The following is a 57,258-nucleotide window of genomic DNA, read 5'->3' on the forward strand; positions in this document are numbered from 1 at the left end:
AAAATCGTCGGGGTGCCAGGGCCGTTGAGCGGGATCATCACCAGCGACAGGGCGTTGTCCTGCATCTTGCTGGCCTTGAGGGCTTTTTCAACGTTGGGCGATAGCGCGGTGTTGATCGAGGCGGCGGAAACAGAGAAGGCCAGAGGGAGCAGAAAACCGGCCAGTAACAATGGACGCAAAGATTTGATCATGTGAAATAAAACCCTACAGCCGAGGGGGAAAAAGACGAGGGCATGAAGATAAATTCCCTCAGTGGTCATGAAAGTGTCGGCATTATGCCCCAAGGTGTAGCGGCTTGTGCCGTGCCCTGGCCTTCTAATCCGCTATTTTTTACCGACGGTAGGGCTTGCAACCCAGAGAGACGGGCAATCGGCGCCTTAAACTGCTAAAGTGCCGCCCGTTATTACTTATGAGGATTGTTCCAATGGCGACTAACCGTTCCCAGCGTCTGCGCAAAAAACTGTGCGTCGATGAATTTCAAGAGCTGGGTTTCGAACTGAACCTGGATTTTAAAGAAGATTTGGCTGATGAAGCCATTGATGCTTTCCTCGACGCGTTCCTGAAAGAAGCCATGGAAGCCAACGGTCTGGGCTATGTTGGCGGCGACGACTTCGGTCTGGTTTGCCTGCAGAAGCGTGGCTCGGTGTCCGAAGAGCAGCGTGCCGCTGTTGAAGCCTGGCTCAAAGGCCGCAGCGAACTGACTGAAGCGACTGTCAGCCCGCTGATCGACGTCTGGTACCCGGAAAAGCCGATCAATCCGGTAGCTTGATGTCATAAAAAACGGCGACCCAAGGGTCGCCGTTTTTTTTTGTGACGATCAAAGGATCGCAGCCTCGTTCTCGACAGCTGCTACAGGGCAATGCAATCCCTGTAGCAGCTGTCGAGTGAAACGAGGCTGCGAGCTTTTAGCTTTTACGCCAGTTCAGAATCACCAACGTCAACACCCCCGCCACAATCCCCCAGAACGCCGAACCGATGGAAAACAGCGTCAACCCCGACGCCGTCACCATAAAGGTAATCAGCGCCGCTTCACGTTCCTTCACTTCATTCATGGCGATGCTCAAGCCATTGATGATCGAGCCGAACAACGCCAGCGCCGCAATCGACAGCACCAACTCTTTCGGCAGCGCGGCAAACAGCGCCGCCAGCGTCGCGCCGAACACCCCGGCGATCCCGTAGAAAATCCCACACCAGACGGCCGCCGTGTAGCGCTTGTTGCGATCCTCATGGGCATGCGGCCCGGTGCAAATCGCCGCGCTGATAGCCGCTAGGTTGATCCCGTGGGAACCGAACGGCGCCAGCAGCAACGAAGCGATGCCCGTGGTGGTGATCAGTGGCGAGGCCGGCACGGTGTAGCCGTCGGCACGCAGCACGGCGATGCCGGGCATGTTCTGCGAGGTCATTGCCACGACAAACAGCGGAATGCCGATGCTGATGGTCGCGGCGAGAGAGAAGTGCGGCGTGGTCCAGACCGGCGTCGCTACTTCCAGGTGGAAACCACTGAAATCCAGCAGACCCATGAACCCCGACAGTGCCGTGCCGATCAACAGCGCGGCGAGTACCGCATAACGCGGCGACAGACGTTTGACCACCAGATAAGTGAAGAACATGCCCAATACCAGCGCGGTGCGATGCTGCGCGGCGACGAAGATTTCGCTGCCGATCTTGAACAGAATCCCCGCCAGCAGGGCGGCGGCCAATGATGCCGGAATCTTTTTCACCAGCCGTTCGAAGCTGCCGGTCAAGCCACAAATCGTCACCAGCACCGCACAGGTAATGTAGGCGCCAATGGCTTCGCCGTAGGTTACGCCGCCCAAACTGGTGATCAGCAACGCAGCGCCGGGGGTCGACCAGGCGATTGTGATCGGCGTGCGGTAACGCAGAGACAGGCCAATCGAGCACACCGCCATGCCAATCGAGATCGCCCAGATCCACGAAGAAATCTGCCCGCTGGTCAGGCCCGCCGCTTGCCCGGCCTGAAACATCAGCACCAGCGAGCTGGTGTAACCGGTCATCATCGCGATGAAGCCGGCGACGATCGCCGAGGGTGACGTGTCGGCCAAAGGGCGGAGCTGCGTATGTGTGGCGTCGTTCATGACAGCGGTATTCCTTATACTTTTGAAAGGTAAAACCCAGGTTCAAGCCTAAACTCAAAAGTAACCAGGCGTTGCAATACAGCCGAGGCGACAAACAGCCGTACAGTCGTGTTGCCACCCTCCATTGTGTACAATCGCGGTGTTTTTTACGCGATACTTGCCAGCGACCCACTGTGCCGTATTACAGTCACGGTCAATTCGCCGCAGTTCTTCCGACTCGAGTGCCCATGAACGAACAGTTGCAACCCCTAAAGAAACAACCGCGAGCAGGCAAAGCCGGCCGCAGCGGTACCCAGGACGATATTGTCTACGCGCATATCTTCGAGGCCATCCTCGAACAGCGTCTGGCGCCCGGTACCAAGTTGAGCGAAGAAGCGCTGGGGGAAATTTTCGGGGTCAGTCGCACCATCATTCGCCGCGCGCTCTCGCGCCTGGCCCATGAAGGCGTCGTGCTGCTGCGTCCGAACCGTGGCGCTGTCGTCGCCAGCCCGAGTGTCGAAGAGGCTCGCCAGGTGTTCATGGCCCGGCGTCTGGTGGAGCGAGCGATCACTGAATTGGCGGTGCAGCACGCCACTGCCGAGCAGATTGCCGAGTTGCGCCAGATGGTCAACGACGAGCGCGACAGCTTCTCCCGTGGCGATCGCGGCGCCGGTATTCGTCTGTCGGGCGAGTTCCACTTGAAACTGGCTGAAGCGGCGAAAAATGCTCCGCTGATCAGCTTCCAGCGCAGCCTGGTGTCCCAGACGTCGTTGATCATTGCCCAGTATGAAAGCGGCAATCGCTCCCACTGTTCCTACGACGAGCACACCCAGCTGATCGACGCCATCGAAGCGCGCAACGCTGAGCTGGCGGTGGACCTGATGATGCATCACATGGATCACATCGACAGCAAACTCAACCTCGACGAAGAAAGCGCGTCGGATGATTTGCATGCGGTGTTCTCGCATTTGTTGCAGACCAAGAAACCAGGGCGGCCAGCGGTCAAACTCTGACACCGCGTCGCGTCCATCGCGAGCAGGCTCGCTCCCACAAGGTTTTGTATTGAATGCAAATCTTGTAACCACTGAAGATCAACTGTGGGAGCGAGCCTGCTCGCGAAGGCGATCTGACAGGCAATAAAAATCCCCCGGGCTGTACGGCGACGGGGGATTTTTTATGCCCGGAAGATCTTAGCGCTGATGCACCTGATTCCCCGCCGCATATGTCTGCAACACCGTCCGGTCATCCCCCAGCGTCATCAATACAAACAACGTTTCGGCAATGTTATTGGCCTGCTTCAAGCGATAGCTCAGCAGCGGTGTGGCGTTGTAGTCCAGTACCAGGAAGTCGGCGTCGGTGCCCGGTTGCAGGGTGCCAATCTTGTCTTCCAGGCGCAACGCGCGGGCGCCGCCGAGGGTCGCCAGGTACAGCGACTTGAACGGGCTCAGTCGCGCACCTTGCATCTGCATGACTTTGTACGCTTCGTTCAAGGTTTGCAGCAGCGAGAAACTGGTGCCGCCACCGACGTCCGTACCGAGGCCGACATTCAATTTGTGCTTCTCGGCCATCGGCAGGTTGAACAGGCCGCTGCCGAGGAAGAAGTTCGAGGTCGGACAGAAGGCAATCGCCGAGCCGGTTTCCGCCAGCCGCGCGCATTCGTCGTCGCACAGGTGTACGCCGTGGGCGAATACCGAGCGCTCGCCGAGCAGCTTGTAATGGTCGTAGACGTCCAGGTAGCCCTTGCGCTCCGGGAACAGCTCCTTGACCCACTCGACTTCCTTGAGGTTTTCGCTGATGTGAGTCTGCATGTACAGGTCTGGGAATTCGCTGAGCAACTGGCCGGCGAGGGTCAGCTGTTCCGGGGTGCTGGTCGGGGCGAACCGCGGGGTGACCGCGTAGTGCAGGCGACCCTTGCCGTGCCAGCGCTCGATCAGCGCCTTGCTTTCGACGTAGCTGGATTCGGCGGTGTCGGTCAGGTAGTCCGGCGCGTTGCGGTCCATCATCACCTTGCCGGCAATCATCCGCAGGTCCAGCTGTTCGGCGGCCTCGAAGAACGAGTTCACTGATTGTGGATGCACGCTGCCGAACACCAGCGCCGTAGTGGTGCCGTTGCGCAGCAGTTCCTTGATGAAAATGCCCGCGACCTCGTCGGCGTGAGCCTTGTCGGCGAACTGGCTTTCGCACGGGAAGGTGTAAGTGTTGAGCCAGTCCAGCAGTTGCTCGCCGTAGGCACCGACCATGCCGGTTTGCGGCAAGTGAATGTGGGTGTCGATGAAGCCAGGGGTGATCAGCGCGTCCTGATAATGGGTGATCTCGATGTCGGCCGGCAGGGTCGGCAGCAAGTCGCTGGCGTGACCAAGGGCGCTGATCTGGCCGTTATCGACCACCAGCAGGCCATCTTCGAAATACTCGTAAGAGGCTTCGATACCGACTTCGGCAGGATCGGCGATGCTGTGCAGAATGGCGGCGCGGTAGGCTTTGCGAGTCAGAGGCATAAAATTTCTCAATTCGTGGCTTGGCTGCGGCGTGAAGCAGGCAGCAGTTTGGCGATCGATGATCCGGCGCTGGCGGTGTGCTGGCCGAAATTGGCGTTATAGGTGGCGATGATTTCGCCGGCGATGGAGATGGCGATTTCCACAGGCAACTTGCCTTTGACTTCGCCGATGCCCATCGGGCAGCGCATGCGTTGCAGCACGGCGCTGTCGAAACCACGGTCACGCAAGCGGTGTTCGAATTTCACCCGTTTGGTCTTCGAACCGATCAGGCCGAAGTAGGCGAAGTCGTTGCGCTTGAGGATCGCGGCGGTGAGTTCGAGGTCGAGCTGGTGGTTGTGGGTCATGACGATGCAGTAGCTGCCAGCGGGCAGGTCATCGATTTCGTCCACCGGTTCTTCGGCGACGATTTTGCGTACGCCATGGGGGATCTGTTCCGGGAATTCGGCGTCCCGCGAATCGATCCAGCGCACCCGGCAGGGCAGGCTGGCGAGCAGCGGCACCAGCGCCCGGCCGACGTGGCCGGCACCGAATACGGCGATCTGCGCCTGGACCTGGCCCATTGGTTCGAACAGCAACACCGTCACTCCACCACAGCACTGACCCAGGCTGGCGCCGAGGCTGAAGCGCTCAAGGTGCGTGTCCTGCTTACCGCTGGCCAGCATTTCGCGGCCGATTTGCATGGCCTTGTATTCCAGATGCCCGCCACCGATGGTGTCGAAGGTCTGGCTGGCGCTGATGACCATCTTCGAGCCGGCGTTACGCGGCGTCGAGCCGAGTTCTTCGATTATCGTGACCAACACGCAGGGTTCACCCTGGGATTGCAGGTCGGCGAGGGCGTCGATCCAGTTGTACATGTTTCACCTCAACATCTCTGTTGTCTGTTCGGGCCTCTTCGCGGGCAAGCCTCGCTCCTACGGGAATGGTGATGTTCAAATGATCACCGCAAACCTGTAGGAGCGAGGCTTGCCCGCGAAGGCCGCGCCTCGGTCTAGAGCGAAGCCAGCTCGGTTTCAGCTTCCACGGCTTTCGCCGCCTTCAACTGGCGCATCTGCTCACAGCCCCACAACACCCGCTCCGGCGTCGCCGGTGCGTCGATTTTCGGTTGATGCTTGTAGTCGCCAAGACTCGCAACGGCGTCCTTGATCGCACACCACGACGCAATACCCAGCATGAACGGCGGCTCGCCCACGGCCTTGGAATGGAACACCGTGTCTTCCGGGTTCTTGCGGTTTTCCACCAGCTTCACCCGCAGGTCCAACGGCATGTCGGCCACGGCCGGGATCTTGTAGCTGGCCGGGCCGTTGGTCATCAGTTTGCCTTTGTTGTTCCACACCAGTTCTTCCATGGTCAGCCAGCCCATGCCCTGGATGAAACCGCCCTCGACCTGGCCGATGTCGATGGCCGGGTTCAGCGAGTCGCCGACGTCATGCAAAATGTCGGTGCGCAGCATTTTGTACTCGCCGGTCAAGGTGTCGATGATCACCTCGCAGCACGCTGCGCCGAAGGCGTAGTAATAGAACGGCCGGCCCCGCGCCTGGCTACGGTCGTAGAAGATTTTCGGGGTCTTGTAGAACCCGGTGCTCGACAGCGACACCTGAGCGAAATACGCCTGCTGGATCAGCGATTCAAACGTCAGAATATGATCGCGAACCCGCACGTGACCGTTGTGGAACTCCACGTCTTCTTCGCTGACCTTGTATTGGCGCGCGGCGAATTCAACCAGGCGCTTTTTGATGATCTCAGCTGCATTCTGTGCGGCTTTACCGTTCAGGTCGGCGCCACTGGAAGCGGCGGTCGGCGAGGTGTTCGGCACCTTGTCAGTGTTGGTTGCGGTGATCTGCACGCGGTCCATTTCCACCTGGAACACTTCAGCCACGACCTGCGCGACTTTGGTGTTCAGGCCCTGGCCCATTTCGGTGCCGCCATGGTTGAGGTGGATGCTGCCATCGGTGTAGATATGGATCAGCGCACCGGCCTGGTTGAGGAAGCTGGCAGTGAAGGAAATACCGAATTTTACCGGGGTCAGCGCCAGGCCTTTTTTCAGGATCGGGCTGTTGGCGTTGTAGCGACGAATCGCTTCGCGGCGCTCGGCGTACTGGCTGCTTTCTTCGAGTTCGGCGGTCATTTCCTCGAGCATGTTGTGCTCGACGGTCTGGTAGTAATGGGTGACGTTGCGCTCGGTCTTGCCGTAGTAGTTGGCCTTGCGCACCGCCAGCGGATCGAGGGCCAGGTGGCGGGCAATCGCGTCCATCACTTCTTCGATGGCGACCATGCCTTGCGGGCCGCCGAAGCCACGGTAAGCGGTGTTCGACGCGGTGTTGGTCTTGCAGCGGTGACCGTTGATGGTCGCGTCGCCCAGGTAGTACGAGTTGTCGGCGTGGAACATTGCACGGTCGACAATCGACGCCGAGAGGTCCGGCGAGCAACCGCAGTTACCGGCCAGTTCCAGGGCAATGCCGTGCAGCCGGCCAGTGCTGTCGAAGCCCACGTCGTACTCGACGTAGAACGGGTGACGCTTGCCGGTCATCAGCATGTCTTCGACCCGCGGCAGGCGCATTTTGGTCGGCTGGCCGGTGAGGTGTGCAACAACTGCACAGAGGCACGCAGGGCTCGCGGCCTGGGTTTCCTTGCCGCCGAAACCACCGCCCATGCGGCGCATGTCGACGACGATCTTGTTCATCGATACGTCCAGCACTTCGGCTACAAGCTTCTGTACTTCGGTGGGGTTCTGCGTCGAGCAGTAGACAATCATGCCGCCGTCTTCGGTCGGCATCACCGAAGAGATCTGGGTTTCGAGATAGAAGTGTTCCTGGCCGCCGATGTGCAGTGTGCCTTGAATGCGGTGTTCGGCAGTGGCTAAAGCGCCGGCCGAATCACCGCGTTGATGCGTGTGGCTGTCGAGCACAAAGTGGCGTTTGCGCAGCGCTTCAACCACGTCCAGCACCGGCTCCAGATCTTCGTATTCGATGATCGCGGCCATGGCGGCTTTGCGTGCGGTTTCCAGGTCCTTCGCCGCAACGGCGAGCACCACTTGACCGACGAATTGCACGTCGTCGATAGCCAGCAATGGGTCACCTGGCAGCAATGGGCCGATGTCTTTCAGGCCTGGTACGTCTTTGTGGGTGATAGCGATGCGCACGCCTTCGAAGGCGTAGCAAGGCTGGGTGTCGATGCTGATAATTTTCGCGTGGGCGCGGTCCGACAGGCGTGCGTAAACATGTAACTGGTTCGGAAATTCCAGCCGGTCGTCGATGTACTGCGCTTCACCGGACACGTGTTTGGTGGCGCTGTCGTGCTTGACGCTGCGGCCGACACCGGTGGTCAGGTCCTTGGCGAACAGTTCAGCCAATTCGGCCTGGGTCTTCTCTACGGCGTGATGATTAGACATAAGCGGTCACCCGAGTCTCGATGTGCGGTGTTTGCAGTTCGATGAAGTACTTACGCAACAGGTTCTGGGCGCTGAGCAGGCGGTATTCCTTGCTGGCACGGAAGTCCGAGAGCGGCGTGAAATCTTCGGCCAGCGCAGCGCAGGCGCGTTCGACGGTGTCGTTGTTCCAGGTGGCGCCGAGCAATACGGCTTCGCAAGCCTTGGCGCGTTTTGGTGTAGCAGCCATGCCGCCGAAGGCAACGCGGGCGTCGGCGATCACGCCGTTGTCGATGCGCAGGTTGAACGCGGCGCAGACGGCGGAAATGTCATCGTCCAGACGCTTGGAGACTTTGTAGGCGCGGAACAGTTGTTCGGCGCTGGCACGCGGCACGATGATCTTTTCGATGAACTCGCTTTCCTGGCGCGCGGTAACCCGGTAATCGATGAAGTAATCTTCCAGCGCCATCGTGCGGCGGACTTCGCCTTTGCACAAAACCATCTGCGCGCCGAGTGCAATCAGCAGGGGCGGGGAGTCACCGATCGGCGAGGCGTTGCCGATGTTGCCGCCGAGAGTGCCCTGGTTGCGGATTTGCAGGGAAGCAAAGCGTTGCAGCAATTCGCCGAAGTCCGGGTACTCGGCTTTCAAGGCTTCATAGCAATCGGAGAGGGCAGTGGCGGCGCCGATTTCCAGGCGATCGTCGAAGCACTCGATACGCTTCATCTCGGCGACATTGCCGACGTAAATCATCACCGGCAGGGTGCGGTGGAACTGCGTGACTTCCAGCGCCAGATCCGTGCCGCCGGCCAGCAGGCGGGCTTGAGGATAAGCGTCGTAGAGGTCGGCCAGATCGGCGACGGTCAGCGGTACCAGGCAGCGTTTGTCGCCACTGTTGAGTTCGCCGATGTCAGTGGGGGCGATGGCCTTCAGGCGAGCGATGGTGTCGGCTTCGCGAGCATCGAACTGATCCGTTTGCTTGCCGCAGCAGGATTGTTCGGCGGCCGCCAGAATCGGCCGATAGCCAGTGCAGCGGCAGAGGTTGCCGGCCAGCGCTTCATGGGCTTGATGAGCATCCGGTTGATCGCTGTTCTTTTGCAGTGCAAACAGCGACATGACGAAGCCCGGCGTGCAGAAACCGCATTGCGAGCCGTGGCACTCGACCATGGCTTTCTGCACGCTGTGCAGCTCGCCTTGGTGCTTGAGGTCTTCGACACTGATCAATTGTTTGCCGTGCAGTGACGAAACGAACGTCAGACACGAGTTGAGGCTGCGATAGCGAATGTGTTCGCGGCCATCGTCATCCGTTTGCAGCTCGCCGACCACCACGGTGCACGCGCCGCAGTCACCGCTGGCGCAGCCTTCTTTGGTGCCGGGTTTGCCCACATGGTCGCGCAGATAATTGAGCACGGTCAGGTTTGGGTCCAGGGCGTGCTCGCTACGGAGTTCCTGGTTAAGTAAAAACTGGATCACGGAAGGCCTCGCAGACTCATTATTGTTGTTAACCGACTTGAACCGAATTTATCAGGTCTGACTTTCCGGTCAATGATTTTCTGACTTAAAGGTCAGGAAATAGCATTTTGTCGATAAACGACTCGTTCCTTTATTATTGACCCTCACGGGATAGCCTGCTTTTTGCTTGAATCGTGCCAAAAACCGCCCAGTGGGCACTCCGCCATGACCCTTTATGTGCGCTACACTGCGCCGCTTGTGCAGATAGAAGAGTTTGAAGGACAACCATGACGTTCAAGGCGCCGGACAGCCTCGCCGAGCAAATTGCTCACCACCTCGCCGAACGCATCATTCGTGGCGAAATGAAGCCCGGGGAGCGCATCCAGGAACAGAAGGTCACGCTGGCCCTCAATGTCAGCCGCGGTTCGGTCCGTGAAGCCTTGCTGATCCTCGAGCGCCGCCACCTGATCGCGATCCTGCCGCGACGCGGCGCCCACGTGACCGAGCTGACGGTTCACAAGGTCCGAAGCCTGTGCACGCTGATGAGCGAGCTTTACATCTTGCTCGGCAATGCAGTGGCCAGCGGCTGGCAAGTCCAGACCGACATGGCGCCGTTCGTGCAAATCCAGCAGCGTCTGACCGCCAGCTACGAGCGCCAGGACATTCGCACCTTTGTCGACGACAGCTTCAGTGTGATGCGCGCCGCGTATCCGTTCGCCAACAACCCGTACTTGCAGGAAACCGTCGAGAATCTGCAGCCGGCCATGAGCCGCGCGTATTTCCTCGCCCTGGAACAGCGCAAGGCCTCGATGAGCGAGTTCCTCGAACTGTTCGAACGCTTGCTCGCCGCCGTGCTGGCCCGTGATTTTCCGCAGATCCGCATTGTGCTGACGGCGTATGCCCAGCGCAGCAGTGATCTGGTGGTCTCCGCCCTGACGGACGCTTAAGCGTGCGGCTAAAGTGCATCAAACTGGCGGGGTTCAAATCCTTCGTCGACCCGACCACGGTGAACTTCCCCAGTAACATGGCGGCGGTGGTCGGGCCCAATGGTTGCGGCAAGTCGAACATCATCGACGCCGTGCGTTGGGTGATGGGCGAGAGTTCGGCCAAGAACCTGCGCGGCGAGTCGATGACTGACGTCATCTTCAACGGCTCGACCAGCCGTAAACCGGTTAGCCAGGCGAGCATCGAGCTGGTGTTCGATAACTCCGACGGCACCCTGCTCGGCGAATACGCGGCCTATGCGGAAATTTCCATTCGCCGCAAAGTGACTCGCGACAGCCAGACCACTTACTACCTCAACGGCACCAAGTGCCGCCGTCGCGATATCACCGACATCTTCCTCGGCACCGGCCTGGGCCCGCGCAGCTACTCGATTATCGAGCAGGGGATGATCTCCAAGCTGATCGAGTCAAAGCCCGAAGACCTGCGCAACTTTATTGAAGAAGCGGCGGGCATCTCCAAGTACAAGGAGCGCCGGCGTGAGACTGAAAACCGCATCCGCCGCACCCACGAGAACCTGGCTCGCCTGACCGACCTGCGCGAAGAACTCGAGCGTCAGCTTGAACGCTTGTACCGCCAGGCCGAGGCCGCCAAGAAGTATCAGGAATACAAGGGCGAGGAGCGTCAGCTCAAGGCCCAACTGTCGGCCCTGCGCTGGCAGGCGTTGAACGAGCAGGTTGGTCAGCGCGAAGCGATCATCGGCAATCAGGAAGTCACCTTCGAAGCCCTGGTTGCGGAGCAGCGCAATGCCGACGCGGCCATTGAACGCTTCCGGGACGGGCACCACGACTTGTCCGAGCGCTTCAATCTGGTGCAGGGGCGCTTCTATTCGGTCGGCGGCGACATCGCCCGGGTCGAGCAGAGCATCCAGCACGGTCAGCAGCGTTTGCGCCAATTGCAGGACGACCTGAAAGAAGCCGAGCGCGCGCGTCTGGAAACCGAGTCTCACTTGGGCCACGACCGCACCTTGCTGCTAACGCTGGGCGAAGAGCTGGACGTGCTCACCCCCGAACAGGAAGTCACCAGCGCCGCCGCCGAAGAAGCCGCCGCCGCGCTGGAAGAATCCGAAACCACCATGCACGCCTGGCAGGAACAGTGGGACACCTTCAACCTGACGGCCGCCGAACCGCGTCGCCAATCCGAAGTTCAGCAGTCGCGGATCCAGCAGCTGGAAACCAGCATGGAGCGCCTGGCCGATCGTCAGAAGCGTCTCGGCGAAGAGCGCGCCTTGCTCTCGGCAGACCCGGAAGACGCGGCGATCATGGAACTCAGCGAGCAACTCGCCGCCAGCGAAGCAACGCTTGAAGATTTACAGGCCAGCGAAGAAGCCCAGGTCGAACGCCTTGAGCAACTGCGTCAGGAATTGCAATTAGCGCTGCAAAATCAGCAACAGGCTCAGGGCGACTTGCAGCGTCTGAACGGTCGCCTTGCCTCCCTTGAGGCCTTGCAGCAAGCCGCGCTCGATCCCGGCACCGGTACCGCAGAATGGCTGCGCGAACAACATTTGGCGGACCGTCCGCGTCTGGCCGAAGGCCTGAAAGTCGAAGCCGGTTGGGAGCTGGCGGTGGAAACCGTGCTCGGCGCCGACCTGCAAGCGGTGCTGGTAGATGACTTCGGTGACTTCGATCTGGCCGGTTTTGCCCAGGGCGATTTGCGTTTGCTCAGCCCCGCCAGTGATGGCGTGCGCGTGCCCGGCAGCTTGCTCGATAAAGTGGAAGCGCAGATTGATCTGGCGCCATGGTTGGGGCAGGTTAAACCGGTCGACAGCCTCGAACAGGCGTTGGCCCTGCGCAATCAATTGACCGCCGGCCAGAGTCTGATCAGCCGCGACGGATACTGGGTCGGTCGACACTTTTTGCGCGTACGTCGGGCCAGCGAAGCGGAAAGCGGTGTACTGGCTCGAGGTCAGGAAATCCAGCGTCTGGGCCTCGAGCGCGAAGAGCGCGAAGCCACGGTTGAAACCCTGGAAACCCAACTTCAGAATCTCAGGGCGCAACAGCGTCAGCAGGAAAACGGTCGCGAACATCTGCGCCGTCTGCTGCAAGACGAAGCCCGTCAGCAAGGTGAATTTAAAGCCCAGTTGTCCGCCGGCAAAGCCAAGGCCGAACAACTGACCCTGCGTCGTACACGCCTGGACGAAGAACTCACCGAATTGGCTGAGCAACGCGCTCTGGAGCACGAAAATATCGGCGAAGCGCGTCTGCAATTGCAGGAAGCCCTCGACAGCATGGCGCTGGACACCGAGCAGCGCGAGTTGCTGCTGGCTCAGCGCGACAGCTTGCGCGAGCGACTCGATCGGGTGCGGCAGGAAGCCCGGCAGCACAAGGATCACGCCCATCAACTGGCGGTGCGTCTGGGTTCGCTTAAGGCCCAGCACGATTCCACGCGCCAGGCGCTGGAACGTCTGGAGATGCAATCCGAGCGCCTGACCGAGAAGCGCGAACAGCTGAGTCTCAACCTGGAGGAGGGCGAAGCGCCGCTGGAGGAATTGCGCCTGAAGCTTGAAGAGCTGCTCGACAAACGCATGACCGTCGACGAAGAACTAAAGACTGCGCAGATCGCTCTGGAAGACGCTGACCGTGAATTGCGTGATGCGGAAAAACGTCGCAACCAGGCCGAGCAGCAATCGCAGTTGATTCGGGGGCAGATGGAAACACAGCGCATGGAATGGCAGGCCCTGACCGTGCGCCGCAAGACCTTGGAAGATCAGTTGCTGGAAGACGGTTACGACCTCCACGGCGTGCTCGCCACCCTGGTGGCCGACGCCAACGAGAAAGACGCGGAAGAAGAACTCGAACGCATTGCCGCGCGCATTCAGCGTCTCGGTGCGATCAACCTGGCGGCCATCGACGAATATCAGCAACAATCCGAGCGTAAACGTTATCTGGATGCGCAGAACGACGATCTGGTCGAGGCGCTGGATACGCTCGAAAACGTGATTCGCAAGATCGACAAGGAAACCCGAAACCGCTTCAAAGATACCTTTGATCAGATCAATGGCGGTTTACAGGCCCTTTTCCCAAAAGTTTTCGGGGGAGGCCGCGCGTATTTGGAACTGACGGGCGAAGATCTACTCGATACAGGGGTAACGATCATGGCGCAGCCGCCAGGAAAGAAGAACAGCACCATCCATTTGCTCTCCGGTGGCGAAAAAGCCCTGACTGCCTTGGCTCTGGTTTTTGCCATCTTCAAGTTGAATCCGGCGCCGTTCTGCATGCTCGATGAAGTTGACGCGCCATTGGATGACGCTAACGTTGGACGCTACGCACGGCTGGTCAAAGAGATGTCGCAGACGGTGCAGTTCATCTATATCACCCACAACAAGATCGCCATGGAAATGGCCGAGCAACTGATGGGGGTGACGATGCACGAGCCGGGTTGTTCGCGTCTGGTGGCAGTGGATGTCGAGGAGGCGATGGCGATGGTGGATGCCTGAGTCGGCGCTTGTAGGAGAGGTATTTTTGAGTTGTAGGACTTATTTACCTGCCCTGACTTGCTGGCCAATCGACATAATCGCGCAAGCCGTTGTGACAGACGGTGTAAAGTTGCCTTTGGTCGTGCTAGTTTAATGTCAATTTTTCGTATACGTGGGCAAAACGCCTGTCAGAACATAGAGTTGGCGCCACGTTTTAAAGCGGTTTACGAGTTGTAAACCTCTTATTTTTCAGCATTTTTTATAGAGGCACGGGATTACATGGAAATCGGTCTGCGCGAGTGGCTGATCGTCATCGGCATTATTGTCATTGCCGGTATTCTTTTCGATGGCTGGCGTCGCATGCGCGGCGGCAAGGGGAAACTGAAATTCCGTCTCGACCGAAGTTTGTCCAACTTGCAGGACGAGGACACCAGCGCCGAGCTGTTGGGCCCGCCCCGTGTGCTGGATACGCATAAAGAGCCGCAACTGGACGAGCACGATCTGCCGTCGGTGAGCATGCCTGCCCGTGAACCGCGTGAGTCGGGTTCCAAGCGCGGCAAGCGTGGCCATGGCGAGCCTTCCCAGGGCGACATGAACCTCAGTCTGGATCTGGACGGCGGCCCGAGCTTCAGCAGCCGTGACGACGATTTCCCGGATGACACCAAGGCTTCGAGTTCGGCCAGCGACAAGGAACAACCGCAAGCCGAAGAAGTGCTGGTGATCAGCGTGATTTGCCGTGACGCCGCCGGCTTCAAAGGCCCGGCGCTGTTGCAGAACATTCTGGAAAGCGGTCTGCGTTTCGGCGAGATGGACATCTTCCACCGCCACGAAAGCATGGCCGGCAATGGCGAGGTCCTGTTCTCGATGGCCAATGCGGTCAAGCCGGGTGTTTTCGATCTGGACGACATCGACCACTTCAGCACACCGGCAGTGAGCTTCTTCCTCGGTCTGCCAGGCCCGCGTCATCCGAAGCAAGCCTTCGACGTGATGGTGGCCGCGGCGCGCAAACTGTCTCAGGAGCTGAACGGCGAACTGAAAGACGATCAGCGCAGCGTGCTGACTGCCCAGACGATCGAGCATTACCGTCAGCGCATTGTCGAGTTCGAACGTCGCGCCCTGACCCAGAAGCGTTGATCTGTAGGAGCACGGCTTGCCGGCGATGGCGTTCTCAGGATCGCCATCGCGAGCAAGCTCAGCTCCTACAATGAGCTTTAGCCGCATCAACAGATAGAGCAGCCTCGGCTGCTCTTTTGCTTTATGAGAGAACACCCATGACCGCCGCCAAAAACCGCATTCTAGAGCTGCGTGCTGAGCTGGATCAGCATAACTATCGCTACCACGTGCTGGACGAGCCGAGCATTCCGGACGCCGAATACGACCGGTTGTTCCACGAGCTCAAGGCCCTCGAAGCGGCGCATCCCGAACTGATCACCAGCGACTCGCCGACCCAACGTGTCGGCAGTGCGGCGCTGTCGGCGTTCACTCAGGTTCGCCACGAAGTACCGATGCTCAGCCTCGGTAACGCCTTCGAAGAAACCGACATGCGCGAGTTCGATCGTCGGGTGACTGAAGGTCTCGACCTGCCGGTTGGCGACTTGTTCGGCGGCGGCGCGGCGGTGGAATACAGCTGTGAACCCAAACTCGATGGCCTGGCGGTCAGCTTGCTGTATCAGGACGGCGTGCTGGTGCGCGGTGCAACTCGCGGCGATGGCACCACCGGCGAAGACATCAGCATCAACGTGCGTACCGTGCGCAACATTCCGCTCAAACTGCACGGTACCGGCTGGCCAGCGACCCTGGAAGTACGCGGCGAAGTGTTCATGTCCAAGGCCGGTTTCGAACGCCTCAACGCCACGCAGCTGGAAGTCGGCGGCAAGACCTTCGCCAATCCGCGCAACGCGGCGGCTGGCAGCTTGCGTCAGCTCGATTCGAAGATCACGGCCAACCGTCCGCTGGAGTTCTGTTGCTATGGCATCGGCCAGATTTCGGCTGATATTGCTGATACGCACATTGGCAATCTGCAGCAGCTCAAGGCTTGGGGCATGCCGATCAGTCATGAGTTGAAACTGGCTCAGGGTATTGATGAATGCCTGGATTACTACCGTGACATCGGCGAGCGCCGAAATTCGCTGCCCTACGAAATCGACGGCGTGGTGTTCAAGGTCAACAGCATTGCCTCTCAGCGTGAGCTGGGCTTCCGTGCTCGTGAACCGCGCTGGGCGATCGCGCACAAATTCCCGGCCATGGAAGAGCTCACTGAATTGCTCGACGTGGAATTCCAGGTCGGTCGCACCGGCGCGGTGACGCCGGTGGCGCGCTTGAAGCCGGTCAAGGTCGCCGGTGTGACCGTGGCCAACGCAACGCTGCACAACATGGACGAAGTGGCGCGTCTGGGTCTGATGATTGGCGACACAGTGATCATCCGCCGCGCAGGCGATGTGATTCCGCAGGTGGTGCAAGTGGTCATTGAGCGCCGTCCGGACAGCGCCCGGCCAGTACAGATTCCCGAGCAATGCCCGGTCTGCGGCTCGCATGTCGAGCGCACGCAACTGGTCAAACGCAGCAAAGGTCGCGAGACCGTCAGCGAAGGCGCGGTGTACCGCTGCGTCGGTCGACTGGCCTGCGGTGCGCAACTCAAGCAGGCGATCATTCACTTCGTCTCCCGTCGCGCCATGGACATCGAAGGGCTGGGCGAGAAGAGCGTCGAGCAATTGGTGGATGAAGGCCTGGTGAATTCGCCGGCCGATCTATACGCCCTGACGTTCGAGCAAATCGTCGATCTGGAAGGTTTTGCCGAACTGTCGAGCAAGAACTTGCTCAGCGCCATCGAAGACAGCAAGAAGCCGAGTCTGGCACGCTTCATCTACGCCCTCGGGATTCCCGATGTCGGCGAAGAGACGGCCAAGGTGCTGGCGCGTTCTCTCGGCTCGCTGGAGCGGGTTCAGCAAGCCTTGCCGCAAGTGCTCACGTATTTGCCGGACGTTGGTCTGGAAGTGGCTCACGAGATTCACAGCTTCTTCGAAGATGCGCATAACCAGCAGGTGATCAAGGATCTGCTCAAGCACGGTATGCAGATTCAGGATCAAGGTGACCTGGGTGCCGAGTTTTCCGCCAGCACTACGTTGGGTGGTTTCCTCGACAAGCTGCATATTCCTTCGGTCGGGCCGGGTGGGGCGCAGAAACTGGCGGACAAGTTTGGTTCGCTTGAAGGGGTTTTCAGCGCCGACTGGCTGGATATGCGTCAGGCGCTGCCGGAGAAACAGGCCACTTCGGTTCGGGAGTTCTTTGCAGTTACGCAAAATCGTCAAATTGCTGAAGCCGCCGAAAAACAGCTGCGTGATTTCGGCATGCACTGGCAGAGCGATAAGAAAGTCGTTGAAGGCTTGCCGCTGGCTGGGCAGACCTGGGTGCTGACCGGTTCGCTGGAGTTGATGAGCCGCGACATCGCCAAGGACAAACTTGAAAGCCTCGGTGCCAAGGTGGCGGGCTCGGTGTCGGCCAAGACTCATTGTGTGGTCGCTGGACCGGGTGCAGGCTCCAAGTTGGCGAAGGCCAATGAGCTGGGATTGAAGGTTCTGGATGAAGAGGCGTTTGTCGAGTTTCTCGGCAAGCACGGTATTGCGGTTTAGTTGATCGTTACCACGCAGAGCGTGGGAACGATCTTCGCGCGGCAATGATCTAGTCTTGGCAAGCCCCAGGGAGAGATCGCCATGTACCGCTTCTTCGAACAGCTCAGTACACGCATCGCCGCGCCCTTCATCGGCGAAAGCTCGCGCAACAGCAAGGTCTGGCAGTGTCGCTGCGGGCAGCCGCTGTTTTTTCGCAACAGCCAGTGTCTGGCGTGTTCGGCGGCGTTGGGTTATCAACCGGAGCAGAGTCGCCTATCGTCGCTGCAGCCCGGCTTGCAGGCAGATACCTGGTTGCTCGACGCCGATCCCGAAGCCGGTGTCTTGCGCCGCTGCGCCAACCTCGATTCCCCGGCCGCGTGCAATTGGTTGTTGCCCGCCAATGACCACGATGCGTTATGCATCGCCTGTAGCCTGAACCACACCATCCCCGACCTGTCGATTGCCGAAAACCACGAACGCTGGCGCAAGGTCGAAACGGCCAAGCGGCGTCTGGTCGCACAGTTGGTCAGCTTGGGTTTGCAGGTAATTCCCAAAACCGTGGACGAAGAGACGGGGCTGGCTTTCGATTTTATTGGTGTCGACCTCGAAGGCAAGCCGCCAACCACCGGTCACGCCAACGGTCTGATCACCCTCGATATCAAAGAAGCCGACGACGCCCATCGCGAGCAGCTTCGGGTGCAGATGCACGAACCTTACCGCACGCTGCTCGGGCATTTTCGGCATGAAGTCGGGCATTACTACTGGGATCGGTTGATCGCCAACAGTCATTGGCTGGAACCGTTTCGCGGCCTGTTCGGCGACGAACGCGCCAGCTATGCCGACGCCCTCGAACGGCATTACCAGCAAGGTGCGCCGCTCGACTGGCAGCAACATTACGTCAGCGCCTACGCGACCATGCATCCGTGGGAGGACTGGGCCGAAACCTGGGCTCACTACCTGCACATGATGGACGCGGTGGATACGGCGCTGGGTTTCGGAATGAGTGCCAGGGAGATGGACTTCGACTATCAGCCATTTCCCCCCAGCACCCTCTACGATCCACAGCATCCCGGTGGCGCGGCGTTCCTGTCATTCGTCAATGCATGGATCGAACTGGCGGGCATGCTCAATGAACTGTCACGCAGCATGGGCCAGCCGGATTTCTATCCATTCGTCCTGCCGCCGGCAGTAATCGCCAAGCTGCACTTCATCCACCTGGTGATCCAGCAGGAGGGCGGCCGGGCGGATGAGGTGTTGCAGGGGTAGGAGCTGCCGCAGGCTGCGATCTTTTCAGGGGTTGCGCATGTCCTTGAAGCAGCACATATTTTTTAATCCCCCCGAACGGTTGTAACTTCGTCTCAGATAGGTACAATGGCGCGGCTCGCCGTCAGGTGAGCGTCGTTATGGTGACCCCATCGGTCCCCCCGCAACGATTACCCGTGAACCTGGTCAGATCCGGAAGGAAGCAGCCACAGCGGGAACATTGTGTGCCGGGGTGTGGCTGGTGGGGTTGCCTCCATAACGCGCCGCGAGTCCTCTCTCGCGTTATCTGTCTAAAAATACATTCTTGTTGCTCTGCCACGGATCTTGTCCTGGGCGGTGTTTTTTCGTTTCCGGTTTTCAGAGCGAACACATAAAAGGAGGCCGGGCTGTCGAATGCGACAGCTCGGCCTCCTTTTTTATTTCTGGCTCTAAGGCTTGGACAAGGCCTGGTCAACCGCTGCAATCAGCTTTCCCAGATCCTTCGGGGTGGCTTTATGTATGACACCGAACAGATACGCCCGCTGTTCATCTTCATCGCCTAAATCTGCGAAAAAGGCTTTCAGCTTCACGCCCAACACATCGGCAAGCAGGAACAAAGCTTCCACGCTGGGGGTGTAGGTGCCGGTTTCGAAGCGGCTGATGGTTTTGGGGTCAAAACCGGTTTTTTCGCCGAGTTCAGCCTGAGTAAGCCCAGCGACCTTACGGTAGCGCCGAATGGCCGCACCCAAACTTGAAATTTGCATCGCTTAATTCCCATTTAGAATCAAGAACTTAACGATAGATTTTTGCATTAGACAACTGCATGATCCATCACCTTGCTTTGCAAAATGTGATGCGTTTCGTAGAATCGCCGCTCAAAATAGGTATTTTGGGCCTTTAAGGTTAGTTGATCTCTGCTGTCAGGAGGCCATCAAACACTGTTCATGGAGTGATATCGTGTTGCTGCGCATTACCTATAAAAACACCTCTTCCGGGCATCCTGCACGGGTCGAGCGGTATCACCGCTAGCCACAGCGAGCCTGACTCATGGATGAGAAATACCGCAGGGCCGTGGATGCCGCCGCGATTTTTTCCGAGACCGATTTGTGCGGCCGGATCACCCACGTCAACGATCGGTTCTGTGCCGTGTCCGGCTACAGTCGCGAAGAACTGCTCGGACAGAACCATCGTCTCCTCAACTCGGGTCTGCACTCCGCCGAATTCTTCGCGGCGATGTGGCGCACCATCGCCTTGGGCAAGGTCTGGAAAGGCGAGATTTGTAATCGCGCCAAGGACGGCAGCCTGTATTGGGTCGACAGCACCATGGTGCCGGTGCTCGATGACGCTACCGGGCGGGTTGACCGTTATCTTTCGATTCGTTTCGACATCAGCGAAAAACACCAGTTGCTGCATTCACTGCAATGGCGGGTGGGGCATGACGTGCTGACCGGGCTGCCGAATCGCGCGTTCCTCTCGGATTTGCTGGATCAGGCGCTGGAGTTCTCTCGTCACGAAAACATCCCGCTGGCGGTATGCATGCTCGATCTCGACGGCTTCAAAGCGGTCAATGATGGCTACGGGCATGCCAGTGGCGATCTGCTGTTGGTCGAGGTGGCCAAGCGTTTGCGCGCCATTGTTCGCGGCGAAGATGTGGTGGCACGGTTGGCCGGTGACGAGTTTGTGCTGGTGTTGCGATACGTGCGAGATCTGGCGGAACTGCGTGCGGCGTTGAACCGGGTGCTCGGCGCTATTTCGGCGCCGTACTCGCTGCATGGCAAGAGCGTCAATGTGTTTGCCAGTATCGGCGTTACCTTGTTCCCCGACGACAATGAAGACGCCGAAACCCTGTTGCGTCATGCCGATCAGGCCATGTACGTGGCGAAACAACGCGGTCGCAATCGCTTTCATTTGTTCGACGTGTCCCGGGATCAGGAGGTCAAGGCCACTCACCAGACGGTCGCGCGAGTGCGCCAGGCGCTGGCTGCCGGTGAGTTGCGTGTGCATTTCCAGCCCAAGGTGAACATGCGTCGTGGCGAGGTTGTCGGCTTCGAGGCGTTGTTACGTTGGGAGCATCCGCAACACGGCTTGATGCCGACCCGGGAGTTTTTGCCGCTGGTGGAAGAAACGGACCTGATCATCGATATTGGTGAGTGGGTAATGGATCAGGTCCTGTCGCAGTTGCACCATTGGCAGCAAGCGGGGCAGGGCTGGCCAGTCAGCATTAATATTGCGGCACGACATTTCCAGCGCGCGGATTTCGTCGACCGGCTCAAGCACGTGCTCGCCCGGCATAGCCAGGTGGCTCCGCACATGCTCGATCTGGAAATCGTCGAGTCGGTGGCGATCGAGAACATCCAGCATGTCAGTGCCTGTTTACAGGCCTGTCAGGCGCTGGGGGTGCAGTTTTCATTGGGGGACTTCGGCACCGGTTATTCGTCCCTGAGCTACCTCAAGCGTTTGCAAACCCAAACCATCAAGATCGACAAGTCGTTCGTGCGCGACATCGTTAATGATCGTGATGATCTGGCCCTGACCATGGCGGTCATTGGCCTGGCTCGGGCCTTTGGCCGGCAGGTGATCGCCGAAGGGCTGGAAAGTATCGAGCACGGTGAATTGCTGCTGCGCCTGGGCTGCGAAGTTGCTCAAGGCTACTTCATTGCCCGGCCGATGCCGCCCGCAGAGGTGGCGGGCTGGGTCGAGGGTTTTGTCGCACCCAAGCAATGGCAGGTGCTGGAGCAGGCAGGCTAAGGCTTGCCATTGGGCGCCTTGAGTGGCTCGCCACCAATGTAGAGCCGGATAATGTCGTCGATTTCCCCGGACATTTTCATTCGCACCAAGGTGCGCAAAATGCGCTGCACGGGCACCTTGGGATCGTTGCGAACATAACAACCGACACTCTGTTCCTGCAAAACCGCCACGCCTTGCAGTTGCCGGCCAGGCAGCAGGCGCTGATTGAACCAGTCCAGCGTCCATTGATTGCTCACGGCGTAGTGATAGCGTCCGGCCAGGAGTTTTTCCAGCACCTGTTCCTGGTTGCGCGCGTCTTCGCGATGCAGTCGGTCGGCGTCGAACAGCGGTTGCAGGGTCGGGTAGCTGTAGCCGAGTACCGTGCCGATGGATTGTCGCGACAAGTCCGCAGGCGTCACTGAGGTCAGCGGATCTGGCCGGCTGATCAGCATGTCGCGCTGAAACCAAAGTGGAATGCTCCAGATGTAATCCCCGGACTGATTCGGCTGCCAGGACTGCGCCGCATAGCAGCGGATATCGACTTCGCCGTGCTCCATGGCGTTTTGCACTCGCGTGCGAGGCAGCACGTGAAATTGGGCCGGCACGCCGACCTGGGTCGCTAGGCTGACCATCACGTCGTGCAGGATGCCTTGGGTGGGGTGGCCGCGTTCCAGTTGCACCATCGGCATCGTCCAACTGTCGGGCACCACAAAGCGCAATGGCGGCTCGGCGCCAGCGACATTCAGGCTGATCATCAGCAGTGCCCCCAAGACCCGCCGCATAAACGCTCCGGTGCTGATAAAACCCGAGCCGATAAAAGCCCCCCAAAGACCATCTTAGCCAGATTAGACGAGCGCACCGGATGCAATTTTGGCCTTGCTCCGATAGCATTAGCCGCTTCTGTTCCTTCGTTGCGACGGTTTTCGATGAGTTATCAGGTTCTTGCACGTAAATGGCGTCCGCGCTCGTTTCGCGAAATGGTCGGCCAGACCCATGTGCTCAAGGCTCTGATCAATGCCTTGGACAGCCAGCGGCTGCACCACGCCTATCTGTTTACCGGTACCCGCGGGGTCGGCAAGACCACCATCGCGCGGATCATCGCCAAATGCCTGAACTGTGAAACAGGTATCACTTCTACGCCTTGCGGCGAGTGCTCGGTGTGCCGCGAGATTGATGAAGGTCGCTTTGTCGACCTGATCGAGATCGACGCCGCGAGCCGGACCAAGGTCGAGGATACCCGCGAACTGCTCGACAACGTGCAGTACGCGCCGAGCCGCGGGCGCTTCAAGGTCTACCTGATCGACGAAGTGCACATGCTTTCCAGCCATTCCTTCAATGCGCTGTTGAAAACCCTTGAAGAGCCGCCGCCCTACGTCAAGTTCATCCTGGCGACCACCGATCCGCAGAAACTTCCTGCAACCATTCTTTCGCGGTGCCTGCAGTTCTCTCTGAAGAACATGACGCCGGAGCGGGTGGTCGAGCATTTGACCCACGTGCTGGGCGTTGAGAACGTGCCGTTCGAAGACGACGCGCTGTGGCTGCTGGGCCGTGCTGCCGACGGTTCGATGCGCGACGCCATGAGCCTGACCGACCAGGCCATCGCCTTCGGTGAAGGCAAAGTCATGGCCGCCGACGTACGGGCGATGCTCGGCACGCTCGATCACGGTCAGGTCTACGACGTTTTGCACGCGCTGATCGAAGGCGACGCCAAGGCCTTGCTCGAAGCCGTTCGTCACCTGGCCGAACAAGGCCCGGACTGGAACGGCGTGCTCTCGGAAATTCTCAACGTGCTGCACCGTGTTGCCATCGCCCAGGCCCTGCCTGAAGGCGTCGACAACGGTCATGGCGACCGTGACCGGGTGCTGGCACTGGCTCAGGCTCTGCCAGCCGAAGACGTGCAGTTTTATTATCAGATGGGCCTGATCGGTCGCCGCGACTTGCCGCTGGCGCCCGACCCGCGCGGTGGCTTCGAAATGGTCCTGCTGCGAATGCTCGCGTTCCGCCCGGCAGACACCTCGGACGCTCCGAGGCAACCGCTAAAGCCAGTGGGGATCAGCCAAGCCACAGTTGATTCCACAAATTCAGTGGCTGCCGCGCCCGTTGTTGCGCCGGTAGTCGCTGCGGCAGTTGCCCCCGTCGCACCTGCGCCGGTGGCGGCGGTGGTTGCTCCAGTGCAAGCGCCCGAGCCTGAGCCGGTTGCGCCCGTCGTCGCGCCCGAGCCTGTCGTTGAGCCAGCAGCGGTCGAAGCCGTCGTCGATCTGCCGTGGAACGACCCGATAGAGCCCGAAGTCGTTCAGCAACCCGCCGTCGAGCCGGTGCTGGAAACTGCCAGCGAACAACCCGAATTGGCGCCGATGCCGTTGCCGACCCCCGACAGCGTGGTGCCGGACGCACCGGAGTGGGCCGCTGCGCCGATTCCGGAGCCGTCGGTGGCCGAAGTCGATGCCGCGACGCCGGGCATGGACCTGGACGACGAGCCGCCGCTGGACGAGGACTACATCGAGCCGGATATGGAATCGGCCTACAGCTACCTCGATGAACTGGCCAGCGAACACACCGCCGAGCCAGCGCCGGAAGCCGAGCCTGAACCGGCCGCCATGCCGGCCACCGGTCTGGCGCTGCAATGGCTGGAGTTGTTCCCGAAACTGCCGATCTCCGGCATGACCGGCAGCATCGCCGCCAACTGCACGCTGATCGCTGTCGAGGGTGACAATTGGCTGATGCACCTGGACCCGGCCCACAGCGCGTTGTTCAACGCGACTCAGCAGCGTCGCTTGAACGATGCGTTGAACCAGTTTCACGGGCGTACGCTGACCCTGCGCATGGAGTTGATCAAGCCCGAGCAGGAAACCCCGGCCCAGGCTGCGTCCCGTCGCCGTGCGAACCGTCAGCGCGAGGCCGAAGAGTCGATCCACGGTGATCCGTTCATCCAGCAAATGATGCAGCAGTTCGGTGCGGTGGTCCGTAACGATACTATTGAACCTGTCGAGACCCTGGTCACTCAGGGCTAGTAACTGAAGGTGTTCGGCCGAAAGGGCCGGGCGCTGTATTTATCCAAGTACTTTTGAGGTGATTCCCATGATGAAAGGTGGCATGGCCGGCCTGATGAAGCAGGCACAGCAGATGCAGGAAAAAATGGCCAAGATGCAGGAAGAGCTGGCCAACGCCGAAGTCACCGGTAAAGCCGGTGGCGATATGGTCACCGTGGTGATGACCGGTCGTCACGACGTCAAGCGCGTGACCATCGATCCAAGCCTGGTCGAAGGCTTGAGCGAAGACGACAAAGAGATGCTGGAGGCCGTGTTCGCCGCCGCCGTCAACGATGCCGTGCGTAAGATCGAAGCCAACAGCCAGGACAAAATGTCCGGCATGACCGCTGGCATGCAACTGCCACCGGGTATGAAACTGCCATTCTGATTCGCCAAAGCGCGTCGGATGGGCTACAAAAAAATGCCAGGCATTGCGCCTGGCATTTTTGTTTCTGCCATACGCAGAGCGTTGGAACGATCGGGACCAGAAACATCGAACGCGAAACCGCCACAACGGTCTGCTCCCCTATACCGTCGAATTCATCGATCAAAGGAGACGCTCACATGCCAGACGCATTGACCCTCAACCAACGTATCGTCCTGGCGTCCCGCCCGGTAGGCGCACCGACGCCGGAGAATTTCCGTCTGGAGCGCGTTGCGCTGCCGGACCTCGCCGACGGTCAGGTGCTGCTCAAGACCCTTTACCTGTCACTCGATCCCTACATGCGCGGACGCATGAGCGACGCGCCGTCCTACGCCGCACCGGTTGAAATCGGCGAGGTGATGACCGGTGGCGCTGTCAGCCGGGTCGAGCGCTCGCTGAATCCGAAGTTTCAAGAAGGTGATCTGGTGGTGGGTTCTACTGGCTGGCAGAGCCACAGCATCAGCGACGGTCGCGACATCATTCCGGTGCCGTCCGGGCTGCCGAGCCCGTCAATGGCGTTGGGCGTGTTGGGCATGCCCGGAATGACCGCTTACATGGGCCTGATGGACATCGGCCAGCCCAAGGCCGGCGAAACCCTAGTGGTTGCGGCGGCATCCGGCGCCGTGGGTTCGGTGGTCGGCCAGGTGGCGAAGATCAAGGGCTTGCGCGTGGTCGGCGTGGCCGGTGGCGCGGACAAGTGCCGTTATGTGGTCGATGAGCTGGGTTTTGATGCGTGTATCGACCACAAGAGCCCGAACTTCGCCGATGAATTGGCCAAGGCGTGCTCCGAAGGGCATCGACATCTATTACGAAAACGTCGGCGGCAAGGTGTTCGATGCCGTGCTGCCACTGCTCAAGCCCAAGGCGCGAATTCCACTCTGCGGCCTGATCGCGTCCTACAACGCTCACGAAGCACCGACCGGGGCGGATCGTCTGCCGCAATTGCAGCGCACGCTACTGACCAAACGTGTGCGAATCCAGGGCTTCATCGTGTTCGACGACTACGGTGATCGTCAGCCGGAATTCGTCAGCGCCATGGCGCCGTGGGTGCGCGACGGCAAGGTGAAGTTCCGCGAAGACATGGTCGACGGCCTGGAGCAGGCACCAGAAGCGTTCATCGGTCTGCTGGAAGGACGCAACTTCGGCAAACTGGTTGTGCGGGTCGCCCAGGACTGAGTAATTGACGCTAAACAGAGGCGCGGGTATAAACCGCGTCTCGTTGTTTTGTCGGACTTTTCCCCATGAGCTTCAGCCCTTTGATTCGCCAACTGATCGACGCCCTGCGAATTTTGCCAGGTGTGGGTCAGAAAACTGCCCAACGCATGGCGTTGCAGCTGCTCGAGCGTGATCGCAGCGGCGGCTCTCGCCTGGCGCTGGCGCTGAGCCAGGCCATGGAAGGGGTGGGCCATTGCCGGTTGTGCCGCACGCTGACCGAAGACGACCTCTGCCCGCAATGCGCCGATACCCGTCGCGACGACACCTTGCTCTGCGTGGTGGAAGGGCCGATGGACGTTTACGCGGTGGAGCAGACCGGTTTTCGTGGTCGCTACTTTGTGCTCAAGGGCCATCTGTCGCCACTCGACGGACTTGGGCCGGAAGCTATCGGTATTCCGCAACTGCTGGCGCGGATCGAAGAGGCGGGCACGTTCACTGAAGTCATTCTGGCGACAAACCCGACCGTGGAAGGCGAGGCGACAGCGCATTACATTGCCCAATTGCTCAGCAACAAAGGCCTGATCGCCTCGCGCATCGCTCATGGTGTGCCGTTGGGTGGCGAGCTGGAATTGGTGGATGGCGGGACGTTGGCGCATTCGTTTGCCGGGCGTAAGCCGATCGTTTTGTAGCGTTTGAATTGGCGCCTTCGCGAGCAGGTCGAATCGTCGCACCGTCGCTCCCACATTGGATTTGTGGTGTTCACAAAACCCCTGTGGGAGCGAGCCTGCTCGCGAAGGACGCGCCTGGGTTTATCTGATTCACACAATCCTGTTGAAAACCAAGCAAGCGCTCGGCTAACTTCGCTGAACCTTCAGTGGAGTTCGCCGATGCCTGCCTTTCAGGAATACTTCGACCCCAGCCACCAATTGGTTCGCGACAGCGTCAGACGTTTCGTCGAGCGCGAAATCTTGCCGGACATCGACCAGTGGGAAGAAGCCGAAAGCTTTCCCCGCGAGCTCTACCTCAAGGCCGGCGCGGCGGGGATTCTGGGGATCGGTTATCCCGAAGCCCTGGGCGGCAGCCACGAAGGTGATCTGTTCGCCAAGGTCGCCGCCAGCGAAGAGCTGATGCGCTGTGGCTCCGGCGGTGTGGTGGCGGGGCTCGGCTCTCTGGACATCGGCCTGCCGCCGATCCTCAAGTGGGCCAGGCCTGAAGTCCGCGATCGCGTTGTGCCGCAGGTGCTTGCCGGCGACAAGATCAGTGCCCTGGCGGTTACCGAACCCAGCGGTGGCTCTGACGTTGCCAACCTGCAAACCCGCGCCGTGTGTGACGGCGACTTTTACCGGGTCAGCGGCAGCAAAACCTTTATCACCAGTGGCGTCCGCGCGGATTTCTACACCGTCGCGGTGCGCACCGGTGCGCCGGGGTTCGGTGGCATCAGCCTGCTGTTGATCGAGAAGGGCACGCCTGGTTTTACCGTCGGCCGTCAGTTGAAGAAAATGGGCTGGTGGGCGTCGGACACCGCCGAGCTGTTCTTCGACGATTGCCGGGTGCCGGTAGGCAATCTGATTGGTGCCGAAAACATGGGCTTCGCCTGCATCATGGGCAACTTCCAGAGCGAACGCCTGGCGCTGGCGCTAATGGCCAACATGACCGCGCAACTGGCGCTGGAAGAAAGCCTGAAATGGGCTCACCAGCGTGAAGCATTCGGTAAGCCCATCGGCAAGTTTCAGGTGCTCAAGCATCGCCTTGCCGAAATGGCCACGGCGCTGGAGGTGTCACGGGAATTCACCTACCGCCAGGCGGCGAAAATGGCGGCGGGGCAGAGTGTGGTCAAGGAGATTTCGATGGCCAAGAATTTTGCGACTGACACGGCTGACCGGATTACTACGGATGCGGTGCAGATTTTGGGTGGCCTCGGTTACATGCGCGAGAGCCTGGTGGAGCGGCTGTACCGCGATAACCGGATTTTGTCGATCGGTGGGGGGACGCGGGAAGTGATGAACGAGATCATCAGCAAGCAGATGGGGCTCTAATCTGCGGTGTGGCGGCTGACGCCATCGTCGGAACGCCGCCCGGAGCAGGGGATTTTCTGTGTACCCAAGTTTTGTGCACGACAGAGATTAACTGTGGGAGCGAGCCTGCTCGCGATAGCGTCGGTGCAGACGCCGCGTTACTTATCAGACAACGCAAACTGCGTCAGGCAAAACGTTGGAATCCCCATATCTTCCAGCCGCTGCGACCCGCCCAACTCCGGCAAATCAATGATCGCCGCCGCTTCATGAACCCGTGCGCCCATGCGCCGAACCAGGTTCGCCGCCGCAATCAGCGTCCCGCCCGTGGCGATCAGGTCATCGAACATCACCACCGAATCGCCCTCGCACAGGCTGTCGGCGTGGACTTCGAGGAAGGCTTCGCCGTATTCGGTCGCATAACCCTCGGCCAGCACGTCGGCCGGCAGCTTGCCTTGCTTGCGGAACAGCACCAGCGGCTTGTTCAGCTGATAGGCCAGGACCGAACCGATCAGAAAGCCGCGAGCGTCCATCGCACCGATGTGAGTGAAGTCAGCCTCGACATAACGGTGGGCGAAGCTGTCCATCACCAGGCGCAGGGCCTTGGGCGACTGGAACAGCGGGGTAATGTCGCGAAAGATCACGCCCGGCTTGGGAAAGTCGATCACAGGGCGGATGAGGGATTTGATGTCGAAGGAGTCGAAGACCATCGTCGAAGTGTCCTGGCAGGCTGCAAACGACGCAGTATAACGGCGGCTGAACCGTTTCGCTCAGCCGCCATCGCCGAAATCAGCCGTCTAGCGAGCCGCCGGCCAGGGCGCAGAGCTGGATCGGGTCGAGGATATGGATTTCCTTGCCTTCGGCGGCGATCAGTTCGTTTTGCTGGAAGCGCGTGAACACCCGGGACACGGTTTCCACCGCCAGGCCCAGGTAATTGCCGATTTCGTTGCGCGACATGCTCAGGCGGAACTGGTTGGCCGAGAAGCCCCGGGCGCGGAAACGGGCCGACAGGTTGACCAGGAACGTGGCGATGCGCTCGTCGGCGGTTTTCTTCGACAGCAGCAACATCATTTGCTGATCGTCGCGAATCTCGCGACTCATCACGCGCATCAACTGACGGCGCAGTTGCGGCAGTTGCAGCGCCAGTTCGTCGAGGCGTTCGAAAGGGATTTCACACACCGATGTGGTTTCCATGGCTTGCGCCGAGACCGGGTGTTTTTCGGTGTCCATGCCCGACAGGCCGACCAGTTCGCTCGGCAGGTGGAAACCGGTGAGTTGTTCTTCGCCGCCATCGCTCAGGCTGAAGGTCTTCAGGGCGCCAGAGCGTACTGCATAAACGGAATCGAAGGTGTCGCCCTGGCGGAACAGGAATTCGCCCTTTTTCAGCGGGCGGCCACGTTTAACGATTTCGTCCAGCGCATCCATGTCTTCCAGATTCAAAGAAAGTGGCAAGCAGAGGGGGGCCAGGCTGCAATCCTTGCAATGGGCCTGACTATGAGCGCGCAGCTTTACTGGCTCGGACATTTCTTCAATCCTTGTGGGAAAACACACATAAGCCGTAAGGGTAACCCACGGAAGGACATTCAGGCACGCGGCGATTTTGTCGCAGGGTCGTAAAGTCAGCGTTTCACAGACCGGCCAGTGAGGTGATGGCTAGATCACACGCGAAAACCGCTGGCGATTTTGCTGTTCCAGGTATGCGTCGAACACCATGCACACCGAACGCACCAGCAATCGTCCGGCGGGCAGTACGGTGATCCGTTCGTTATCAAGTTCGATCAGGCCGTCTTCGCCCATTCCCTGCAACTGTGGCCAGAGTTCGCCGAAGTAACCCTGAAAGTCGATGTTGAAGGCCTGTTCGATCTCGGCGAATTCCAGGCTGAAATTACAGATCAGTTGTTGGATGACCGCACGTCGCAGGCGGTCATCGGCGTTGCACAGCAGACCACGGTTGGTGGCCAGCTGCGCGCTGGCCAGCGTGTTCTGGTACTGATTGAGGTCGCTGCTGTTCTGGCAATATAAGTCGCCGATCTGGCTGATGGCCGACACGCCCAGGCCAATCAGGTCGCAATGACCGTGGGTGGTGTAGCCCTGGAAGTTGCGTTGCAGGGTCGATTCTTCCTGAGCAATCGCCAGTTCATCGTCGGGCAGCGCGAAGTGGTCCATGCCGATGTAGCGGTAACCGGCCTGGGTCAGCTGTTCGATGGTGCCCTGGAGCATTTCCAGTTTTTGCGCCGGTGTCGGTAGCTCGTCGCTGTTGATTCGCCGTTGCGGCATGAAGCGTTCCGGCAGGTGCGCGTAGTTGAACACCGAGAGGCGGTCCGGTTGCAGGTTGATCACTTCATCGACGGTACGGGCGAAATTCTCGGGTGTCTGCCTCGGCAAGCCGTAGATCAGGTCAATGTTGATCGAGCGAAACTGCAGCGTGCGGGCAGCGTCGATCACCGCGCGGGTTTCTTCCAGGCTTTGCAGGCGATTGACTGCCCGTTGCACTGCCGGATCGAGGTCTTGCAGGCCGATACTGACCCGATTGAAGCCTAGTTCACGGAGCAGGCCCATGGTCGACCAGTCGGCTTCGCGAGGGTCGATTTCGATGCCGTAGTCGCCGGAATTGTCGTCCAGCAAGTTGAAGCTTTTGCGCAACTGGGCCATCAACTGGCGCAGTTCATCGTGACTGAGAAAGGTCGGGGTGCCGCCGCCGAAATGCAGTTGCTCGACTTTTTGCGCGGGGTCGAGGTGGCAGGCAATCAGCTGGATTTCCTGCTCAAGTCGCTGCAAATAGGGCTGGGCCCGGCCGCGGTCCTTGGTGATGACTTTATTGCAGGCGCAGTAGTAGCAAATGTTCGCGCAGAACGGCACGTGCACATACAGCGATAACGGTCGCAGGGCTTTACGGCTGTCGCGCAGGGCGTGGAACAGGTCAAACGTGCCGACCTGACCGTCGAATTGCACCGCGGTCGGGTAGGAGGTGTAGCGCGGTCCCGCCAGGTCGTAACGGCGGATCAGATCGGTGTCCCAACGAATGGCGTCGAGCATCATGCGGGCATTCCCCCGGATAGGCTGGCAGTGTCAGCGAGTCTAGGGGGCGTCGCGGTGGGGCATCTTGATTTGCATCAACGGTGTCATTGCCAAACATCACCCTGTAGCAGCTGCCGAGCCTGCGAGGCTGCGTTCGGTGCGGGCCGCGTTCGGACGCAGCCGTCGTGAAATCAGACTGTGCGGTGCTCAGGTGAGTTTGGTACTCAGGGTTTACGACGGCTGCGCCGCCGGACGCAGCCTCGCAGGCTCGGCAGCTGCTACAAGGGCGCGCCGCCGATCTAATGCCCCATGAGCCAATGCTGATGTGGCCCCGGCAAGGTCCATATGCCGAACAGGATCACCAGTAATCCCCCCGTCATCCGCACGCTACGTTTGCGCAACAACGCCGTGACCCGCTCAGCCGCCAAGCCCGTGGCGAGCAACACCGGCCAGGTGCCCAACCCGAACGCAAGCATCAAAAGCGCACTGTCCAGCGCATTGCCCTGACTCGCCGACCACAGCAACGTGCTGTAAACCAACCCGCACGGCAGCCAGCCCCAAAGCGCGCCCAGCAGCAACGCACGGGGTACGCTCGACACCGGCAGCAGTTTATTGGCAACCGGCTGGATATGCCGCCACAGGCCGCGGCCGAGGCTTTCGATGCGGGTCAGGCCGCTCCACCAACCGGCGAGGTACAGGCCCATGGCGACCAACAGCAATCCGGCGATGATGCGCATGAACATCGCTGCCGGGCTGTTGGCCACCGCCCAACCGGCCAGGCCGATCAGCAGGCCGGCCGTTGCATAGCTGAGAATTCGCCCCAGGTTGTAGGCCAGCAGCAGTCGAAAGCGTCGGCTGCGTTGTTCCTTGGGAATCGCCAGGGTCAACGCGCCCATCAAGCCGCCGCACATGCCCAGGCAATGCCCGCCCCCTAGCAGACCGAGAATCACCGCAGACACCAGCAGCGGCGCCAACTCAAGCATGGGGTGGCGCCTTGTCGTCCGGTTTGGCCGGATGGCCGCTGGCTTCGTCGACCGCAGCCTTGTGGTTCGGGTCCTGGTCGTCAAACAGAATGCTGTGGGCCGGACCGTCGAGGTCGTCGTACTGACCGCTGTCGACTGCCCAGAAGAAGATGTAAATAGCGATGGCCACGATCAGCAGCGCGGCCGGGATCATCACGTAGAGAGCTGGCATCTTGACTCCATGCCCGCGCGGCTCAGGCCGGCAGCGGACGGGTTTCTGGCGTGGCGCTGATCGCAGGCGTGTTTGGCATGCGAGTCAGGCGCAGAGCGTTCAGCACCACGGTCAACGAACTGATGGACATGCCGACCGCGGCCCATACCGGAGTGATCCAGCCGAGGGCGGCGAACGGCAACATGAGGCCATTGTACAGCCCGGCCCACAGCAGGTTCTCGATGATTACCCGGCGGGTGCGTCGAGCCAGGCTAAAGGCTTGGACCAATGCATCGAGGCGGTTCGACAGCAGTACCGCGTCGGCACTGGTTTTCGCCAGGTCGGTGGCCGAACCCATGGCCACGCTGATGTCGGCGGCGGCCAGCACTGGCACGTCGTTGACCCCGTCACCGAGCATCAACACCTTGCGGCCTTCCTTGTGCAGCTGTTGCAAGACCTGCAATTTATCGTCCGGACGCAAGCCGCCACGGGCTTCATCGATGCCCAGTTCCGCGGCGACACTGGCGACCATCGGCGAGCTGTCGCCGGACAGCAGCAGCGTGCGCCAGCCGCGAGCCTTGCAGGCCGCGAGCAGGGCAGGTGCATCGGCACGCAGGCGGTCGTCGAGAACAAACCATGCCAACGGCCCCCGGCTGTCGCCGAGCAACAGCCATTGGCCGGCTTCATCCGGCATCGATGGCACGGCAGCGCCACTGAGTTCACAGACAAATCCCGGTTGGCCGATGCGCAAGCGTTGCTCACCGACCAAGCCTTCGAGGCCAAGTCCGGGCGTGCTGTGGACTTCTTCGGCGGCCAGCGGCGCCCGGCCAAACGCGCGGGCGATTGGATGTTCAGAGCGGTTTTCCAAGGCGGCGGCCAGGCTCAGGCATTGATCGCTGTTGAGTTCGCCGAGCGGGCGAATCGATCGCAAGGCCAGGCGACCTTCCGTCAGCGTGCCGGTCTTGTCGAAAATCACCGTGTCGATCTGGTTCAGACCTTCCAGCACATGGCCGCGAGTCAGCAGCAAGCCGAGTTTGTGCAGTGTGCCAGTGGCGGCGGTGAGGGCGGTCGGCGTGGCGAGGGACAGGGCGCACGGGCAGGTTGCAACGAGCATCGCCAAAACAATCCAGAAGGCCCGCGACGAATCCAGTTCCCACCAGATCAGGCCGATGACGGCAGCGGCAATCAGCGACAGCAGCAGGAACCACTGCGCGGCGCGGTCGGCAATTTCCGCCAGTCGCGGCTTCTCGGCCTGAGCACGGTCCAGCAGGCGGACGATGGCGGACAGTCGGGTGTCCTGGCCGAGGGCCAGGACTTCCACGGTCAACGCACCTTCGACGTTCAGGGTGCCAGCGGTGACGGCATCGCCCGGCGTGCGCGGTTGCGGCAGGTATTCGCCGGTGAGCAGGGATTCGTCGATGCTCGACTGGCCTTCGAGGATCTTGCCGTCAGCCGGGAGGATCGCGCCGGGATGCACCAGCACCTGATCACCCACACGCAGTTCGCTGAGCAGGATCCGCTCGCTCTGGCCGTCGGCACTCAGGCGCAGACACGAGGCGGGCAATAGATTGACCAGTTGTGCTGTGGCGGCGGCGGTGCGTTCGCGGGCGCGACGTTCGAGATAACGGCCGGCCAGCAGGAACAGCGCGAACATGCCGACCGCATCGAAATACAGCTCACCGACGCCGGTGATCGAGGTCCAGATCCCGGCGATGTAGGCACTGCCAATCGCCAGCGACACCGAGACGTCCATGGTCAGGTGGCGGGTGCGCAAGTCGCGCATCGCGCCTTTGAAGAATGGCGCGCAGCTGTAGAACACGATCGGGGTGGTGAGAAATAGCGCGACCCAACGCAGGATGGTGTGCAGCTCGGGGCTGAGGTCGATGTTGAATTCCGGCCAGGTGGCCATGGTCGCCATCATCGCCTGGAACCACAGCAGCCCGGCCACGCCGAGTTGACGCAGGGCCAGGCGGTTTTCGCTGGCCAGTTGTTCACTGGCGCGATCGGCCTGGTAGGGGTGCGCGGCGTAACCGATGTGGCGCAATTCGCTGAGTATCTGGCTCAGAGGCAGTTGCGCATCGGCCCAGCGCACGTGCAGGCGATGGTTGGACAGGTTCAGGCGCGCTTCGGCCACCGCCGGCAAGCCACGCAGGTGTTTCTCGATCAGCCAGCCGCAGGCGGCGCAACTGATGCCTTCCATCAACAGGGTGGTTTCGGCGAGTTCACCTTCGTGGCGGACGAAGGGCGCTTGCACGTCGGCGCGGTCGTACAGCGCCAGCTCATCCACCAACTGCACCGGCAAGGCTTCGGGGTTGGCCGATGACTCGCTGCGATGCTGGTAATAGGTTTCCAGTCCACCGGCCACAATGGCTTCGGCCACAGCCTGACAACCCGGGCAGCAGAACTCGCGGGTTTCACCGAGGACGGCAGCGGTGAAGCGGCTGCCGGCCGGGACGGGCAGGGCGCAGTGGTAACAGGGGAGCGGAGTGGTCATGAGGTGAAGTCTATATCGTCCGGAAGGGCCTCATCGTCGGATCGCCGCCCGGAGCAAGCTCGCTCCCACATTGGATTTGTGGCGTTCACAAAACCCTGTGGGAGCGAGCTTGCTCGCGATGCGCGAAGCGCAGGCTTTTACTTCTTCAGGTCTTCGGCGCCCTGCAGCGGTTCATCACCCAGCAGCAGATCCTTGTCATGGCTGACCTGTTCTTCTTCGAACATGCGCCAGGTCTTGTCGTCCTGTACGCCCAGCAGTTCTACAAAGCGGCGACCGTCGACCTTGTCGTTCAACTGGCCAATGTAGCGGCCCTGTTCGGTTTCGCTGCGCGCCAGGGTGATCTTGCGATCCTTCTCCGGCTGGGTCGGCGAGATCAGGTTCAGCTCCAGGGTTTTGGGTTGGCTGTTGCCGCTCAGGCGCAGGTCGACTTCACCGGTCACATCGTCCAGATGAACACTGGCGCGCAGCAGCAGGGTCTGCGCCAGCAGCTCACGGTCGAGGGAACGGTTGATGCCTTTGCCGGCCTCGTAATAGTTGTCGTTGACCAGGTTGTCCGGGTTTTTCACCGCGATCGTCACCATGGACAAGGTCAGGGTCACGGAACACGCCAGGATGGCGATGATGATCCACGGCCAAAGGTGCTTGTACCAGGGACTTGCGGCAGTTGCTGTGGGCATGATCACTTCTCTCAACGAACTTGTGGGCCGATGAACCGGCTCTTGGCTTCAATGTGGACGCTGTCGTCATCGGCATCTTTGAGGATGAATTTCACCTCGTTGGTGCTCGATGGCAGTTTCTCCGGTGCGCTGGACAGTTCGACCGGCTGACTGAAAATCTCCCCGGCGGCGACCTTGATCTCGCGCTTGCCTTGCAGCTTGAGGTCCGGCAGGCCAACGGCTTCGAGCACGTAGGTGTGGTCGCGCTGATCCTTGTTCATGATCTTCAGGCTGTAGACGTTTTCGATCCGGCCTTCGGCGTTCTCGCGGTACAGTACGCGGTCCTTGCTGACGTCGAAACCGACCAGCGAACGCATGAAGAATGCGGTCATCAGCAAAGCGATCATCGCCAGCAGGACCGTGGCATAGCCAATCAGGCGCGGGCGCAGTTTATTGGTTTTTTGCCCGGACAGGTTGTGCTCGGTGGTGTAGCTGATCAGGCCGCGAGGGTAATCCATCTTGTCCATGATGCTGTCGCAGGCATCGATGCAGGCCGCACAGCCGATGCATTCGACTTGCAGGCCGTCGCGGATGTCGATACCGGTCGGGCAAACCTGGACGCACATGGTGCAGTCGATGCAGTCGCCCAGGCCCATGGCCTTGTAGTCGACGCCTTTCTTGCGCGGGCCGCGGCTTTCACCACGACGCGGGTCGTAGGAAACGATCAGGGTGTCTTTGTCGAACATCACGCTCTGGAAGCGCGCGTACGGGCACATGTAAATGCACACTTGCTCGCGCAACCAGCCGGCATTGCCGTAGGTGGCGAGGGTGAAGAAGCCGACCCAGAAATACGACCAGCCGTCGGCTTCGCCGGTGAAGAAGTCGATGGTCAGCTCGCGAATGGGCGAGAAGTAACCCACAAAGGTCATGCCGGTCACAAAGCCGATCAACAACCACATCGAGTGTTTGCTGAGTTTGCGCAGGAATTTGTTGGCGCTCATGGGCGCTTTGTCCAGCTTGATGCGCTGGTTGCGGTCGCCTTCGGTGACCTTCTCGCACCACATGAAAATCCAGGTCCAGACACTCTGTGGGCAGGTATAGCCGCACCAGATCCGCCCGGCGTACACGGTAATGAAGAACAGGCCGAAGGCACTGACGATCAGGATCCCCGAGAGCAGGATGAAGTCCTGAGGCCAGAAGGTTGCGCCAAAGATGAAGAATTTGCGTTCCGGCAGGTTCCACCAGACGGCCTGATGGCCACCCCAACTCAGCCAGACCGTACCGAAATACAGCAGAAACAACCCGGCACCGCCCATCATCCGCAGGTTGCGGAACAGGCCGGTGAAGGCGCGGGTGTAGATTTTTTCTCGAGAGGCGTAGAGGTCGACGCTGTTGTTCGCGTTCTTGGCAGGGGTGACGTCGTGTACCGGAATCTGGTTGCTCATCATTGCATCCCACGGCAGTGGAAAAATGCCTCGGTCAGTACATGCCGACCGCGGTCAAAAAGAGGTGTTGCAGTGGCGCAATGATACGCCTGTCGCTCTAGGTCAAGGGTGCGACCTTTGGTCGCGTTGGGGAAAAATCGTGGATGGTGTAGCAAATGTAACAAGTCGTGATGCAGATCAATTGACTTGTTCAGTATGGACGGCTTTTTCGCGTCCTGCCTTCCACACACTATCCGCCTGTCGCGGCGAGCCTGAGGGCAGCCTCGCGATTCAATGACTGTTATGAGTTTGTTGTTTTAATCTTCGTATTGTTATTGTTGGAGTGCTTATATAAGGGGCTTGTGGGTGGTTTTGTAGGTGCGTTAATTGTTGGTTGGAAATATAGATAATTAATTGTCGGGTGTTGGATGTTTGTGTGTGTTCGAGGTCTGTTATATGTTCGTGTTCAGGCAAGTTGCCTGTCGCTCTATTATTAATGTTAGATGGAAATGGAATTCTATGAACTTATCAAAATCTGGCAGTTTGCTGGCGTGTCTGGCCTTTGCTGTCATGACGCCTTTTGCGCATTCGGCACCCACAACTGTATCTCCGATGGATATGGTGTTTACCTCCGATCCGCAATACCCGTGGACTGAGAAAACCGATGCCGGTGAAACCCAGACCGACTCGTATCGGGATTCGCGCTCTAAGTGGCTGATCGAAACCCAATATGATGATATTGCCAATTTCAGGCAGAACTTCGGCGGCGCCGCGCGGGTGCCGGTGATGATCAACGGCGATATCACTGCCTTTGGCCATGGCTGGCAGCGCTCGGTGGTCAAGCCGATTCTGGACAGTAAACTGCTCGGCCTGTATGACTATGGTCTGGGTAATCACGACTATGAGAATAATGTCGATGATTGCCTTTTTAATAATTGTGCCGCAGGGAGCGTTGAGGACTTTCTGGCACGCTATACCGGTAAGAATGGCAGGGCCGACAGCATTGATGTTCAACTTACGGAGGAGGGTACCGTAAAGAAAAGAGTGTCTGGCAGTCTGGCTTACTCCAAGAATTTTGGAGATGTTCATATGGTGCAGCTAAATAATGAGCCTACTTACTCGGTCAGCTTCACCGCTTATGACTGGCTTGTGCCGAAGAGCTATCACCTGACGGACGCACTTGACTGGTTGGAAAAGGATCTGAAGGCTGCTCGGGAAAGAGGCCAGATCATTATTTTGAATATGCATAAACCCAAGTGGGATGGCAGTGACCAGCAATTGAGTCGCTTCAGTAAGATGATCAAAGATTACAAGGTGACTGCGGTGTTTGCCGGGCACTACCACTGGTTTAGTGGCCAATACTACAGCGCATCCAGCGAGTTTGGTGACGTGCCATTGTTCCTGAGTGGGGCCGCTTCCCAGCAAACGTATCTGATTGCGAGCTTCTCCAAGGAAAGGGACAAGTTGATGATCTACCGCGTGACGGGCAATAACTGGCCGAGTCGCAAGCTTGAGTCGACCATTGCGGTTCAGCGCTAAGTCGCACAGATCCTGAAACCAAAACGGCCCCGCCAATTCTCACTGGCGGGGCCGTTTTTTGTGGCATCAAGCGTTTGCCTTACTGGGCGTCCGCCACTGGCGCTTTCTCACCGTGAGAAAGGCTGTAGACGTAAGCGGCCAGCAGGTGAACCTTGTCGTTGCCTTGCAGCTGTTCTTGCGCAGGCATCTGGCCCTGACGGCCGTAACGGATGGTCTGCTGCAGTTGAGCGAAGCTCGAACCGTAGATGAACGCGCCCGGGTGGGTCAGGTCAGGTGCGCCCATTGCTGGTGTACCTTTGCCTGCCGGACCATGGCACGCCACGCAGTTGGCAGCGAACAGCTTCTGGCCGGCTACCGGGTCAGCCTTGGTGCCTTCCGGCAGTTTGCGGCCATCGAGGTTGGTCAGTACGAACGCGGCAACGTTCGCAACGCCTTGCTCGCCGATCACTTCAGCCCAGGCCGGCATCACAGCGTGACGACCGCCCATGATGGTGGTTTTGATGGTTTCCGCTTCGCCGCCCCAGCGCCAGTCGGCATCGGTCAGGTTAGGGAAGCCATAAGCGCCCTTGGCATCGGAGCCGTGGCAGACCGAGCAGTTGGAGGCGAACAGGCGGCCACCCATCTTCAGGGCTTGTGGGTCCTTGGCGACTTCTTCGATTGGCATGGAAGCGAACTTGGCGAAGATCGGGCCGAACTTGGCGTCCGACTTGGCCATTTCCTTTTCCCACTCGTGAACGCCGGTCCAGCCGCTCTGGCCGTTGGCGAACGCGGTCTGCTTGTCGTTATCGAGGTAGTTGTAACCCGGCAGCAGGCCTTTCCAGTTACCCAGGCCCGGGTACAGAACCAGGTAGCCCAGGGCGAAGATGATGGTGCCCACGAACAGCATGAACCACCATTTCGGCAGTGGGTTGTCGTACTCCTCGATCCCGTCGAAGGAGTGGCCAACCGTTTCTTCGGTGGCTTCGCTGCGCTGGCCCTTGCGGGTGGACAGCAGCAGCCAGGTCAGGGCGAAGATCGTGCCGAGACTGAGGACTGTGACGTACAGACTCCAGAACGTAGTCATTCTTTGTTACTCCTAGAAGCTTGCTCGACGTGCTTGATGGCTTCGGGATCATCCGCGAAAGGCAGCAAGGTCGCGTCTTCAAACTCCGACTTGCGCTTGGGGCTGAATACCCACAACGCCAGACCGATGAAGGCCACCATCACAACAACGGTGCCTAGGCCACGAATCATCCCGATATCCATCTAAATCACCGTTTGCTTTTGATGATGGTGCCCAGGCCTTGCAGATAGGCCACCAGCGCGTCCATTTCGGTTTTGCCCTTCACAGCATCCTTGGCGCCGGCGATGTCTTCGTCGGTGTAAGGGACGCCGAGCGTGCGCAAGACTTCCATTTTCTTGGCGGTGTCTTTGCCGTCGAGCTTGTTTTCCACGAGGAACGGGTAGGCCGGCATTTTCGACTCAGGCACAACGTTGCGCGGGTTGTACAAATGCGCACGCTGCCAGTCATCGGAGTAACGACCGCCAACACGGGCCAGGTCCGGACCGGTACGCTTGGAACCCCACAGGAACGGGTGGTCCCAGACGCTTTCACCGGCGACCGAGTAGTGGCCGTAACGTTCGGTTTCAGCGCGGAACGGGCGGATCATCTGCGAGTGGCAGCCGACACAACCGTTCGCGATGTAGATGTCGCGGCCTTCCAGTTCAAGGGCGGTGCGAGGCTTCATGCCTTCGACCGGCTTATTGGTGACGTCCTGGAAAAACAGCGGAACGATCTGGGTCAGGCCGCCGATGCTGACGGCGATAACCATGAAGAAGGCCAGCAGGCCAATGTTCTTCTCGACTGCTTCATGCTTCATCAGTGAGCTCCAACTACAGCAATCTGTTCAGCAGCTTTGGCTTCAGCCGGGTTCGAGGCACGTACGGTACGCCATACGTTGTAGGCCATGAACAGCATGCCGCTGGCGAAGAACGCACCGCCCAGGGCGCGAACGATGAAACCAGGATGGCTGGCTTGCAGCGCTTCGACGAACGAGTAGGTGAGGGTGCCGTCGTCGTTGATTGCACGCCACATCAGACCCTGGGTGATGCCGTTGACCCACATCGAAGCGATGTACAGAACGGTACCGATTGTCGCGAGCCAGAAGTGCGTGTTGATCAGACCGATGCTGTGCATCTGCACACGACCGAACAGTTTCGGGATCATGTGGTAGATGGCGCCGATCGAGATCATCGCTACCCAGCCCAAGGCACCGGCGTGTACGTGGCCGATGGTCCAATCTGTGTAGTGAGACAGCGAGTTGACGGTCTTGATGGCCATCATCGGGCCTTCGAAGGTCGACATGCCGTAGAAGGCCAGCGACACAACGAGGAAGCGCAGGATCGGGTCGGTGCGCAGCTTATGCCAGGCGCCCGACAGGGTCATCATGCCGTTGATCATGCCGCCCCAGCTTGGCGCCAGCAGGATGATCGACATCGCCATGCCCAGCGACTGAGCCCAGTCCGGCAGCGCGGTGTAGTGCAGGTGGTGCGGACCGGCCCAGATGTACAGGGTGATCAGCGCCCAGAAGTGCACGATCGACAGACGATAGGAGTAGATCGGACGCTCGGCTTGCTTGGGAACGAAGTAGTACATCATCCCCAGGAAGCCCGTGGTCAGGAAGAAACCGACCGCGTTGTGGCCGTACCACCACTGGATCATCGCGTCAGTCGCACCGGCGTAGGCCGAGTAGGACTTGAACAAGCTGACCGGCAGGGAAGCGTGGTTGACGATGTGCAGCATCGCCGTCACAACGATGAAGGCACCGTAGAACCAGTTACCCACATAGATATGTTTGGTTTTGCGCTTGGTAATGGTGCCAAAGAACACCACGGCGTAGGTGATCCAGACAATGGCCAGCAAAATGGCGATAGGCCATTCCAGTTCAGCGTATTCCTTGGACGTGGTGTAGCCCAGCGGCAAGGAAATGCCTGCACCGACGATCACCGCTTGCCAACCCCAAAAGGTGAAGGCCGCGAGACTGTCGGAAATCAGTCGCGTTTGGCAGGTTCGCTGCACGACGTAATAAGAAGTGGCAAACAGTGCACAACCACCGAAGGCGAAAATCACCAGGTTGGTGTGCAACGGGCGCAGGCGTCCAAAGCTCGTCCATTCCAGACCGAAGTTCAACTCCGGCCAGACCAGTTGCGAGGCGATGAAGACACCGAGCCCCATGCCAAGGATCCCCCAGACCACCGTCATGATGGCGAACTGGCGGACTACCTTATAGTTATAAGCAGTCGGACTGATTGCTGTGCTCATTCTAAGGTTCCACGGTTTGGGTGTTTTATTAGGAGTAAAAATCGGCCGCAAGTATGGAGAAAGCGGGGGGTCATTGCAACGCGCCATGACCTGGGTCAATGCTTTCAAAAGCTGATTCTGCGGCCTTTCCATGCGCCGCGTAAGGACAAAACTGCCGAAGGGCAAAATGTCGCAGCAGACGAAAATGGTGAGGGGTCAGGTCGAATGTAACGGGGTGTGTTCAAACACAACGAGCGGGTGACAGATGGCAATTGGCACGACAGCCGGTATCTACCAGCCTTTGCGGCTTGCCATCGAGCAGATTCGTCGAACACATCGGGTTGGGTCGACCTGGAACCGGCTCATGCCAGTCCGCATCGGGGGAAGCTTAGCCCCGAATCTGGGGAACCGAAAGGAGGACTAACGGAGGGGTGCGACACTTGGTCGCAAAGGGGCAGGGAACTGCCGCATCCGGGAGAATGCGGCAGCAGAACGGTCGAGATTTATTCGTGTTTGCCTTCAGCCTGCAAACGCTCGGTGTTCAGCCCATGAGACAAGCTGTAAACGTAAGCGGCCAGCAGTTGCACCTTGTCGTTGCCGAGCAGTTCATTCTGCGCCGGCATATGGCCTTGGCGACCATGACGAATGGTCTGTTGCAGTTGCGCCAGGCTTGTTCCGTAGATAAAACCGGCCGGTTGCGTCAGATTCGGCGCACCCATGGCTTCAGTGCCCTGGCCGTTTGCACCATGACAGGCTACGCACATCGTGCTGAACGCTTGCTGTCCGGCATGCAGGTCGGCACCGCTGTCGGCAGGCAACGACAGGCCGGCCAGGTCGTGGCGCACGTAAGCCGCGACGTTCTTCACGCCGGCATCACCCAGGATTTCACCCCAGGCCGGCATCGCGGCCATGCGACCACCCATGATCGTGGTTTTGATGGTGTCGGCGTTGCCGCCCCAGCGCCAGCTGGTGTCTGCCAGGTTGGGGAAGCCAAAGGCGCCCTTGGCATCCGAGCCGTGGCAGACCGCGCAATTGGAGGCAAACAGGCGACCGCCCATTTTCAACGCTAGCGGGTCCGCGGCCACTTCTTCCACGGGCATCGCCGCGAATTTGGCGAAGATCGGTCCGAACTTCGCATCTGACTTGGCCATTTCCTTTTCCCACTCGTGGACCCCGGTCCAACCGTCCTCGTAACCCGGCAGAACGCCTTTCCAGTTGCCCAGGCCGGGGTACAGCACCAGATAGCCCACGGCAAACACCAGCGTGCCGGCGAACAGCATGAACCACCACTGCGGCAGCGGGTTGTCGTACTCCTCGATCCCGTCGAAGCTGTGGCCCATGGTCTGGTCGACGCTGCCCTTGGTTTCGCCCTTGCGGGTGCTGATCAGCAGCCAGGTCAGGCCGATCAGGCTGCCGATGGTCAGTACGCAGATCCACGTACTCCAGAAGGTGGTCATGGCCGGGTACTCCTTGTTTCAGGTTCTTGGGTGGCGTCATCGGGTAGCGGTTCATCGGCGAACGGCAGCAAACGCGCTTCGGCGAATTCCGGATTGCGCTTGCTGTTGAACACCCACAGCGTCAGGCCGACGAAGGCCACAAACACCACGACGGTGCCCAGGCCGCGGATCATTCCACTGCTCATTTCGCTCACTATTTCAAAGGGCATGGCCATGGCTCACCTCTTGCTCTTGATGGATGTGCCAAGCACTTGCAGGTAAGCGACCAGTGCGTCCATTTCGGTCTTGCCCTTGAGCGAGGCGACAGCGCCTGTGATGTCGTCGTCGGTGTACGGCACGCCGAGGGTGCGCATCGCCTTGATCTTGCTTTCGGTGTGGCTGCTGTCGAGTTGATTGGCCACCAGCCACGGATAGCCGGGCATCTTCGATTCCGGCACGACGTTGCGCGGGTTGTACAAGTGCGCGCGGTGCCAGTCCTCGGAGTAGCGATCGCCGACCCGGGCCAGGTCCGGACCGGTACGTTTCGAGCCCCACAGGAACGGGTGATCCCAGACGCTTTCACCGGCCACCGAGTAGTGGCCGTAGCGTTCGGTCTCGGCGCGGAACGGACGGATCATCTGCGAATGGCAGCCGACGCAGCCTTCGCGGATGTAGATGTCGCGACCTTCCAGTTGCAGTGCGGTGTAGGGCTTCATGCCTTCCACCGGTTTATTGGTCACGTCCTGAAAGAACAGCGGGACGATCTGGGTCAGACCGCCAATGCTCACGGCCAGCACCATCAGCAACATCAGCAGGCCGACGTTTTTCTCGATTGTTTCGTGTTTCATGGCGGCCTCCTCAGGCGATCTGCGCGGCAGCGGCGACTTCGGCAGGCTGCGAGGCCCGCACGGTGCGCCAGGTGTTGTAGGCCATCAGCAACATGCCGCTGAAGAAGATCGCACCGCCTACCAGGCGCACGACGAAGCCTGGGTGGCTAGCCACCAGGGTTTCGACGAAGGAGTAGGTCAGCGTGCCGTCTTCATTGACAGCGCGCCACATGAGGCCCTGGGCGATGCCGTTGACCCACATCGAAGCGATGTACAGCACGGTGCCGATGGTGGCGAGCCAGAAGTGCGCGTTGATCAGGCCGATGCTGTGCATCTGCGTGCGACCGAAGATTTTCGGAATCATGTGGTAGAGCGCGCCGATGGAGATCATCGCGACCCAACCGAGGGCGCCGGCGTGAACGTGGCCGATGGTCCAGTCGGTGTAGTGGGAGAGGGCGTTGACCGTCTTGATGGCCATCATCGGCCCTTCGAAGGTCGACATGCCGTAGAACGCCAGCGAAACCACGAGGAAGCGCAGGATCGGGTCGCTGCGCAACTTATGCCAGGCGCCCGAGAGCGTCATCATGCCGTTGATCATCCCGCCCCAGCTTGGCGCGAGCAGGATCAGCGACATCACCATGCCCAGCGACTGTGCCCAGTCCGGCAGCGCGGTGTAGTGCAAATGGTGCGGACCGGCCCAGATGTACAGGGTGATCAGCGCCCAGAAGTGCACGATCGACAAACGATAGGAATACACCGGACGCTCGGCCTGTTTCGGCACGAAGTAGTACATCATCCCGAGGAAACCGGCGGTGAGGAAAAAGCCTACGGCGTTGTGGCCGTACCACCACTGAACCATGGCATCGGTAGCACCCGCGTACACCGAGTAGGACTTGGTAAAGCTCACCGGCAGCTCAAGGTTGTTGACGATGTGCAAAATGGCCACGGTGATGATGAACGCACCGAAGAACCAGTTGCCGACGTAGATGTGCTTGGTCTTGCGCTTGGCCAGCGTGCCGAAGAACACCACGGCGTAGGCGACCCAGACGATGGTGATCAGGATATCGATCGGCCATTCCAGTTCGGCGTATTCCTTGGAGCTGGTGTAACCCAGCGGCAGGCTGATGGCCGCCAGCAGAATCACGACTTGCCAGCCCCAGAAGCAGAACGCGGCAATTTTCGGCGCGAACAATCGGGTCTGGCAGGTGCGCTGCACCGAATAGAACGAACTGGCGAACAGGGCGCAACCGCCGAAGGCGAAGATCACTGCGTTGGTGTGCAACGGGCGCAGGCGCCCAAAGCTGGTCCACGGCAGATTGAAGTTGAGTTCAGGCCAGACCAATTGAGCTGCGAGAAAAACCCCGAGCCCCATGCCGACGATGCCCCACACCACCGTCATAATGGCGAATTGGCGGACCACCTTGTAGTTGTAGGCGGTACTGATAGAAGTGTTCATGGTTCCCCATCCACGGTTCAGCCGAAGTGAAGGCCCGCCTTTGCGAGTAAGCCGCACGGCAGACGCTCCCTTCGCCTGGAGTTATAGGCAGACTAAAAGCGAGGCAAGCATGGACAAAGAGCACAAGGCCAGTATTGACGGGGATCAATGGGCGCGGTGTGTGCGGGATCATGGATGGTTGTGGAATGCCGCCTCAGCGCCGGCATCGGCGACGTTGATCCTCGCCCATGGCGCCGGTGCGCCGATGGACAGCGCCTGGATGAACGATATGGCTGCACGCCTTGCTGCTTCTGGGGTCAACGTGTTGCGCTTCGAGTTTCCGTACATGGCGCAACGACGTGTTGAAGGCGGCAAACGTCCACCGAACCCGGCCCCGAAACTGCTCGAATGCTGGCATGAGGTGTATGCGGTGGTGCGACGCCATGTCGCTGGGCGTTTGGCCATTGGCGGCAAGTCCATGGGCGGGCGGATGGCCAGTCTTTTGGCGGATGAACTGGAGGTCGATGCGTTGGTATGCCTTGGGTATCCGTTTTATGCGGTGGGTAAACCGGAGAAACCTCGGGTTGAGCATTTGGCCGCGCTGAAGACGCCGACGTTGATCGTGCAGGGCGAGCGGGATGCGCTGGGGAATCGCGAGGCCGTCGAGGCTTACACGTTGGCGCCGGCTATCGAGGTCTTCTGGATGGTAGCGGGGGATCATGATTTGAAGCCGTTGAAGGCTTCGGGGTTTACCCATGAACAGCATCTGGCGGCTGTGGCGAGCAAGGTGTCCGAGTTTCTGCAGTGAAGTTTGCGGTGTCGGGCAGGGCCTCATCGCGAGCAAGCTCGCTTGTGTCTTGGGCAGGAATTAGACTGAGGGTGAGAGCCTGCTCGCGATAGCGGTTTAGCAGACGACATCCTTCATTGATCGTCTCTTGTCAGTTTGAATGTGCCGTTTGGATTCAAGCGGTAGCCTTCGCTTTTGAAAATAGCGTTGAAGTCGCCTTGTACCGTTCCTTTGATCGGGTCAAGTCTGATAGTCAGTTCGGCATTGTCAGCGTCGACAAACCGGAAACCGGTGAAACCAGGCGGTGCGGGTATCGAGTGACTGTGCGAAACATCCAGCTCATCGCCTAGCTTATAAGTCCGCTCCAGCAGAGTGTCATCGATGTAGGGCACGGACACTTTGAAACTGAAGTAGTTCTCGTCGTCGAGTGTTCCTGTGATTCCGGACATAACCCAGCTAAGTTCGCCGGTAGGCGGGAACTCGTGTAGGAAAAATAGAGTTTTCTCGGCCCTTGTCACTTCACTTCCGAAGTTCCAGTGAAAATCGTTTCCTGGTGCCTGAATACTGTTCCCTTTCGGGATGAAAATATCTTTTGTGCTCATGGCGAAATCCTTCTCTGTCCACATGGGAATGAAGCAAATGCCGACGGGTATCTCGGCACTCGATTGATATCCCGCCCACGCGGGTGCGTCTACTGTCAAACCTGACAGCTATACACCGGGTTTTAGATGTGTATGACGCTTGCCTACGTCCAATCGTGCGTCTCGGTAATGCTTTCCATGACGCAATAAAAAACCCGGAAGTATCACCTTCCGGGTTTTTTGCCCTGCTTGCAGAGATCAGCGGTTAAACCGCTCCACCAACGAATACTGAGTATTCGCAGTCTTCGTCAGTTCTTCACTCAACAGCGCCGAGTGTTGAGCCTGTTCCGAGGTCTGATCCGCCAGTTGCGAGATGTTGCTGATGTTGCGGCTGATCTCTTCGGCGACAGCGCTTTGCTCTTCAGTCGCCGCAGCGATCTGGGTGGTCATGTCGGTGATGTTGGCCACCGCTTCGCTGATCCCCACCAGTGCCTGATCCGCTTCCAGAACCCGCGCCACACCTTCTTCGGCCTGGCGATGACCGGCCTCCATGGTTTGCACCGCAGTGCTGGCGGTTTGCTGGAGCTTGGCGATCAGGGCGTGGATCTGCCCGGTGGATTCGCTGGTGCGTTGCGCCAGTTGGCGAACTTCGTCGGCAACCACCGCAAACCCGCGACCCATTTCACCGGCACGGGCCGCTTCGATAGCCGCGTTCAAGGCCAGCAGGTTGGTCTGGTCGGCGATGCCTTTGATCACATCGACCACGCCACCGATTTCGTCGCTGTCCTTGGCCAGTTGAGTCACGGTCCGGCCGGTTTCACCGACCACCACCGACAGGCGCTGGATGGCTTCGCGGGTTTCCCCTGCGATGTCGCGGCCGCGACCAGTCAGGCGATTGGCTTCCTGAGTCGCATCGGCCGTGCGCTGCACGTGGCTGGCGACTTCCTGAGTGGTGGCGGCCATCTGATTGACGGCGGTGGCCACTTGCTCGGTTTCGACGCGTTGGCGTTCCAGACCGTTGGAGCTGTTATGCGCCAGGGTGTCGGACTGTTTCGCTTGGTCGCTCAGGTGCTCGGCGGTGTCCTGCAGACGGGTCAGGCAGGTTTTCAGGCGGGCTTCCTGGCTGAGGATCGACATCTCCAGACGTGCTTGAGCGCCGCGACTGTCGGTGTACATCTGCGCGATCAGCGGGTCAGAGGTTGTCTGCCCGGCCAGGTGCAGCAGGCGCTTGAGGCCGCGTTGTTGCCAGCTCAACCCCAACAGGCCCAATGGCACCGACAGGCCGGCGGCCAACGCAAAACCCCATTGGGAATTGAGCGACGCACCGATCATGAAGCTCAGCTGGCTGACGAGGATGAACGGCAGCCAGTCCTGCAGCACCGGCAGCCATTTGTCCGTTGAAGGAATCGCCGACTTGCCCTGGTTGATGCGTTGGTAGAGCGCTTCGGCGCGGCGGATCTGCTCGGCGGTGGGTTTGACCCGCACCGATTCGTAACCGACCACCTGATTGCCTTCGAAAACCGGTGTGACATAGGCGTTAACCCAATAGTGATCACCGGTCTTGCAGCGATTCTTGACAATGCCCATCCATGGCAAGCCTTGTTTCAGTGTGCCCCACATGTGCGCGAATACCGCGGCCGGGACGTCAGGGTGACGGACCAGGTTATGCGGCGCACGGATCAGCTCTTCACGAGAATACCCACTGATTTCGACGAAAGCATCGTTGCAGTATGTGATCACGCCCTTGGCATCGGTGGTGGAAATCAACCGTTGCTGAGCCGGGAAGGTCCGTTCGCGTTGTGTAATAGGCTGGTTGTTACGCATGGCTTTTTCAATCCGCAAGGCTTTGACTGGTTGTCGGCATCGTCAGCCATTTATTGAGATTATTTTTCAGTAATCAGTGGCTCGTCGCAAAACGACCCTTGCGTCAGCCGGCGATCATCGGATAGGTGAACAGCCCGAAATGCAGCAGGTTCAGGCCGAAATGGGTGGCGATGGCCGCACCCAAGCCACCAAAACGGTAGGCCAGACCATAGCCGACACCCGCCAGACTCGCCAGCAACACCCATTGCCAGCCGGCGCCCACATGCACCAGGCTGAACAGCAGCGAGGCGAGGAGCAGGGCGAGGTTTTCACCGTAGGGCAGGTTTTTGAAGCGCCGGGTCAGACCGCCCTGGATGTAGCCGCGAAAGAGTGCTTCCTCGACCAGGGTCACCAGCAGCAGATTGTTCAGCGCCCATAACCAGGCTTGATGGGGCCACTTCGGTGCCCAACTGATCACGCCCAGCAACAGCGCGCCACCCAAGGCCAACACGGCACTCAGGGACAGCGCCATAGCAGTGGCATAAATGGAAAGGCGCAGCGAACGGCGGCCGACAATCCACGGGCAGACCAGTAATAGCCAAAAGCCTATTAGTGATTTGTCCAGATTCAGGTACATGGAAAACGGTACGGCATCGTCGGTGAATCGCTGAGGGTCGATGGCGCGACCGTTGTAGAAACCGGGAAGCCAGTGCATCGCCAGTGCCAGGGCCAGGACAATGAATAAGGCGTGACCGAGGTGCCACGCGATGGAGAGCTTTTGTTGGCGAACTGCGAAGCCGGCGAACAGCAGCAAAGCAACGGAGATGCCGGCCAGCCAGCCAAGTTGGCCGTAGATCAGTGCCAGACCATAGCCAGTAGAGAGGAGAGCCAGATAAATCCATGGCAGGGCAATCATGTGAGGTCCTTGGTCTTTTGGTCAGCGGATAACCTGTAGCAGCTGCCGGAGGCTGCGTTCGGCTGCGTAGCAGTCGTAAACCCTGAATCCACGATGAATCTGAAAAGCCGCGATGCCTGATTTGCGACTGCTACGCAGCCGAACGCAGCCTTCGGCAGCTGCTACATAGAGGCGCGGGATTATAGGGGCGCTCGCGGCCCAAACAAAAACACCGCCCGAAGGCGGTGTCTGTGTCAGCAGGCTGTTACGAGGCAATCAACTGCCGCAACACGTAATGCAAAATCCCCCCCGATTTGAAGTACTCCACCTCATTCAGGGTATCGATCCGGCACAACACCTCGACTTTCTCGCGGCTGCCGTTTTCACGGGTGATCACCAGCGTCAGGTTCATCCGCGGCGTCAGCTCTACGCCGGTCAAACCCAGAATATCGAGCGTCTCCTTGCCGGTCAGGTTCAGGCTCTTGCGGTTTTGATCCAGCTTGAACTGCAACGGCAACACGCCCATGCCTACCAGGTTGGAGCGGTGAATCCGTTCGAAACTTTCCGCAATGACCGCTTTGACCCCCAGCAGATTGGTGCCCTTGGCCGCCCAGTCACGACTCGAGCCGGTGCCATATTCTTGCCCGGCAATCACCACCAGCGGCGTGCCCGAGGCTTGATAACGCATGGCCGCGTCGTAGATCGGCATCCTCTCCCCGGTGGGAATGTAAATCGTATTGCCGCCTTCTTCGCCACCGAGCATCTCGTTGCGAATGCGGATGTTGGCGAAGGTGCCGCGCATCATCACTTCGTGGTTGCCGCGACGCGAGCCGTAGGAGTTGAAGTCTCGTGGTTCCACACCTTTCTCGCGCAGGTAGTGGCCTGCCGGGCTGTCAGCCTTGATGTTGCCGGCCGGAGAGATGTGGTCGGTGGTCACCGAATCACCCAGCAGCGCGAGGACTCTGGCACCGGCGACGTCCTTGACCACCGGCGGCGGCCCGCCGATGTCATCGAAGAACGGTGGATGCTGGATGTACGTCGAATCGTCCTGCCAGACATAGGTCGCCGCTTGCGGCACTTCAATCGCCTGCCATTGCTCGTCGCCGGCAAACACTTCGGCGTATTCCTTGTGGAACATCGCGGTGTTGACCTGGTTCACCGCGTCGGCGATCTCTTTGGTGCTTGGCCAGATGTCCCGCAGATACACCAGATTGCCCTCTTTGTCGGTACCCAAAGGCTCGCTGCTGATGTCGATGCGCACCGTACCGGCCAACGCATAAGCGACGACCAGCGGTGGGGAGGCCAGCCAGTTGGTTTTCACCAGAGGATGCACGCGACCTTCGAAGTTGCGGTTGCCCGACAGCACCGAGGCGACGGTTAGGTCGGCAGCCTGAATGGCTTTTTCGATCGGCTCCGCCAATGGCCCGGAGTTGCCGATGCACGTGGTGCAGCCGTAGCCGACCAAGGCAAAACCCAGTTCATCAAGGTACTGGGTCAGGCCGGCCGCCTTGTAGTAGTCGGTGACCACTTTCGAGCCTGGGGCCAGCGAACTCTTGACCCACGGTTTGCGCTTGAGGCCTTTTTCGACGGCTTTCTTCGCCACCAGGCCGGCGGCCATCATCACGCTCGGGTTGGAGGTGTTGGTGCAGGAGGTGATCGCGGCAATGACCACCGCGCCGTTTTTCAATCGATAAATCTGGCCGTCGTATTCGTAGTCGGCTTCACCGGCCAGATCGGCATTGCCCACCGCGACGCCACCGCCGCCTTCACTTTCGAGACGACCGACTTCCTTGCTGGTGGGTTTGAATTGCAGGTCGATGAAGTCACTGAACGCTTGCGCAACATTCGGCAGCGATACCCGGTCCTGTGGGCGTTTCGGCCCGGCAAGGCTGGCTTCGACGCTGCCCATGTCCAGCGCCAGACTGTCGGTGAACGCCGGTTCCTGTCCCGGCAGGCGCCACAGACCCTGGGCTTTGCTGTACGCCTCGACCAGTTTCACGGTCTCGCTGGGGCGGCCGGATAAACGCAGATAGTCCAGGGTGATATCGTCCACCGGGAAGAAGCCGCAGGTGGCGCCGTACTCCGGGGCCATGTTGGCGATGGTCGCGCGGTCGGCCAGTGGCAGGTCGGCGAGGCCGTCGCCGTAGAACTCGACGAATTTGCCGACTACGCCTTTCTTGCGCAGCATCTGGGTGACGGTCAGCACCAGGTCGGTGGCGGTGATGCCTTCCTTGAGCTTGCCGGTGAGTTTGAAGCCGATCACTTCCGGGATCAGCATCGACACCGGTTGGCCGAGCATCGCCGCTTCCGCTTCGATCCCGCCGACACCCCAGCCGAGTACGCCGAGGCCGTTGATCATGGTGGTGTGGGAGTCGGTGCCTACCAGGGTGTCCGGGAAGGCATACGTGCGCTCGTCCTCGTCCTTGGTCCAGACCGTGCGCCCCAGGTATTCCAGATTCACCTGGTGGCAGATGCCGGTGCCCGGCGGTACCACGCTGAAGTTATCGAAGGCGCTTTGGCCCCAGCGCAGGAACGCATAACGTTCACCATTGCGCTGCATTTCGATGTCGACGTTCTGTTCGAAGGCGCTGGCGCTGGCGAATTTATCGACCATCACCGAGTGGTCGATGACCAGATCCACGGGGGAGAGCGGATTGATTCGCTGCGGGTCGCCGCCAGCCTTCGCCATCGCGGCGCGCATGGCGGCGAGGTCGACCACGGCGGGAACACCGGTAAAGTCTTGCATCAATACCCGCGCGGGACGGTACTGAATTTCACGGTCGGAGCGACGTTCCTTGAGCCAGGCGGCAATCGCCCTGAGGTCGGCGCCGGTGACGGTTTTTTCATCTTCCCAGCGCAGCAGGTTTTCCAGCAACACTTTCAACGACATTGGCAGCTTGTCCAGATCGCCCAAGCTCTTGGCGGCATCCGGCAAACTGAAATAGTGATAGGTCTTGTCGTCAACTTGTAAGGTTTTAAGGGTTTTCAGGCTATCGAGGGACGGCATTGAAATGACTCCTTTGAGTCCGCACGGCTACGGACTGAGGGGACGGACAGAGCATTAAAACTAGCCCTGTTTTAAGTAGCTGGCTAATAACTGGACTCTATCGACAAGTCCGAGGTTCCGAACTCGGCTATCATGCGCCCGTTTTCGTGACAGGCTTTGCTTCAACGCAAGTCTGGGCATCGCGCAGTGGTTGAATTTCTCGCCATCTGCCCAGGAGTAAGAATGAACACCCTCTTTATGCATTGCCGGCCGGGCTTCGAAAGCGAAGTCTGTTCCGAGATTTCCGAACACGCCGCGCGGCTGAACGTGGCCGGTTATGCCAAGGCCAAGACTGCCAGCGCCTGCGCCGAATTCATCTGCACCGAAGAAGACGGCGCCCAGCGCCTGATGCGTGGTCAGCGTTTCGCCGATCTGATCTTCCCTCGCCAGTGGGCTCGCGGGATTTTCATTGATCTGCCGGAAACCGACCGCATCAGCGTGATCCTCGCGCACATGGCGGACTTCCCGCTGTGCGGCAGCCTGTGGCTGGAAATGGTCGACACCAACGATGGCAAGGAACTGTCGAACTTCTGCAAGAAGTTCGAAGGCCACCTGCGCAAGGCGCTGATGGCCGCTGGCAAACTGGTTGAAGATGCCCATAAACCGCGCCTGCTGCTGACCTTCAAAAGTGGCCGCGAAGTGTTCATGGGGCTGGCCGAGTCGAACAACTCGGCGATGTGGCCGATGGGCATTCCGCGGCTGAAGTTTCCGCGTGAAGCACCGAGCCGTTCGACGCTGAAACTGGAAGAGGCGTGGCACCATTTCATCCCTCGCGATCAGTGGGACGAGCGTCTGCACAGTGATATGACTGGCGTCGACCTTGGCGCTGCTCCCGGCGGCTGGACCTGGCAACTGGTCAACCGCGGCATGCTGGTGACCGCGATCGACAACGGCCCGATGGCCGAAAGCCTGATGGACACCGGTCTGGTGCAACACTTGATGGCTGACGGTTTCACCTTCAAGCCCAAGCAACCGGTGGACTGGATGGTCTGCGACATCGTCGAGAAACCGGCGCGCAACGCCGCGATGCTGGAAGAATGGATTGGCGAGGGGCATTGCCGCGAAGCGGTGGTCAACCTCAAACTGCCGATGAAGCAGCGTTACGCCGAAGTGAAGCGTTTGCTGGAGCGCATTGCCGACGGGTTCAAGGAACGCGGCATTCGGGTCGAGATCGGCTGCAAGCAGCTGTATCACGACCGCGAAGAAGTGACCTGCCACCTGCGCCGGATCGACGTAAAGAAACCGAAATCCCGCTGATACACAGGGATCGGTGTAACGCCAAAGATGACCGAACACCCGGCAATGCGCGACAATGCCGGCAAGTTTCAGGAGTGAATCATGAGTGAAATGATTGATACGCCGGTTGACGGCACCCTCGACGCCACCGGCCTCAACTGCCCGGAGCCGGTGATGATGCTGCACCAGCACATCCGTGACCTGGTGCCCGGCGGCCTGCTCAAGGTGATCGCCACCGACCCGTCGACCCGTCGCGACATTCCCAAGTTCTGCGTGTTTCTCGACCACGAACTGGTGGCGCAGCACGAAGAGGCAGGCACCTACCTCTACTGGATCCGCAAGAAACTCGCTTAACCCGCCGACTGACTGATGCGGATCCGCTTGCGTGCACTGCGCGTCAGGCGGATCGACAGCATCAGCGCCGCGCAACTCAAGCCCACGATCAATCCCTGCCACAGCCCGCTCGGGCCGCTCGGCGTGCCGAACCAATCGGTCAGGCCCAACGCGTAACCCACCGGCAAACCAATCCCCCAGTAAGCGAACAGCGTCAGGATCATCGTCACCCGAGTGTCCTGATAGCCGCGCAATGCGCCGGCAGCCGTCACCTGGATCGCATCGGAAAACTGGAACAGCGCCGAATACACAATCAGCATCGCCGCGACATGAATCACAGTCGGATCAGACGTGTAGATCGTTGCGATGTGTTCACGCAGCAATAGCATCATGCTCGCGGAGATGCACGCATAGGCCAGCGCCGTGCCCATGCCGACACCGGCGGCGAAGCGGGCCTGGCGCGGCTCCTGACGGCCGAGCGCCTGGCCGACCCGCACGGTCACGGCCATGCCAAGGGAGTAAGGAATCATGAACACCAGCGAGCTGAAGTTCAGCGCGATCTGATGCCCGGCCACCACTGTCGCGCCGAGGCTGCCGATCAGCAGCGCAATCACCGCGAAGATGCTCGACTCGGCGAACACCGCGATGCCGATCGGCAGGCCAATGCCCAGCAGGCGTTTGATCACCGACCACTGCGGCCAGTCGAAACGGCTGAACAACTGGCTCGACTGATACGCCGGCGCCCAACGCTCCCACCCGGCCATGCCCAGGGCCATCACCCACATCACGATCCCCGTGGCCCAGCCGCAACCGACACCGCCCATGGCCGGCACACCGAAGTGGCCATAGATGAAGACGTAGTTCAGCGGAATGTTCAGCGCCAGCCCGCACAGGCCCAAAACCATGGCCGGACGCGTGCGCCCCAGGCCATCACTGAAACAGCGCAGCACATGGTAGAACGCGACGGCGGGCAAACCGCTGGCGATGCCATGCAGGTACTGCATGCACGGGCCGATCAATTCGGGATCGACCTTCATGATGTGCAAAATCGGTTCGGCGCTGAACAACATGCCGGTCGCCATCAAGCCCACCACCAATGCCAGCCACAGTGCCTGGCGCACGATCGGGCCGATCTCGCTGTGGGTGCCAGCGCCGAAACGTTGGGCGACTTTCGGGGTAGTAGCCAGCAGAGTGCCGGTCATCAACAGAAACACCGGCACCCAGATCGAGTTGCCCAGCGCAACCGCCGCCAGATCCATTGGCCCGACCCGGCCCGCCATCACCGCATCGACGAAGCCCATGGCGGTGGTCGCCAGTTGCGCGATCATGATCGGCAAGGCCAGGCCGAGCAGGTTTTTCAGCTCCAGGCGAACCCGGGCCGGGCGGGTTAGGGAAGTAGCGGCGGGGCGGTCAGTCACGGAATTCAAGGGCGAAACGTCCAAAGATGTTGATGCGCAAGGCGGCGCATTCTACGCCCTGACGCAGTGGTCAGGAAAAGTCCTGTGTTGCGGATTTGTAATCGGATTTTGAATGTTTCTGCATCCCCGGTGGCCCATCACCTCTATCTCCGCCTACACTGCCGATCCGCCAAAGGAGCCTGCCATGCTGATTGTTGCCGACGAAAATATCCCGCTGCTCGATGCCTTCTTCGAAGGTTTCGGTGAAATCCGCCGGGTGCCGGGACGTTCCATTGACCGCGCTACCGTCGAACAGGCCGATGTGCTGCTGGTGCGCTCGGTGACCAACGTTAACCGCGCGTTGCTCGAAGGCAGCAAGGTACGCTTTGTCGGCACCTGCACCATCGGCACGGATCACCTGGATCTGGATTACTTTCAGCGGGCCGGCATCACCTGGTCCAGCGCACCCGGCTGCAACGCCCGGGGCGTGGTCGACTACGTACTCGGCAGTCTGCTGACCCTGTCCGAAATCGAAGGCGCCGACCTGACTCAACGCACCTACGGCGTCGTCGGTGCCGGTGAAGTGGGCGGCCGGTTGGTCAAGGTCCTGCAAGGTCTGGGCTGGAACGTGCTGGTCTGTGATCCGCCAAGACAAGCCGCTGAAGGTGGCGATTACGTCAGCCTCGAACAGATCATCGAGCAGTGCGATGTCATCAGCCTGCACACGCCGTTGAAGAAACATGGCGCCCAGTTGACCTGGCATCTGTTCGATAAAAACCGTTTGAGCCAGCTCAAACCCGGCACCTGGCTGATCAACGCCAGTCGTGGCCCGGTGGTGGACAATGCCGCGCTGCGCCAGGTGTTGCTGCAACGCGAAGACCTGCAAGCAGTGCTGGATGTCTGGGAAGGTGAGCCTGAGGTCGATGTGGCACTGGCCGAACTCTGTGTGCTGGCGACGCCGCACATTGCCGGTTACAGCCTCGACGGCAGACAGCGTGGGACAGCGCAGATCTATCAGGCCTATTGCGATTTTCTTGGGCAGCCGGCCCAGGTCAGCTTGAGTGATTTGCTGCCGACGCCCTGGTTGTCGCAAGTGACCTTGAACGCTAACAGCGATCCGGCCTGGTCGCTGGCCATGTTGTGCCGTGGCGTGTACGACCCGCGCCGCGACGATGCGGATTTCCGTCGCAGCCTTGTAGGCAATGTGAACGAACAGCGTGCGGCGTTCGATTCACTGCGCAAGCATTATCCGCTGCGGCGTGAGATTGACGGGTTGGCGGTGCAGATCGATGGGGATTCGCCGGCATTGCAGAAGATCGTGGTGGCGTTGGGTGCTTCGGCTGTCTGAACCCCGCGATTGGGTGCGCAGCACCCTCAAAAGGCACCCATAAAAAACCCGGCCATCAGAGGCCGGGTCAAGAAGACGGTGGCTATATCACTCTTGTTCGGCAGGCTTGACCAATCGCTGTTCCAGTTCGCGGCAAGCGTCCTGGATCATGTCTTCAGTGATCGGTACTTCGCGCCCATCCTTATCGATAATTGAGCAACCCAGAGACTGGTCTGGCTGTGTGCGGATCACTTCAATCTTGTCTTCGCTACTGTTTTGCAAGGACATGGCCTGTCTCCTCATCAGGTTGTGTGCTTACTGTAGAACCGCCAGGTGACCGGGCTGTGACAACTCCCTGCGATCTTTCCAGAGCGGCAACATCAGTCCACCAGAAATACCGCAGCGTTGCCACCCGGACTTTAGACCAATACCGTCTAGGACCTAGTCTTTGCGGTCATATTTAACCTGACTCATTATGATTTACAGCGTTCAATCCCATCGACCGGTGTAGGCTTGATCGCGTCAAACCCTACTGGTTGCGCCATCGAATGATCTCCATCCTCTCATCCCGTC

Annotated in this window: 48 protein-coding genes, 1 other RNA gene and 1 pseudogene (2 of these 50 cut by a window edge); 20 read left to right on the forward strand and 30 right to left on the reverse strand. The window is 59.7% G+C overall.

Annotated features, from left to right (window positions below):
* A protein-coding gene (gene dacB / locus QFW87_RS09520) for a D-alanyl-D-alanine carboxypeptidase/D-alanyl-D-alanine-endopeptidase (protein ID WP_283183736.1) crosses the window boundary here: on the reverse strand, window positions 1–191 show its 5' portion. It extends 1,270 nt beyond the left edge of the window; only the first 191 of its 1,461 coding nucleotides appear in the window; the start codon lies at window positions 189–191; its stop codon lies beyond the left edge, outside the window.
* 233 nt (window positions 192–424) lie between these two features.
* Here dacB and QFW87_RS09525 point away from each other — a divergent pair, with 233 nt between their 5' ends.
* The gene (locus QFW87_RS09525) at window positions 425–769 is read left to right on the forward strand and encodes a YggL family protein (protein ID WP_007896965.1); all 345 of its coding nucleotides are present in this window, start codon (window positions 425–427) and stop codon (window positions 767–769) included.
* Between the two features lie 136 nt (window positions 770–905).
* On the opposite strand, the gene QFW87_RS09530 is transcribed toward QFW87_RS09525, so the two are convergent.
* On the reverse strand, window positions 906–2,096 hold the full coding sequence (locus QFW87_RS09530; protein ID WP_283190352.1) for a benzoate/H(+) symporter BenE family transporter: 1,191 nt from the start codon (window positions 2,094–2,096) through the stop codon (window positions 906–908).
* A 227-nt stretch (window positions 2,097–2,323) separates the two neighbouring features.
* On the opposite strand from QFW87_RS09530, the gene QFW87_RS09535 reads away from it, so the two are divergent.
* Entirely contained in the window at window positions 2,324–3,088 is a 765-nt protein-coding gene (locus QFW87_RS09535) for a GntR family transcriptional regulator (RefSeq protein WP_129442830.1), read from the forward strand.
* 177 nt (window positions 3,089–3,265) lie between these two features.
* Here QFW87_RS09535 and guaD read toward each other — a convergent pair whose 3' ends face one another.
* The 4 genes from guaD to xdhA all read right to left on the reverse strand — a co-directional run bounded on the left by guaD (window position 3,266) and on the right by xdhA (window position 9,405).
* Window positions 3,266–4,570 (reverse strand): guanine deaminase, encoded by a 1,305-nt coding sequence (guaD, locus tag QFW87_RS09540; protein WP_095128784.1) that lies wholly within the window; start codon window positions 4,568–4,570, stop codon window positions 3,266–3,268.
* Window positions 4,571–4,578: 8 nt separating this feature from the next.
* The gene (gene xdhC / locus QFW87_RS09545) at window positions 4,579–5,424 is read right to left on the reverse strand and encodes a xanthine dehydrogenase accessory protein XdhC (RefSeq protein WP_283183738.1); all 846 of its coding nucleotides are present in this window, start codon (window positions 5,422–5,424) and stop codon (window positions 4,579–4,581) included.
* Between the two features lie 134 nt (window positions 5,425–5,558).
* Window positions 5,559–7,958: a xanthine dehydrogenase molybdopterin binding subunit gene (gene xdhB / locus QFW87_RS09550; protein ID WP_283183739.1), complete on the reverse strand. Its 2,400-nt coding sequence runs from the start codon at window positions 7,956–7,958 to the stop codon at window positions 5,559–5,561.
* Window positions 7,951–9,405 (reverse strand): xanthine dehydrogenase small subunit, encoded by a 1,455-nt coding sequence (gene xdhA / locus QFW87_RS09555; protein WP_283190353.1) that lies wholly within the window; start codon window positions 9,403–9,405, stop codon window positions 7,951–7,953. The genes xdhB and xdhA overlap by 8 nt, the downstream gene beginning before the upstream one ends.
* A gap of 266 nt (window positions 9,406–9,671) precedes the next feature.
* On the opposite strand from xdhA, the gene QFW87_RS09560 reads away from it, so the two are divergent.
* The 6 genes from QFW87_RS09560 to ffs all read left to right on the forward strand — a co-directional run bounded on the left by QFW87_RS09560 (window position 9,672) and on the right by ffs (window position 18,919).
* The gene (locus QFW87_RS09560; protein WP_283183741.1) at window positions 9,672–10,331 is read left to right on the forward strand and encodes a GntR family transcriptional regulator; all 660 of its coding nucleotides are present in this window, start codon (window positions 9,672–9,674) and stop codon (window positions 10,329–10,331) included.
* Window positions 10,332–10,333: 2 nt separating this feature from the next.
* Window positions 10,334–13,822: a chromosome segregation protein SMC gene (gene smc / locus QFW87_RS09565; protein WP_283190354.1), complete on the forward strand. Its 3,489-nt coding sequence runs from the start codon at window positions 10,334–10,336 to the stop codon at window positions 13,820–13,822.
* 258 nt (window positions 13,823–14,080) lie between these two features.
* Window positions 14,081–14,935, forward strand: a complete 855-nt coding sequence (gene zipA, locus QFW87_RS09570) for a cell division protein ZipA (protein WP_283183743.1) — start codon at window positions 14,081–14,083, stop codon at window positions 14,933–14,935.
* A gap of 137 nt (window positions 14,936–15,072) precedes the next feature.
* A complete protein-coding gene (gene ligA, locus QFW87_RS09575; protein WP_283190355.1) occupies window positions 15,073–17,430 on the forward strand; it encodes an NAD-dependent DNA ligase LigA in 2,358 nt (785 codons plus the stop codon).
* Window positions 17,431–17,511: 81 nt separating this feature from the next.
* Complete coding sequence (locus tag QFW87_RS09580; RefSeq protein WP_283183745.1) at window positions 17,512–18,675, forward strand: putative zinc-binding metallopeptidase; 1,164 nt, start codon at window positions 17,512–17,514, stop codon at window positions 18,673–18,675.
* Window positions 18,676–18,822: 147 nt separating this feature from the next.
* An RNA gene (gene ffs / locus QFW87_RS09585) (signal recognition particle sRNA small type) lies at window positions 18,823–18,919 on the forward strand.
* Between the two features lie 181 nt (window positions 18,920–19,100).
* Here the strand turns inward: ffs and QFW87_RS09590 are convergent.
* On the reverse strand, window positions 19,101–19,415 hold the full coding sequence (locus QFW87_RS09590) for a helix-turn-helix transcriptional regulator (protein ID WP_283183746.1): 315 nt from the start codon (window positions 19,413–19,415) through the stop codon (window positions 19,101–19,103).
* A 283-nt stretch (window positions 19,416–19,698) separates the two neighbouring features.
* Here QFW87_RS09590 and QFW87_RS09595 point away from each other — a divergent pair, with 283 nt between their 5' ends.
* Window positions 19,699–21,399 carry a GGDEF domain-containing phosphodiesterase gene (locus QFW87_RS09595; protein WP_283190356.1) on the forward strand — a complete coding sequence of 567 codons (1,701 nt, stop codon included), beginning with the start codon at window positions 19,699–19,701 and terminating at the stop codon, window positions 21,397–21,399.
* Here the strand turns inward: QFW87_RS09595 and QFW87_RS09600 are convergent.
* Window positions 21,396–22,160, reverse strand: coding sequence for a transporter substrate-binding domain-containing protein (locus tag QFW87_RS09600; RefSeq protein ID WP_283190357.1), 765 nt, complete (start codon window positions 22,158–22,160; stop codon window positions 21,396–21,398). The two genes, QFW87_RS09595 and QFW87_RS09600, sit on opposite strands and share 4 nt — an antisense overlap.
* Before the next feature lie 144 nt (window positions 22,161–22,304).
* On the opposite strand from QFW87_RS09600, the gene dnaX reads away from it, so the two are divergent.
* The 5 genes and pseudogenes from dnaX to QFW87_RS09625 all read left to right on the forward strand — a co-directional run bounded on the left by dnaX (window position 22,305) and on the right by QFW87_RS09625 (window position 28,022).
* Window positions 22,305–24,389, forward strand: coding sequence for a DNA polymerase III subunit gamma/tau (dnaX, locus tag QFW87_RS09605; protein WP_283183749.1), 2,085 nt, complete (start codon window positions 22,305–22,307; stop codon window positions 24,387–24,389).
* A gap of 67 nt (window positions 24,390–24,456) precedes the next feature.
* Window positions 24,457–24,795: a YbaB/EbfC family nucleoid-associated protein gene (locus QFW87_RS09610; RefSeq protein WP_008028561.1), complete on the forward strand. Its 339-nt coding sequence runs from the start codon at window positions 24,457–24,459 to the stop codon at window positions 24,793–24,795.
* Window positions 24,796–24,971: 176 nt separating this feature from the next.
* Window positions 24,972–26,007, forward strand: a pseudogene (locus QFW87_RS09615) (NADP-dependent oxidoreductase).
* Window positions 26,008–26,072: 65 nt separating this feature from the next.
* Window positions 26,073–26,675: a recombination mediator RecR gene (recR, locus tag QFW87_RS09620; RefSeq protein ID WP_046047871.1), complete on the forward strand. Its 603-nt coding sequence runs from the start codon at window positions 26,073–26,075 to the stop codon at window positions 26,673–26,675.
* Between the two features lie 198 nt (window positions 26,676–26,873).
* Window positions 26,874–28,022: an acyl-CoA dehydrogenase family protein gene (locus QFW87_RS09625; protein WP_283190358.1), complete on the forward strand. Its 1,149-nt coding sequence runs from the start codon at window positions 26,874–26,876 to the stop codon at window positions 28,020–28,022.
* A gap of 137 nt (window positions 28,023–28,159) precedes the next feature.
* On the opposite strand, the gene QFW87_RS09630 is transcribed toward QFW87_RS09625, so the two are convergent.
* From QFW87_RS09630 to ccoG, 8 genes are all read right to left on the reverse strand, one after another.
* Entirely contained in the window at window positions 28,160–28,708 is a 549-nt protein-coding gene (locus QFW87_RS09630) for an adenine phosphoribosyltransferase (RefSeq protein ID WP_283183752.1), read from the reverse strand.
* 79 nt (window positions 28,709–28,787) lie between these two features.
* Complete coding sequence (gene fnr, locus QFW87_RS09635; protein WP_046047868.1) at window positions 28,788–29,522, reverse strand: fumarate/nitrate reduction transcriptional regulator Fnr; 735 nt, start codon at window positions 29,520–29,522, stop codon at window positions 28,788–28,790.
* Window positions 29,523–29,651: 129 nt separating this feature from the next.
* Window positions 29,652–31,034: an oxygen-independent coproporphyrinogen III oxidase gene (gene hemN / locus QFW87_RS09640; protein WP_283190896.1), complete on the reverse strand. Its 1,383-nt coding sequence runs from the start codon at window positions 31,032–31,034 to the stop codon at window positions 29,652–29,654.
* Between the two features lie 281 nt (window positions 31,035–31,315).
* On the reverse strand, window positions 31,316–31,999 hold the full coding sequence (locus tag QFW87_RS09645) for a sulfite exporter TauE/SafE family protein (protein WP_283183753.1): 684 nt from the start codon (window positions 31,997–31,999) through the stop codon (window positions 31,316–31,318).
* Window positions 31,992–32,210: a cbb3-type cytochrome oxidase assembly protein CcoS gene (gene ccoS, locus QFW87_RS09650; RefSeq protein ID WP_007905420.1), complete on the reverse strand. Its 219-nt coding sequence runs from the start codon at window positions 32,208–32,210 to the stop codon at window positions 31,992–31,994. Before ccoS ends, QFW87_RS09645 begins: the two co-directional genes overlap by 8 nt.
* Window positions 32,211–32,232: 22 nt before the next feature.
* On the reverse strand, window positions 32,233–34,683 hold the full coding sequence (locus QFW87_RS09655; protein WP_283190359.1) for a heavy metal translocating P-type ATPase: 2,451 nt from the start codon (window positions 34,681–34,683) through the stop codon (window positions 32,233–32,235).
* Between the two features lie 137 nt (window positions 34,684–34,820).
* The gene (locus QFW87_RS09660; protein WP_283183755.1) at window positions 34,821–35,360 is read right to left on the reverse strand and encodes a FixH family protein; all 540 of its coding nucleotides are present in this window, start codon (window positions 35,358–35,360) and stop codon (window positions 34,821–34,823) included.
* A gap of 11 nt (window positions 35,361–35,371) precedes the next feature.
* Window positions 35,372–36,784, reverse strand: coding sequence for a cytochrome c oxidase accessory protein CcoG (gene ccoG / locus QFW87_RS09665; RefSeq protein ID WP_283190360.1), 1,413 nt, complete (start codon window positions 36,782–36,784; stop codon window positions 35,372–35,374).
* A 498-nt stretch (window positions 36,785–37,282) separates the two neighbouring features.
* Between ccoG and QFW87_RS09670 the strand changes: the two genes are divergently transcribed.
* Window positions 37,283–38,302 carry a metallophosphoesterase gene (locus tag QFW87_RS09670; protein WP_283183757.1) on the forward strand — a complete coding sequence of 340 codons (1,020 nt, stop codon included), beginning with the start codon at window positions 37,283–37,285 and terminating at the stop codon, window positions 38,300–38,302.
* 79 nt (window positions 38,303–38,381) lie between these two features.
* On the opposite strand, the gene ccoP (QFW87_RS09675) is transcribed toward QFW87_RS09670, so the two are convergent.
* From ccoP (QFW87_RS09675) to ccoN (QFW87_RS09710), 8 genes are all read right to left on the reverse strand, one after another.
* Window positions 38,382–39,365 (reverse strand): cytochrome-c oxidase, cbb3-type subunit III, encoded by a 984-nt coding sequence (gene ccoP, locus QFW87_RS09675; RefSeq protein ID WP_283190361.1) that lies wholly within the window; start codon window positions 39,363–39,365, stop codon window positions 38,382–38,384.
* On the reverse strand, window positions 39,362–39,547 hold the full coding sequence (locus tag QFW87_RS09680; protein ID WP_003175465.1) for a CcoQ/FixQ family Cbb3-type cytochrome c oxidase assembly chaperone: 186 nt from the start codon (window positions 39,545–39,547) through the stop codon (window positions 39,362–39,364). Before QFW87_RS09680 ends, ccoP (QFW87_RS09675) begins: the two co-directional genes overlap by 4 nt.
* A gap of 5 nt (window positions 39,548–39,552) precedes the next feature.
* Window positions 39,553–40,161, reverse strand: a complete 609-nt coding sequence (gene ccoO, locus QFW87_RS09685) for a cytochrome-c oxidase, cbb3-type subunit II (protein ID WP_018925301.1) — start codon at window positions 40,159–40,161, stop codon at window positions 39,553–39,555.
* Complete coding sequence (gene ccoN / locus QFW87_RS09690; protein WP_283183759.1) at window positions 40,161–41,603, reverse strand: cytochrome-c oxidase, cbb3-type subunit I; 1,443 nt, start codon at window positions 41,601–41,603, stop codon at window positions 40,161–40,163. The genes ccoO (QFW87_RS09685) and ccoN (QFW87_RS09690) overlap by 1 nt, the downstream gene beginning before the upstream one ends.
* A 482-nt stretch (window positions 41,604–42,085) precedes the next feature.
* Window positions 42,086–43,039: a cytochrome-c oxidase, cbb3-type subunit III gene (gene ccoP / locus QFW87_RS09695; RefSeq protein ID WP_283183760.1), complete on the reverse strand. Its 954-nt coding sequence runs from the start codon at window positions 43,037–43,039 to the stop codon at window positions 42,086–42,088.
* A complete protein-coding gene (locus tag QFW87_RS09700) occupies window positions 43,036–43,236 on the reverse strand; it encodes a CcoQ/FixQ family Cbb3-type cytochrome c oxidase assembly chaperone (RefSeq protein WP_283190897.1) in 201 nt (66 codons plus the stop codon). The genes ccoP (QFW87_RS09695) and QFW87_RS09700 overlap by 4 nt, the downstream gene beginning before the upstream one ends.
* Window positions 43,237–43,257: 21 nt before the next feature.
* The gene (ccoO, locus tag QFW87_RS09705; protein ID WP_283190362.1) at window positions 43,258–43,866 is read right to left on the reverse strand and encodes a cytochrome-c oxidase, cbb3-type subunit II; all 609 of its coding nucleotides are present in this window, start codon (window positions 43,864–43,866) and stop codon (window positions 43,258–43,260) included.
* Between the two features lie 10 nt (window positions 43,867–43,876).
* The gene (ccoN, locus tag QFW87_RS09710; protein WP_283190363.1) at window positions 43,877–45,301 is read right to left on the reverse strand and encodes a cytochrome-c oxidase, cbb3-type subunit I; all 1,425 of its coding nucleotides are present in this window, start codon (window positions 45,299–45,301) and stop codon (window positions 43,877–43,879) included.
* Between the two features lie 109 nt (window positions 45,302–45,410).
* On the opposite strand from ccoN (QFW87_RS09710), the gene QFW87_RS09715 reads away from it, so the two are divergent.
* Window positions 45,411–46,088 carry an alpha/beta family hydrolase gene (locus tag QFW87_RS09715; RefSeq protein WP_283190364.1) on the forward strand — a complete coding sequence of 226 codons (678 nt, stop codon included), beginning with the start codon at window positions 45,411–45,413 and terminating at the stop codon, window positions 46,086–46,088.
* Between the two features lie 113 nt (window positions 46,089–46,201).
* On the opposite strand, the gene QFW87_RS09720 is transcribed toward QFW87_RS09715, so the two are convergent.
* From QFW87_RS09720 to acnA, 4 genes are all read right to left on the reverse strand, one after another.
* Window positions 46,202–46,669, reverse strand: coding sequence for a hypothetical protein (locus QFW87_RS09720; protein ID WP_283190365.1), 468 nt, complete (start codon window positions 46,667–46,669; stop codon window positions 46,202–46,204).
* A gap of 237 nt (window positions 46,670–46,906) precedes the next feature.
* On the reverse strand, window positions 46,907–48,472 hold the full coding sequence (locus QFW87_RS09725; RefSeq protein ID WP_283190366.1) for a PAS domain-containing methyl-accepting chemotaxis protein: 1,566 nt from the start codon (window positions 48,470–48,472) through the stop codon (window positions 46,907–46,909).
* Window positions 48,473–48,575: 103 nt separating this feature from the next.
* Window positions 48,576–49,367, reverse strand: a complete 792-nt coding sequence (locus tag QFW87_RS09730) for a CPBP family intramembrane metalloprotease (RefSeq protein WP_283190367.1) — start codon at window positions 49,365–49,367, stop codon at window positions 48,576–48,578.
* Window positions 49,368–49,611: 244 nt separating this feature from the next.
* The gene (acnA, locus tag QFW87_RS09735; RefSeq protein WP_283183778.1) at window positions 49,612–52,353 is read right to left on the reverse strand and encodes an aconitate hydratase AcnA; all 2,742 of its coding nucleotides are present in this window, start codon (window positions 52,351–52,353) and stop codon (window positions 49,612–49,614) included.
* A 222-nt stretch (window positions 52,354–52,575) separates the two neighbouring features.
* Between acnA and rlmM the strand changes: the two genes are divergently transcribed.
* Window positions 52,576–53,649 (forward strand): 23S rRNA (cytidine(2498)-2'-O)-methyltransferase RlmM, encoded by a 1,074-nt coding sequence (rlmM, locus tag QFW87_RS09740; RefSeq protein ID WP_283183779.1) that lies wholly within the window; start codon window positions 52,576–52,578, stop codon window positions 53,647–53,649.
* A gap of 81 nt (window positions 53,650–53,730) precedes the next feature.
* A complete protein-coding gene (tusA, locus tag QFW87_RS09745) occupies window positions 53,731–53,982 on the forward strand; it encodes a sulfurtransferase TusA (RefSeq protein WP_007907805.1) in 252 nt (83 codons plus the stop codon).
* Here the strand turns inward: tusA and QFW87_RS09750 are convergent.
* Window positions 53,979–55,388, reverse strand: a complete 1,410-nt coding sequence (locus QFW87_RS09750) for an MATE family efflux transporter (RefSeq protein WP_283183780.1) — start codon at window positions 55,386–55,388, stop codon at window positions 53,979–53,981. The two genes, tusA and QFW87_RS09750, sit on opposite strands and share 4 nt — an antisense overlap.
* A gap of 175 nt (window positions 55,389–55,563) precedes the next feature.
* On the opposite strand from QFW87_RS09750, the gene pdxB reads away from it, so the two are divergent.
* Window positions 55,564–56,706 (forward strand): 4-phosphoerythronate dehydrogenase PdxB, encoded by a 1,143-nt coding sequence (gene pdxB, locus QFW87_RS09755; RefSeq protein ID WP_283190368.1) that lies wholly within the window; start codon window positions 55,564–55,566, stop codon window positions 56,704–56,706.
* Between the two features lie 87 nt (window positions 56,707–56,793).
* On the opposite strand, the gene QFW87_RS09760 is transcribed toward pdxB, so the two are convergent.
* Window positions 56,794–56,973 (reverse strand): PA1571 family protein, encoded by a 180-nt coding sequence (locus QFW87_RS09760; RefSeq protein WP_283190369.1) that lies wholly within the window; start codon window positions 56,971–56,973, stop codon window positions 56,794–56,796.
* A gap of 260 nt (window positions 56,974–57,233) precedes the next feature.
* On the opposite strand from QFW87_RS09760, the gene QFW87_RS09765 reads away from it, so the two are divergent.
* On the forward strand, window positions 57,234–57,258 hold the beginning of the coding sequence (locus QFW87_RS09765) for an ABC transporter transmembrane domain-containing protein (RefSeq protein WP_283183783.1). 1,769 nt of this gene lie beyond the right edge of the window; 25 of the gene's 1,794 nt are visible here — the first part of the coding sequence; it begins with the start codon at window positions 57,234–57,236; its stop codon lies off the right edge, out of view.

Origin of the sequence: Pseudomonas sp. PMCC200344 (assembly GCF_030053095.1) — a bacterium.
GTDB classification, from domain to species: Bacteria; Pseudomonadota; Gammaproteobacteria; order Pseudomonadales; family Pseudomonadaceae; genus Aquipseudomonas; species Aquipseudomonas svalbardensis.

What these genes read in the sequence shown, in the direction of transcription:
- QFW87_RS09680 (WP_003175465.1), bottom strand. Translation starts at nt 39,547, where the DNA reads ATGGATATCGGGATGATTCGTGGCCTAGGCACCGTTGTTGTGATGGTG.
- ccoN (WP_283183759.1), bottom strand. Translation starts at nt 41,603, where the DNA reads ATGAGCACAGCAATCAGTCCGACTGCTTATAACTATAAGGTAGTCCGC.
- QFW87_RS09725 (WP_283190366.1), bottom strand. Translation starts at nt 48,472, where the DNA reads ATGCGTAACAACCAGCCTATTACACAACGCGAACGGACCTTCCCGGCT.
- ccoO (WP_283190362.1), bottom strand. Translation starts at nt 43,866, where the DNA reads ATGAAACACGAAACAATCGAGAAAAACGTCGGCCTGCTGATGTTGCTG.
- ccoP (WP_283190361.1), bottom strand. Translation starts at nt 39,365, where the DNA reads ATGACTACGTTCTGGAGTCTGTACGTCACAGTCCTCAGTCTCGGCACG.
- recR (WP_046047871.1), top strand. Translation starts at nt 26,073, where the DNA reads ATGAGCTTCAGCCCTTTGATTCGCCAACTGATCGACGCCCTGCGAATT.
- QFW87_RS09590 (WP_283183746.1), bottom strand. Translation starts at nt 19,415, where the DNA reads ATGCAAATTTCAAGTTTGGGTGCGGCCATTCGGCGCTACCGTAAGGTC.
- QFW87_RS09715 (WP_283190364.1), top strand. Translation starts at nt 45,411, where the DNA reads ATGGACAAAGAGCACAAGGCCAGTATTGACGGGGATCAATGGGCGCGG.
- QFW87_RS09530 (WP_283190352.1), bottom strand. Translation starts at nt 2,096, where the DNA reads ATGAACGACGCCACACATACGCAGCTCCGCCCTTTGGCCGACACGTCA.
- ccoO (WP_018925301.1), bottom strand. Translation starts at nt 40,161, where the DNA reads ATGAAGCATGAAGCAGTCGAGAAGAACATTGGCCTGCTGGCCTTCTTC.
- QFW87_RS09600 (WP_283190357.1), bottom strand. Translation starts at nt 22,160, where the DNA reads ATGCGGCGGGTCTTGGGGGCACTGCTGATGATCAGCCTGAATGTCGCT.
- guaD (WP_095128784.1), bottom strand. Translation starts at nt 4,570, where the DNA reads ATGCCTCTGACTCGCAAAGCCTACCGCGCCGCCATTCTGCACAGCATC.
- QFW87_RS09730 (WP_283190367.1), bottom strand. Translation starts at nt 49,367, where the DNA reads ATGATTGCCCTGCCATGGATTTATCTGGCTCTCCTCTCTACTGGCTAT.
- xdhC (WP_283183738.1), bottom strand. Translation starts at nt 5,424, where the DNA reads ATGTACAACTGGATCGACGCCCTCGCCGACCTGCAATCCCAGGGTGAA.
- ligA (WP_283190355.1), top strand. Translation starts at nt 15,073, where the DNA reads ATGACCGCCGCCAAAAACCGCATTCTAGAGCTGCGTGCTGAGCTGGAT.
- pdxB (WP_283190368.1), top strand. Translation starts at nt 55,564, where the DNA reads ATGCTGATTGTTGCCGACGAAAATATCCCGCTGCTCGATGCCTTCTTC.
- ccoS (WP_007905420.1), bottom strand. Translation starts at nt 32,210, where the DNA reads ATGCCAGCTCTCTACGTGATGATCCCGGCCGCGCTGCTGATCGTGGCC.
- QFW87_RS09670 (WP_283183757.1), top strand. Translation starts at nt 37,283, where the DNA reads ATGAACTTATCAAAATCTGGCAGTTTGCTGGCGTGTCTGGCCTTTGCT.
- rlmM (WP_283183779.1), top strand. Translation starts at nt 52,576, where the DNA reads ATGAACACCCTCTTTATGCATTGCCGGCCGGGCTTCGAAAGCGAAGTC.
- acnA (WP_283183778.1), bottom strand. Translation starts at nt 52,353, where the DNA reads ATGCCGTCCCTCGATAGCCTGAAAACCCTTAAAACCTTACAAGTTGAC.
- QFW87_RS09760 (WP_283190369.1), bottom strand. Translation starts at nt 56,973, where the DNA reads ATGTCCTTGCAAAACAGTAGCGAAGACAAGATTGAAGTGATCCGCACA.
- QFW87_RS09535 (WP_129442830.1), top strand. Translation starts at nt 2,324, where the DNA reads ATGAACGAACAGTTGCAACCCCTAAAGAAACAACCGCGAGCAGGCAAA.
- QFW87_RS09560 (WP_283183741.1), top strand. Translation starts at nt 9,672, where the DNA reads ATGACGTTCAAGGCGCCGGACAGCCTCGCCGAGCAAATTGCTCACCAC.
- QFW87_RS09655 (WP_283190359.1), bottom strand. Translation starts at nt 34,683, where the DNA reads ATGACCACTCCGCTCCCCTGTTACCACTGCGCCCTGCCCGTCCCGGCC.
- QFW87_RS09625 (WP_283190358.1), top strand. Translation starts at nt 26,874, where the DNA reads ATGCCTGCCTTTCAGGAATACTTCGACCCCAGCCACCAATTGGTTCGC.
- hemN (WP_283190896.1), bottom strand. Translation starts at nt 31,034, where the DNA reads ATGCTCGACGCCATTCGTTGGGACACCGATCTGATCCGCCGTTACGAC.
- QFW87_RS09720 (WP_283190365.1), bottom strand. Translation starts at nt 46,669, where the DNA reads ATGAGCACAAAAGATATTTTCATCCCGAAAGGGAACAGTATTCAGGCA.
- QFW87_RS09610 (WP_008028561.1), top strand. Translation starts at nt 24,457, where the DNA reads ATGATGAAAGGTGGCATGGCCGGCCTGATGAAGCAGGCACAGCAGATG.
- QFW87_RS09595 (WP_283190356.1), top strand. Translation starts at nt 19,699, where the DNA reads ATGGATGAGAAATACCGCAGGGCCGTGGATGCCGCCGCGATTTTTTCC.
- dnaX (WP_283183749.1), top strand. Translation starts at nt 22,305, where the DNA reads ATGAGTTATCAGGTTCTTGCACGTAAATGGCGTCCGCGCTCGTTTCGC.
- QFW87_RS09525 (WP_007896965.1), top strand. Translation starts at nt 425, where the DNA reads ATGGCGACTAACCGTTCCCAGCGTCTGCGCAAAAAACTGTGCGTCGAT.
- QFW87_RS09580 (WP_283183745.1), top strand. Translation starts at nt 17,512, where the DNA reads ATGTACCGCTTCTTCGAACAGCTCAGTACACGCATCGCCGCGCCCTTC.
- xdhB (WP_283183739.1), bottom strand. Translation starts at nt 7,958, where the DNA reads ATGTCTAATCATCACGCCGTAGAGAAGACCCAGGCCGAATTGGCTGAA.
- ccoG (WP_283190360.1), bottom strand. Translation starts at nt 36,784, where the DNA reads ATGAGCAACCAGATTCCGGTACACGACGTCACCCCTGCCAAGAACGCG.
- tusA (WP_007907805.1), top strand. Translation starts at nt 53,731, where the DNA reads ATGAGTGAAATGATTGATACGCCGGTTGACGGCACCCTCGACGCCACC.
- QFW87_RS09660 (WP_283183755.1), bottom strand. Translation starts at nt 35,360, where the DNA reads ATGCCCACAGCAACTGCCGCAAGTCCCTGGTACAAGCACCTTTGGCCG.
- QFW87_RS09630 (WP_283183752.1), bottom strand. Translation starts at nt 28,708, where the DNA reads ATGGTCTTCGACTCCTTCGACATCAAATCCCTCATCCGCCCTGTGATC.
- ccoN (WP_283190363.1), bottom strand. Translation starts at nt 45,301, where the DNA reads ATGAACACTTCTATCAGTACCGCCTACAACTACAAGGTGGTCCGCCAA.
- zipA (WP_283183743.1), top strand. Translation starts at nt 14,081, where the DNA reads ATGGAAATCGGTCTGCGCGAGTGGCTGATCGTCATCGGCATTATTGTC.
- ccoP (WP_283183760.1), bottom strand. Translation starts at nt 43,039, where the DNA reads ATGACCACCTTCTGGAGTACGTGGATCTGCGTACTGACCATCGGCAGC.
- fnr (WP_046047868.1), bottom strand. Translation starts at nt 29,522, where the DNA reads ATGTCCGAGCCAGTAAAGCTGCGCGCTCATAGTCAGGCCCATTGCAAG.
- QFW87_RS09645 (WP_283183753.1), bottom strand. Translation starts at nt 31,999, where the DNA reads ATGCTTGAGTTGGCGCCGCTGCTGGTGTCTGCGGTGATTCTCGGTCTG.